This is a genomic window from Bradyrhizobium sp. TM239 (assembly GCF_036247985.1).
Taxonomy (GTDB): Bacteria; Pseudomonadota; Alphaproteobacteria; order Rhizobiales; family Xanthobacteraceae; genus Bradyrhizobium; species Bradyrhizobium ottawaense.
Genome location: NZ_BTIR01000007.1, coordinates 168526 through 225122, shown reverse-complemented (window position 1 = coordinate 225122; position 56597 = coordinate 168526). Strand labels below are relative to the sequence as shown.

The window sequence follows — 56597 nt, the reverse complement described above, 5'->3', positions numbered from 1 at the left end:
CGATCGGCAAGCCCCAGCTCTCGTTCTGGCTGGTGGTCCATTCGAATTCGAAGCCGTTGGGATAGCCAGCGTCGTTGAGCAGCTGCTTGGCCTTGGCGGGATCGTAAGCGTACGGCTTCATCGCCTTATCGTAGGCGGGCGAGGTCAGCGGCAGCCAGCTGGTGGCGCGATAGGCCTTGCCCTTGACCAGCTTGTTGATGATCAGGTCGGTGTCGATCGCGTAGTTGATCGCCTGCCTGACGCGCTTGTCGGCAAACGGCTTGAATGAGGGATTCATCCCCATGTAGCGCGTGAAGACCTCGGCGACCTCAACGATGGTGCCCTTGAGATTGGCGTCGGATTGGTAGGCCACATATTGCGCGGGCCCGAGCACGGAGGTGTCGACCTCCTTGTTGCGGAAGGCGACGTCGCGCGCAGCGGCCTCGGCCATGATCGACACGACGATCTTGTCGGCATAGGGCTTGCCGGGCTTGTAGAACCGGTCCCACCGCTCCAGAACGATGCGCGATCCCGGCACATGCTCGACGAACTTGAAGGGCCCGAGACCGATCGGCTTCTGGATGAAGCTCTCCTTGGCGCCCTCGTCGGCGGGATAGATCGAGGTCAGCGCGGTGAAGAAGTAGAAGCCGGGATCGACGTTCTCGGTCAGCTTCATCTCCACGGTGAAGTCGTCGATCTTCTTCAGCCCGGAGATCTCCTTGGCCTGACCCTTCTCGACCGCGGCAGCGCCCTCGATCACGCGGACAAACCGCGCGCCTGGATAGGCCTTGGTGCCGTCCATGATGCGGGTGTAGGACCAGATGACGTCGTCGGCCGTCATCTTGCGGCCGTTGTGGAAATAGGCGTCGTCGCGCAGCTTGAAGGTGTGAACGAGGCCCCCGCCCGAGACAACATCCTCCTTGGCAAGCTCCAGGACCGGTTTGCCCTCAGCGGAATTCCAGATGTAGAGCGAGCGATGCAGGGCCTTGGCGTAGATCTCGTCCTGGGCGCGCTGCGTGGTGTGAATGTCCAGGCTGGTGAAACTCGAGCCATAGGGCGCCGTCATGCGGATGGTTCCGCCCTTGCGCGGCGTCTGGGCCTCAGCTGACCCGGCGAGCGCCAGTCCCAAGCCCGCGACGATCGCCATCATCCTGAACATCATGTGTCCCCCACCAACGCAGGTATTCCGATCAGAGATTTGATCATTCGTAGCCCGTCGAACGCAAGCTTCGTTTTTGGTGGAGACCAATGCCAGTTCCGAAAGGTGGCTCTTCGACGACGCCCTCGGGGCCGGTTGCATCCGCGCAGCAATGCAAGCTGCCGATTGACGCGGTGCGTCATCGAGTAACGGGAACAGTGAACATTTTCCGTGATCGACGCGACCAAGCTCAGGATCGTTATCTGAGCCCCAAGGATCGCGGAAAACAAGGATCGCGCAAAAAATGACCCGCCGAACGCTAGGTATCCTACTCGCCGGCAGTCTCGTCGCCGCGACAGCGGCGATGGCGATCCCCGTCACGCTGGACCCTGCCCGCGACGGCGCGACGAAAAACATTCAAATCAATTGGTCCCACACCAAGCGGTCGAACGGGTTTGTCGACGATACATGGTGGGCACTCAGGAGCCGTTGCGCCCCGGACTATCTTGGCGAGCGCCTGCTCTGCGGCACTATCGGGCTTCTGACACAAGCCACGAGCCGGACATTCGAGGCCAAAATGTCCGACGACATGGGCCTGCCGCTGGTCGACCGTTGGGCCCTGATGACCGCGAAGAATTCGCCCTTCATGAGGTCGGCTCACGTCGAGACGCCGCTCGGTCTTGCGGCCGTGCTCGGCTTCTATCGCGCTGCACTCGAAAATCGCGGCTGGACCGAGAACGACGGTGCGGTCGTCGAGCCAGACAGGGCCGTTGTCGCCTTCACGACGTCAGATGGTCCGGCGCTGCTCCGGCTCGTCCGTCAGGACAACACAACGATCGCCGACCTTGCGCTGCGCAAGCCGTTGGCCGCCACGGCCAAAATCCGGCCGTCACCGGGACAAGTGATGTTCTTGCTCGGCAACGAGACGGATGAAGCGGCCGACATCACCGTCAATGAGCGAACCATCAGACTGGCGGCTCACGCCGGAGAGAACCTGATGGATTCCGATGCCGTCGCGGACAAATTGCCTGATAGCCAGAAAATTGATCTGCCGCCGGGCAAGTACAAGGTCACCCTCAAGCTCAAAGGCACCGCGGCGCAGAAGCGGGAGTTCGAGGTCGCGGCCAACGAGACCTGGGGTCTGCTGGTTGGACCGGACGGTGCCCCGCTTCCGATGCGGCTGTATTGAGGGCGCGCTGGCGTCTTGGACCGTCATCCTGAGGTGCGAAGCATGCGATGCGAACGCAGCGCGTGCTGAGCCTCGAAGGATGAACGGCCGCGATACAGCCGGGCTGTCGCCCTTCGAGGCCTTCGCTACGCTCCGGCACCTCAGGGTGACGATGAAACAGCTGCGCCCGTTGCCCGGCATTGTCATTGTGAGCGCGGAGCGCGCTCCTCGCCACAAAGCCCTGTCAGTCCGTTAGCTCCGGCTGCCAGTCCCGCAGTTTTCGCGCAGCACCCGTAACGTCGGCGATCGTCCGAAACGTCCCCGCCTCCACCATCATCGCCCGTGCGAGCCGCACCGCGCGGGCCTCGCTGATGGCGCGCTTCTTCGCGTCCTCGATCAGCTCGAAATCGATGTTGTGGGCGAGACCGAAGATGCGGCGGATGGTTTTTGCGGCAGCGAAGCCGACGGTGTCGGCGAACAGGCGCTGCATATAGACCTGCCGCTCGGCCTCCAGGCGCGCCGCGCCCCGCTCGCCGGCGAAGAGTGAGACCGGATAGGCGTCGCCAGTGCCCTCCACCCGCCAGAGGTCGAGGAACTTTCGGGCGAACTCGTTCCAGACCTTTTCGACCGTCGCCAGCACCCAGGCCTCGAATGCGGCCCGCTCGCCCGGTGCACGCTCGTGCCCGGCGGAGGCGAAATAGGCCATCAAGAGGTTGGCGAGCACGGCGCCGACGTCGAACCCCATCGGACCATAGAACGCAAATTCCGGATCGATCACCCGCGTCTGGCGGTCCGTCACCATGATCGAGCCGGTGTGGAGGTCGCCATGGAGCAGCGCCTCGGGGCTTGCCATGAACTTCAGCTTCAGCCGGGAGATCGCAACATGCAGCTCCATGTCATCACGCAGGCTTGCAGCGAGCGCATCGAGATACGGCGCTGTCCAGCGGTTCTGTTCGGCGATGCGGTAGGGATCGGTGAAGATCAGATCCTCGGTGATCTTGCAGAGCGCATGGTTGCCGGCGAACGCGGCGATGCCCTCCTTCTTCTCGGCCGCGGACAGCGCGAGGTCGGAGGTGAAGAACAGCGTCCGCGCCATGAAGGTGGTGATGTCACCGACGAAGCCTGGATATTGCGTTCCCGCAACCAGCCCCTTGCGCATGATGATGTGGGGTTCGAGCAGCTCCATCACCGTCAGCGCCAGGGCCTCGTTGTGATGCAGCAAAGCCGGCACGAGGCCGGGCGCGAGCTGGGCCTGCCGGGACAGAGCCAGATATTCGTAATGGGCCCGCGACAGCGGCAGCGGCCAGCTTTCGCCGACGAGGCGCACATAAGGCAGCGCCTGCTTGACGGCGACGCCGCCGCTTGCGCCCTTCATGATGAAGACGAGATTGAGGTTGCCGTCGCCGACCTCGGTGATCTCCCAGGAGGCCGGCTCGCCGCCCAGGAGTGCGGCGATATCAGGAAGGCCTGCCAGATAATCCCGCAGCGCCGCTTCGTGCAGAATTCGATAGTCCCCTGCCCGGTCCCCGGTCATGACGATCCCACCCATGCTTGGCCTAGCCTGATCGTTACTCCCGCTTCTGGGAAGCTTGAGCGATCCTGGCCATTCTTTTGATCGGATCGTAATCGCAATCAAGGCGGTCCGCCACCTGTGTGTCGCCGGCGCACGCCAGGAGCAGTTGCACGCAAAGCTCTCCGTGTCGGGCGACCAGGCCGGGCCGCGCGGTCGCGAGTCCGCGATTTGCCGATTTTTGGAACACAAGCGGGCTGAGACAGTTTTGCGTTTCTGAGATTTTGAAGGAGTTAGCCAATGAGCCGCGGGATGCCCTCCATGACTGCCCTTCTGGCGATGCTGGCCATGGCTGGCTATCAGAATCGCGACAAGTTGGCTGAGCTGCTGAAAGGTGCGACCGGCGGCTCGTCCCCGGGCGGCCAGCAGCCGCCTGGAGGAGTGCTCGGCAATCTGGGCGGCATGCTCGGCGCCGGCGGGATCGGGGGTCTGCTCAATGGAGGCATTGGCGAGCTCCTGGAGCGGTTCAACCAGAACGGCCAGGGTGAGGTCGCCGATTCATGGGTCAAGCCTGGACCCAACAAGGAAATTTCGTCGCCTGAGCTGAGGAATGCCATCGGCCCCGACGTGCTGGAGAAGCTCGAACAGCAGACGGGGCTCTCGCAAGACGAGATCCTCACGAGGCTATCCCGGGAATTGCCCTCGGCGGTCGACAAGTACACGCCGGACGGACACCTGCCTGCGGCATAATCGCCGCCGCTTAACCTGGAAAGAGGTGTGGAAATGAGTGTTCTCTGGACAATCATCATCGGCTTCGTCGCCGGCGTGATCGCCAAGTTCATCATGCCTGGCGACAACGAGCCGTCCGGCTTCATCCTGACGACCATCCTCGGGATCATCGGCGCCTTCGTTGCGACTTACCTCGGGCAGGCGCTCGGCTGGTATCGTGCCGAAGAAGGCGCGGGACTGATCGGTGCGGTCGTGGGCGCGATCATCGTGCTGTTCGTCTACGGGCTCATCGCCGGCCGACAACGCCGAGCGATCTAGACCCCGCGCGGGAGCGGCTGATCGGGCGTGCGCGAACTCGCGCCGCACGAGCAGGCGGCGGCGCGCTCATGCCTGCCAGCGCCGGATCGTTACTCCCGCTCCAAAAAGCTGGAGCCGATCTCGGCCTTTCTTTTGATCGGATCGTAATCACAATAGACGCTGTCCGCCACCAGCGTGTAGCTGGCGCTGACCGTGTATTTGTCCAGCTTGGCCGAGTTCAGGCCGATCACCGAGGTGCTCTTGCCCCCGTTCCATTTGAACGGCGTCGAGCTCTTGGCCTGCTCGCAGGCCATCACGGCTTCGTTGAAGACATAGCCCTCGACGAACGCCTTCAGGGTGCGCACCTGCGCGGCCATCCGCCATTCGAAATAGCCGATGGCACCGATGCCGGCGACGATCAGCACCAGAAGTGCAATGACGATCCTCTGAAAAGCCATTCGTTCCCCCCAAACAATGTCGTCGGCAAAAACATCTAGAACGGCATTCCCATCAATTTCGACAGGCGCTCGATCGAGAGATAGCCGGCGTGATAGGCCGCGAGGCCGAGGCCGTAGATGATCGCCGAGATGATGGTGGTCCAGATCAGCTTGCGGCCCATCCGCGTCAGGATCGGCGCGCCGGGGTCGGTGCCGGGCGCACCGACGCCATCCTCGTGCTGGCTGCGCACGCCGAACGGCAGCGTCAGGAACAGCGCGACCCACCAGATGACGAAGTAGATTGCGATCGCGGTTGAGATCTGGATGGCCATGGTTCGGCCCTATGCCTGCTCGATCTCGACCAGCGCACCGGAGAAATCCTTCGGATGCAGGAACAGCACCGGCTTGCCATGGGCGCCGATCTTGGGCACGCCGTCGCCGAGCACCCGCGCGCCCTCCTTCACCAGCGTGTCGCGCGAGGCGATGATGTCGACGACCTCGTAGCAGACATGGTGGATGCCGCCGTCGGGGTTGCGCTCGACGAATTTTGCGATCGGCGAGGCCTCGCCGAGCGGCTCGATGAACTCGATCTTGGTGTTGGGCAGCGTCGCGAACACGGTGATGACGCCGTGCTCGGGCAGCGGTACGGCTTCCGAAATCTCAGCGCCGAACGCGGCGCCATAGATCCTGGCGGCCTTGACGGCGTCCTTGGTCGCGATCGCGACATGGTTGAGCCGGCCCAGCATGTGTCTTCTCCCCTAAGGCATGATCCGGACCCGAAGGGCCGCGTTAGCGCAAAGTGTGACGCGGTCTTCCGAAAAGATCATGCCCAAATTACACTGTCAGTACGTGTACCAGACAGGGGGGCTTTTTGCCCCAATGTTCGTTGATCACGGCCCGGACGGCGCGTCGCACCGACTCGCCCAATGCGTCGGGGTCGCGGCGGCGCACCTTCGGCAGGCCCTCGATGGTGGAGACCACGGCATCGAAGACGATGTCGTCAAAGGGCTCGCCTGCTCTGTTCTTCTCGGGAATGCCGACGAGATCGACCTCGGGATCGTCGGCCAGCTCGCCCTGCTCAGTCATGGCGATGGCGACGAAGGCACAGCCGGAAAACGCCATACGTCGCCGCTCGACCACGGCGCGGGACTTGGAGTCCTCCACGATCGTGCCGTCCTTGTAGAGGCGGCCGGAGGGCACTTCGCCGATGATGCCGGGATCGCCCGGGCCGAGCTTGATCAGGTCGCCGTTGCGGACGACCAGGACGCGGGGCACGCCGGCGGCGCGCGCCAGCTTGGCGTGCTCGTTCAGGTGCAGCGCCTCGCCGTGGACGGGGATCAGGAGCTGCGGCTTCACCCAGGCGATCATGTCGCGCAATTCGTCGCGGCGGGGATGGCCGGAGACGTGGACCAGATGATCGCGGTCGGTGATGATCTCGACGCCCTGCAGCACCAGATTGTTGATGATCGATCCGACCGCCTTCTCGTTGCCCGGGATGGTGCGCGAGGAGAAGATGACGCTGTCGCCGCGGTTGAGCGTGATCTCGGGATGGTCGTCATTGGCGATGCGCGCCAGCGCCGCGCGAGGCTCGCCCTGACTGCCGGTGCACAGCGCCAGCACCTTGTCCTGCGGCAGATGGCCGTAGACCTCGGGCGAGCGGAAATTCTGCACGCCGTCGAGATAGCCGCATTCGCGCGCGACCTGCACCACGCGCTCCATGGCGCGGCCGACCACGACGACCTCGCGGTCGGCAGCCTTGGCTGCGGCGGCCACAGCCTTGATGCGCGCGACGTTGGAGGCGAAGGTCGTCACGGCGACGCGACCCTTGGCGGCCTTCACCAGATCGATGATGGTCCGGGCGACCTCGGCTTCCGAGGGCGAGCGGCCGTCGCGCACCGCATTAGTGGAATCGCCGATCAGGGCGAGCACGCCCTCCTCGCCGAGTTCGCGCAGGCGCTTCTCGTCGGTCGGAGCTCCCAGGGTCGGGGTCGGGTCGATCTTCCAGTCGCCGGTGTGCAGCACCGTGCCGGCCGAGGTGTGGATCGCCAGCGCATGCGCTTCAGGAATGGAGTGCGCGACGGGGATGAACTCGACGTTGAACGGGCCGACGTCGATGCGCCCGCCCGACGGCACCACCGTGACCGGGATCTTCGGCGCGTTGCGCTCGGCGGCGCATTTGGCTTCGAACAGCGCCGCGCTGAACTGCGTGGCGTAGATCGGGCATTTCAGCTTCGGCCAGAGATCGATGATGGCGCCGAAATGATCCTCATGAGCGTGGGTCAGCACCAGGCCCATCAGGTTCTTGCGCTCCTTCTCCAGGAAGCTGATGTCGGGCATGATCAGGTCGATGCCCGGCAGGTGCTCCTCGTCGCCGAAGGAGACGCCGAGATCGACCGCCATCCAGGCGCGCTGCTGGCGGCTGCCGAGGCCGTAGATCGACAGGTTCATGCCGATCTCGCCGACGCCGCCCAGCGGCGCAAATACCAGTTCTTCGGGCTTCGCCATCACGCAGCTCCTACGGACGCGGCCGAACCGAAGAACACCTCGCCCGCGGCCACCGGCACGCGGCGGCCCTCCGCGGTGCGGACGATCAGGCAGCCGGTGTCGTCGATCGTGTCAAAAATGCCTTCCAGCGTCATCGCTCCCGTGTGGATTGCGACCCGCTCGCCGAGCCCCGCGGCGCGCTCCAGCCACAGCTTGCGGATCTCGGCAAAGCCGCTTCCATTGTCCCAGATGCCGCGGAACTCGACCCAGGCGTCGGAGAGCGCCGAGAACAGCTCCTCCGCACTGATCTGCACCCCGAGCGCGGCCAGCGACACCGCGGGCGTCGGCGTGCCCTCGGGCGCTGCCACGACATTGGTGCCGATGCCGACGACGACGGCGAGGCGGTCGCCGATGGCTTCGGCTTCGAGCCCAATGCCGACGAGCTTCTTGCCACCGGCCAAAACGTCATTCGGCCATTTCAGGGCGTAGCGCGGACGATCAGGGCCGAGGCGGAGTGCGGCCTCCAGGCTGACCTTCTCCAGCGCGGCCTCCTCGGCCAGTCCCGCGGCAAAACCGAGGGTGGCGGCGACGGCGGGAGCAACGTCCATGACCTCGAGGATGCTGGCGGCGAGATTGCCGCGCGGCGCGATCCAGGCGCGCTGACGACGGCCGCGGCCCGCAGTCTGCTCCGACGTGACGAACCACATCGGACCGCTTTCGCCGCGCCTCGCGTGCTCGATCGCCTCGGTATTGGTCGAGCCGGTCCGTTCGAACGCCGCGAGCCTGTAGCCCGCGGATGATGCGCGAGGACCGAGCGCGAAACCCATCCTAGAACAGCGACTTTGCCGCGGCGGAGGCGACGCTCACCACGGGACCCGCGAACAACGCGAACAGGATGTTGAACAGGCCAAACACCGCCAGCACCGTCTTCACCTCGACGCGCACCGGATCGACCTGGCCGGCCGGCTCGTCGAAATACATCGTCTTGACGATAGCGAGATAGTAGTAGGCGCCGACCACGCTTGTCAGCACGCCGACGACGGCGAGCGTGAACAGGTTCGCCTTGATGGCGGCGACGAAGACGTACCATTTGGCGAAGAAACCGGCGAGCGGCGGGATGCCCGCGAGCGAGAACAGCAGCATCGCGAACATGAAGGCGAGCAGCGGATTGGTGCGCGACAGGCCGGCGAAATCGCTGATCTGCTCGACCGCCTGGCCGTTGCGGCGCATGGCGAGGATGATCGAGAACGAGCCCAGCGTCATCGCGACATAGATCACGATGTACATCAGGACGCCCTGCGCGCCTTCGACCGTGCCGGAGGCAAGGCCGACCAGCGCGAAGCCCATGTGGCCGATCGAGGAATAGGCCATCAGGCGCTTGATGTTGCTCTGGCCGATCGCGGCGAAGGAGCCCAGCGCCATCGAGGCGATCGCCACGAACACCAGGATCTGCTGCCACTGCGAGACGATGCCCGGGAACGCGGTGAGCGTGACGCGGGTGAACACGGCAAGCGCAGCGACCTTCGGCGCCGAAGCGAAGAAGGCGGTGACCGGGGTCGGCGCGCCCTCGTAGACATCAGGCGTCCACATGTGGAACGGCACGGCCGAGACCTTGAAGCAGAGGCCGACGAGCAGGAAGACGAGGCCGAACACCAGGCCGACATTCGAGACCGTCGCGGCCGCCGCGATACCGGTGAAGCTGACCGTGCCGGTGAAGCCGTAGATCAGCGAGGCGCCGTAGAGCAGCATGCCCGAGGACAGCGCGCCGAGCACGAAGTACTTCAGGCCGGCTTCGGTCGACTTGGCGTTGTCGCGGTTCGAGGCCGCCACGACGTAGAGTGCCAGCGACATCAATTCGAGGCCGAGATAGAGCGAGATCAAGTCGCCAGCCGAGATCAGCACCATCATGCCCAGCGTCGAGAGCAGCACCAGGATGGCGTATTCGAAGATGCGGCGCGACGGGTCGGACAGGAACTCGGTCGACAGCACCAGCGTCACTGCCGAGCCGATCAGGGCCAGGATCTTCATGAAGCGGGCGAAATCGTCGACGATGAAGCTGCCGCCGAAGGTCACCTGCTTGCCCGCAGGCAGCATGTATTCGAGCACGCCGACCACGACCAGGAGCACGACCGCCAGCGAGGTGACGGCACCGGTCGTCCCCTGCCCGCGATAGGCGCCCAGCATCAGCAGAGCCATGGCGCCGACCGCGAGCACGATCTCGGGCAGCACCGGCGCCAGTTGATAACCTGCAGTCTCAAAGCTCATGGCGATATCCTGACCTGCCCGATCACTGGAGCAGTGCGGCGGCCTTCACGGCCGTCACAGCGGTGTTGTAGTTGTTGACGAGTTGCTGGACCGAGGCGGCCGACATGTCGAGCACCGGCTTCGGATAGACGCCGAACAGGATCGTCAGCGCGATCATCGGGAACAGCGTCAGGCACTCCCGGAAGGTGAGATCCTTCATGCTCGCGAGCGACGGCTTGACCAGCGCCCCGAACACGACCTTGCGGTAAAGCCAGAGCGCGTAGCACGCCGACAGGATCACGCCGAAGGTGGCGAAGAACGCGGTCGGGATCGAGACCTTGAAGGTGCCGAGCAGCGTCATGAACTCGCCGACGAAGCCTGATGTGCCGGGCAGACCGACATTTGCCATGGTGAAGATCATGAAGGTCAGCGCGTAGAGCGGCATCCGGTTGACGAGGCCGCCATAGGCCGCGATCTCGCGGGTGTGCAGGCGGTCGTAGACGACGCCGACGCAGAGGAACAGCGCGCCGGAGACGATGCCGTGCGAGATCATCTGGAACACGCCGCCGGCGACGCCCTGCATGGTGCCGGCGAAAATGCCCATGGTGACGAAGCCCATATGCGCAACTGAAGAGTACGCGATCAGCTTCTTCATGTCCTCCTGCATCAAGGCCACCAGCGAGGTGTAGATGATGGCGATGGCCGAGAGCGTGAAGATCAGCGGCGCGAAGTCGTGCGAGGCCAGCGGGAACATCGGCAGCGAGAAGCGCAGGAAGCCGTAGCCGCCCATCTTCAGCAGGATCGCGGCGAGGACCACGGAGCCGGCCGTCGGCGCCTCGACATGCGCGTCGGGAAGCCAGGTGTGCACCGGCCACATCGGCATCTTCACCGCGAACGAGGCGAAGAAGGCCAGCCAGGCCCAGGTCTGCAGCGAGCGCGGCACAGCGGTGTGCATCAGGGTCGGAATGTCGGTGGTGCCGCCATTCCAGTACAGCGCCATGATGGCGAGCAGCATCAGGACCGAGCCGAGCAGCGTGTAAAGGAAGAACTTGAACGATGCGTAGACCCGGCGCGGACCGCCCCAGACGCCGATGATCAGGAACATCGGGATCAGGCCGCCTTCGAAGAACAGGTAGAACAGCACGAGATCGAGCGCCGAGAAGGTGCCGATCATCAGCGTTTCCAGGATCAGGAACGCCATCATGTATTCGCGGACGCGGTTGGTGATCGCCTTCCAGCTCGCGATGATGCAGAACGGCATCACGGCGGTGGTGAGGATCACCAGCGGCAGCGAAATGCCGTCGACGCCCATGTGGTAGGTGATGCCGGTGGCGAGCCAGTTCGCCTTTTCGACGAACTGGAAGTCGGGATTCGACGGGTCGAACCGCATGACCAGGATCACCGACACCGCGAAGGTGATCAGCGTGGTCCAGAGCGCGATCCAGCGCGAATTGCGCTTGGCCGCCTCGTCATCGCCGCGGCTGAGATAGACGATCAGCGCGCCGACCACCGGCAGGAACGTCGTGACCGATAGGATGGGCCAGGTTGTCATTTACTGGCCTCCAAAGCCGAACATGAACCAGGTGATCAGGCCGGCGGCGCCGATCAGCATGGCGAATGCGTAGTGATAGAGATAGCCGGTCTGGATCTTCACGACGTTGCGGGTGACGTCCAGGACACGGGCCGAGACGCCGTCGGGACCGAGGCCGTCGATGATGAAGCCGTCGCCCTTCTTCCAGAGCTGATAGCCGATCCACTTCGCCGGACGGACGAAGATGATGTCGTAGAGCTCGTCGAAGTACCATTTGTTGAGCAGGAACTGGTACAGCATCGGCTGCGTCTTCGCGAGCTCGACCGGCAGATAGGGCCGTCGGATGTAGAACAAATACGACACCAGGAAGCCCAGCACCATCATCACCGTCGGCAGGAAGGCGATGGTCTCGGGGATGTGGTGCATCTCCTCGATGATGTGCGGATTCATCTTCACGGATTCGCGGAAGAACTCCTCGATGCCGTGACCGGCGAACAGCTCCTTGAACGGGAAGCCGGCGACGATGGAGCCGACGGCGAGCACGCCGATCGGGATCAGCATCCAGATCGGAGCCTCGTGCGCGGCCTCGTAGTGATGCTCGTCATGCGGCTCGCCGTGGAAGGTCTTGAAGATCAGGCGCCAGGAGTAGAACGAGGTCAGGCCGGCGGCGACGATCGTCATCAGGAAGCCGTACACCGCGAACGGATTGTGCGAGGCGTACGCGGACTCGATGATCGCGTCCTTGGAGAAATAGCCGGCGGTGAGCGGGAATCCGGTCAGCGCGAGCGTGCCGACCACCATCACCGCATAGGTGTAGGGGATCTTCTTCCAGAGCCCGCCCATGTTGCGGATGTCCTGCTCGTGGTGCATCGCGTAGATCACCGAGCCGGAGCCCAAGAACAGCAGCGCCTTGAAGAAGGCGTGCGTGAACAGATGGAACATGCCGACCGAATAGGCCCCTGCCCCCATCGCCACGAACATATAGCCGAGCTGCGAACAGGTCGAATAGGCGACGATGCGCTTGATGTCGTTCTGGACGAGGCCGATGGTCGCGGCGAAGAACGCGGTGGTCGCGCCAAAGAACATCACGACGGCCTGCGCATTCGGGGCGAGCTCGAATAGCGGCGACAGGCGCGCCACCATGAAGACGCCCGCGGTGACCATGGTCGCGGCGTGGATCAGCGCCGACACCGGGGTCGGGCCTTCCATCGCGTCCGGCAACCAGGTGTGCAGCAGGAACTGCGCCGACTTGCCCATCGCGCCCATGAACAGGAGGAGACAGGTCAGGGTCAGCGCATCGGCATGCCAGCCGAGGAAGTTGATGGTCTTGCCGGTGAGGCCGGGCGCGGCATGGAAGATGGTCTCGAAATCGGTCGAGCTGGTCAGCATGAAGATCGCGAAGATGCCGAGCGCGAAACCAAAGTCGCCGACGCGGTTGACGACGAAGGCCTTGATGGCGGCCGCGTTCGCCGACGGCTTCTGGTACCAGAAGCCGATCAGCAGATAGCTCGCCAGACCCACGCCTTCCCAACCGAAGAACAGCTGCACGAGGTTGTCCGCCGTCACCAGCATCAGCATGGCGAAGGTGAACAGCGAGAGATAGCCGAAGAAGCGCGGCCGGTACGGATCCTCGTCCATGTAGCCGATGGAATAGAGGTGCACGAGCGAGGACACGGTCGTCACCACCACCAGCATCACGGCAGTGAGCGTGTCGACGCGAAGCGTCCACCAGACCTGGAGGTCGCCGGAAAAGATGAAAGGCAGCAGCTGGATGCGGGCGTCATGGTGCATGAAGCCGACGTCGACCAGCGTCATCCAGGACAATGCCGCCGATACGAACAGCAGACCCGTCGTGATCAGCTCGGCGCCGCGCGAGCCCGCCGCCGGCGGCTCGACCGGGCCGTGGCCGTGGTCGTCATGGGCGTGATCGTCGTGGCCATGGTCGTCATGGGCGGCCGCGGCATGGGCATCGCCATGACCGTGATCGCCGTGATGCTCGACCTCGTCACCCGAGGGGTTGCGGGCATGCGCGCCGGCCAGGGCGATGAGCCCGGCCAGAATGGCGCCCAGCAGAGGCAGGAATACGATTGCCTGAACCATGACTGAGCTCAGCCCTTCATCAGATTGACGTCCTCAACCGCGATCGAGCCGCGGTTGCGGAAATAGACCACCAGGATGGCGAGACCGATCGCGGCTTCAGCGGCAGCGACGGTGAGCACCAGAAGCGCGAAGACCTGGCCGACGATGTCGCCGAGGAAGGTCGAGAACGCGACGAGGTTGATGTTGACCGAGAGCAGGATCAGCTCGATCGACATCAGGATGACGATGATGTTCTTGCGGTTCAGGAAGATGCCGAGGATGCCGAGCGTGAACAGGATCGCGCCGACCGCCAGATAATGTCCGAGCCCGATCGTCATTTCACCCACTCCGCCGCATCGGCATCCGAGAGCCCCTGCCCCGGCGCCACCTTGCGCATCGCCATCGCCATGTCGGGCGTGCGCGCGTTCTGAACGTTGATGTCCTGCCGCTTCACGCTCGCCTTGTGCCGCAGCGTCAGCACGATGGCGCCGATCATGGCGACCAGCAGCACCATGCCCGAGAGCTGGAAGTAGTGGATGTACTTCGTATAGAGCACCAGACCCAGCGCCTCGGTGTTCGAGACGTTGGTCGGGATCGCCGCCGTGATCGTCTTGGCGACGCCGGGATTGATGACCCAGAAGCCGACGGTGAGCAGCAGCTCGAACAGGAAGATGCCGCCGATCACGAGGCCGACCGGCAGGTACTCGATGAAGCCCTCGCGCAGCTCGGTGAAGTCCACATCGAGCATCATGATCACGAACAGGAACAGCACCGCGACCGCGCCGACATAGACGACGATCAGGATCATCGCCAGGAATTCGGCGCCCATCAGCACGAACAGGCCGGAGGCGTTGACGAAGGCCAGGATCAGGTACAGCACGGAGTGCACGGGATTGCGCGAGACAATCACCATCACGGCCGAGGCGACGCAGATGCCGGCGAAGAGATAGAAGAACAGCGCGGGAAGGATCATGCCCTCACCTCACCGGTACGGCGCGTCGAGCTCGATCGCTTTCGCGATCTCGCGTTCCCAGCGGTCGCCGTTGGCGAGCAGCTTGGCCTTGTCATAGAACAGTTCCTCGCGGGTCTCGGTCGCGAACTCGAAGTTCGGACCTTCGACGATGGCGTCGACCGGACAGGCCTCCTGGCAGAGGCCGCAATAGATGCACTTCACCATGTCGATGTCGTAGCGCACGGTGCGGCGGGTGCCGTCGTTGCGACGCGGGCCGGCCTCGATGGTGATGGCCTGCGCCGGGCAGACCGCTTCGCAGAGCTTGCAGGCGATGCAGCGCTCTTCGCCGTTCGGATAGCGGCGCAGCGCATGCTCGCCGCGGAAGCGCGGCGAGATCGGGCCCTTCTCGAACGGATAGTTCAGCGTCGGCTTCGGCTGGAAGAAATAGCGCATGGCGAGGAAGAACGCCGAGACGAATTCCGACAGCAGAAGCGAACGTGCAGTGGCGTTGACGTTGATACCCATGACGGCCCTCACTTCGGCGCGATGCCGGCGAAATGCAGCACGCCGGCCACTACGACCACCATCGCCAGCGACAGCGGCAGGAACACCTTCCAGCCGAGGCGCATCAGTTGGTCGTAGCGGTAGCGCGGCACGATCGCCTTTGCCATCGCGAACAGGAAGAACATGAAGAAGACTTTGAGCGAGAACCAGATGATCCCCGGCACCCAGTTGAAGGGCGGCAGGTCGACCGGCGGCAGCCAGCCTCCGAGGAACAGGATCGTCGCCATCGCGCACATCGTGACGATCGCAACATACTCGCCGAGCATGAACAGCAGATACGGGGTCGAGCCGTACTCGACCATGAAGCCGGCGACGAGCTCGGATTCGGCTTCCACGAGGTCGAACGGCGGGCGGTTGGTTTCCGCCAGCGCCGAGACGTAGAAGATCACGAACATCGGGAACAGCGGCCAGACGTACCAGTTCAGGATCGTGAGCTGCGGCAGCCCGATCAGGCTGGCAAGGCCGCGGGCATGCTGGGCCTCGACAACGGCCGACAGGTTCAGCGTGCCGGCGCAGAGCAGCACCGTGATGATGACGAAGCCGATCGAGACTTCATAAGACACCATCTGCGCCGCCGAGCGCAGCGCGGCCAGGAACGGGTACTTCGAGTTCGACGACCAGCCGGCCATGATGATGCCGTAGATCGACAGCGACGAGATCGCGAAGATGAAGAGGATGCCGACATTGATGTCGGAGATCACCCAGCCGAGATTGGTCGGGATCACCGCCCAGGCCGCGAGCGCGAGCACGCAGGACACCAGCGGCGCCAGCAGGAAGACGCCCTTGTTGGCGCCGGCCGGGATGATCGGCTCCTTCAGCACGAACTTCAGAAGGTCCGCGAAGGATTGCAGCAGACCCCAGGGACCGACCACGTTCGGGCCGCGCCGGATCTGCACCGCCGCCCAGATCTTGCGGTCGGCGAGCAGGATGTAGGCGATCGCGACCAGGAGGACGACGAGCACCAAGACGCTCTCCGCGACCATGATGATCAGCGGCCAGAGGAAACCGGTCCAGAATGCGCTTTCGAAGAATTCCATCAGATCACGCTCACTCCGCTGCGGTCAGCATGTGCCCGGAGGCGAGGCGCGAGCATTCCGCCATCACGGCGGACGCACGCGCGATTGGGTTGGTCAAATAGAAGTCCTCGACCAGCGGCTTGAACGGTGCCTTCTCGGGCGAACCGCCCTTCCCCGCGAGCTTCTTGATCTGGTCGGCCGAGCCGGCCTCGATCTGGTCGAGACGGATCAAATGCGGCACGGACTTGAAGATCGCCTGGCGCAGCGCCGAAAGCGAGTCATAGCCGAGCTTCTTGCCGAGCGCTTCCGACAGCGCGCGGACGATCGCCCAGTCCTCGCGGGCTTCGCCCGGCGGGAACGCGGCGCGGCCCGTCATCTGCACGCGGCCCTCGGTGTTGACGTAGATCGCCGACTTCTCGGTGTAGGCGGCCGCCGGCAGGATCACGTCGGCGCGGTGCGCGCCGCGGTCGCCATGGGTGCCGATATAGACGACGAAGGTACCGTCAGGCGCGTTGATCTCGTCGGCGCCGAGCAGGAACAGCAAATCGAGCGTGCCGAACGTCGTCATCTGCGCGGCGTTCAGGCCGCCGCCGGTTGCGGAGAAGCCGATATCGAGCGCACCGACGCGCGAGGCGCTCTCGTGCAGCACGCCAAAGCCGTTCCAGCCGTCCTTGACCGCACCGACGTCGAGCGCGAGCTTGGCGGCGCTGGCGAGAATGGCGGCGCCGTCGTGACGCGAAGCCGCGCCCGCGCCGACCAGGATGATCGGATTCTTGGCGTTCTTCAGCACGTCCATGAAGGAGTGCTTGCCGGCCGCGAGCTCACCGAGCGTCTCGGTGCCCGCGCCGAGGTGATCGTAGTCGTAGGTCAGATCGACCTTGGCCCCGATCACGCCGACCTTGAAGCCGCCGGCGCGCCAGCGCTTGCGGATGCGGGCGTTGAACACCGCCGCCTCTTTCCGCGGGTTGGCGCCGATGATGAGCAGCGCATCCGCCTGCTCCACACCCACCAGGGTCGGGTTGAAGATGTAGGAGCTGCGGCCGAGCGCGGGGTCGAAGGCGTCGCCACCCTGCACCGCCATATTGGTCGAGCCGAACTTGGCGAGCAGATCCTTCAGCGCGAACATCTCCTCGACGCCGGCGAGATCGCCCGCGATCGCGCCGATGCGCTTGCCGTCGGTGCGCGCCGCCTTCGCGGCGATCGCGGCAAAGGCTTCGGTCCAGCTCGCCGCGCGCAGCTTGCCGGCTTCACGGATATAGGGCCGGTCCAGGCGCTGGGTGCGCAGGCCGTCGACGACGTGGCGGGTCTTGTCGGAGATCCACTCCTCGTTCACGGCCTCGTTGATGCGCGGCAGCACGCGCATCACCTCACGGCCGCGGGTGTCGACGCGGATCGCCGAGCCGACGCCGTCCATGACGTCGATCGACTGCGTCTTGCCGAGCTCCCAAGGGCGCGCCGCGAAGGCGTAGGGCTTCGAGGTCAGCGCGCCGACCGGGCAGATGTCGACGAGATTGCCCTGCAGTTCCGAGGTCAGCGCGTGCTGGAGATAGGTCGTGATCTCCATGTCCTCGCCGCGCCCGGTGGCGCCCATCTCGGGCGCGCCGGCAACTTCCGCCGAGAAGCGGACGCAGCGCGTGCACTGGATGCAGCGGTTCATCGAGGTCTTGACCAGCGCGCCGAGATATTTGTCCTCGACCGCGCGCTTGTTCTCGGCGAAGCGGCTGGTGTCGACACCATAGCCCATCGCCTGGTCCTGCAGGTCGCACTCGCCGCCCTGGTCGCAGATCGGGCAGTCCAGCGGGTGATTGATGAGAAGGAATTCCATCACGCCTTCGCGTGCCTTCTTCACCATCGGCGAACGCGTGGAGATTTCCGGCGGCTCGCCCTTCGGGCCCGGGCGGCAGTCGCGCACGCCCCAGGCGCAGCTCGCGACCGGCTTGGGGCCGCCCTTCACTTCGACGAGGCACATCCGGCAATTGCCGGCGATCGACAGCCGCTCGTGATAGCAGAAGCGCGGAATCTCGGCGCCGGCCGCCTCGCACGCCTGAAGCAGCGTGTATTCGGCGGGGACATCGATCTCTTTGCCGTCGATGATGAGCTTGGTCATGTCTCTCACTCCGCCGCGACCATGTTCACGGGATCGCGGACGCCGATATCGTCGATGTCGGACTTGTGCGAATATTCGTCGATGCGCGCTTCGATCTCATGACGGAAATGCGCGATCAGGCCCTGGATCGGCCATGCCGCCGCGTCGCCGAGCGCGCAGATGGTGTGGCCTTCGACCTGTTTCGTCACTTCGAGGAGCATGTCGATCTCGCGCTTATGCGCGCGGCCCTCGGCCATGCGGGTCAGCACGCGCCACATCCAGCCGGTGCCCTCGCGGCACGGCGTGCACTGGCCGCAGCTCTCGTGCTTGTAGAAATAGGAGATGCGGGCGATGGCGCGGATCAGATCGGTCGACTTGTCCATCACGATCACGGCCGCGGTGCCGAGGCCCGAGCGCAGCTTGCTCAGGCTGTCGAAATCCATCGGCGTGTCGATGATCTGCTCGGCCGGCACCATGCGCACCGACGAGCCGCCGGGGATCACGGCCTTGAGGTTGTCCCAGCCGCCGCGGATGCCGCCGCAATGCTTGTCGATCAGCTCACGGAACGGAATGCCCATGGCCTCTTCGACGTTGCAGGGCCGCTCGACATGGCCGGAGATGCAGAAGAGCTTGGTGCCGACATTGTTCGGACGGCCGATGCCGGCGAACCACGCGGCGCCGCGGCGCAGGATGTCGGGCGCAACGGCGATGGACTCGACGTTGTTGACGGTGGTCGGGCAGCCGAACAGGCCGACATTGGCCGGGAACGGCGGCTTCAGGCGCGGCTGGCCCTTCTTGCCTTCGAGGCTTTCGAGCAGCGCGGTCTCTTCGCCGCAGATGTAAGCGCCGGCGCCGTGCGCGACGTAGATGTCGAACGGCCAGCCGTTGACGTTGTCCTTGCCGACCAGCTTGGCCTCATAGGCCTGGTCGATCGCGGCCTGGAGATGCTCGCGCTCGCGGATGAATTCACCGCGGACATAGATGTAGCAGGCATGCGCGTTCATCGCGCAGCTCGCGATCAGGCAGCCCTCGATCAGGAGATGCGGATCGTGCCGCATGATCTCGCGATCCTTGCAGGTGCCGGGCTCGGACTCGTCGGCGTTGACGACCAGATAGCTCGGCCGGCCGTCGGTCGATTCCTTCGGCATGAACGACCATTTCAGGCCGGTCGGGAAGCCGGCGCCGCCGCGGCCGCGCAGGCCCGACGCCTTCATCTCGTTGATGATCCAGTCGCGGCCCTTGTCGATGATGTTCTTGGTGCCATCCCAGGCGCCACGGCGCCGCGCACCCTCGAGCCCCCAATCGTGGAGGCCGTAGAGGTTCTTGAAGATGCGGTCCTTGTCCTCGAGCATATCAGTGCTTTCCGATCAACGAATGGTCTGCTTGTAGGCAAGTCCGGCGGCGCAGACGGCGAAGGTCAGCGCCCAGAGCAGACTGGATTCCAGCGACGCGTTCAGGCTGAAACGCTGCAGCAGGAAAATGAAAGCGGCCGCCACGGCGGCGTGCAACGCGATGAAGCCCCACTTCTTCATGGCACCACTCTCCTGCACCGAAGGCTGCGAGAGACCACGCATCAGGTGCTCTCCTTCAGCGTGGTCGGCCCCGTGATCGGCGCCGAGAACTGGCGGCCGTTCTGCGGACCGGGCTTGGGCGGATTGCCCGAAGCGAAACCGTCGAGCACCTTGCCGAAGCTTTCCTTGGTCAGGTCCTCATAAGTGTCCTTGCCGATCAGCACCATCGGCGCGTTCACGCAGGCACCGAGGCACTCGACCTCCTCCCAGCTGAAATTGCCGTCCTTGGACAGGTGGAAGGGCTCGTGATGGATGCGGTGCTCGCAGACGTGGATCAGATCCTCGGCGCCGCGCAGCCGGCACGGCGTGGTGCCGCAGACCTGGACGTGGGCCTTCTTGCCGACGGGGGCGAGCTGGAACATCGTGTAGAAGGTCGCAACTTCCAGCACGCGGATATAGGGCATGTCGAGCATGTCGGCGATGACGCGGATCGCGGCTTCGGAGACCCAGCCGTCGTGCTGCTCCTGCGCGCGCCAGAGGATGGCGATGACGGCGGAGGCCTGGCGTCCCGCCGGATATTTCGCGATCTGCTGCTTGGCGAACGCGAGGTTCTCCTCCGTGAACGCAAAGCTCGCGGGCTGGACTTCCTTCGGTGCTAATCGGCGAACGGACATCTCTTCAATCTCTCACTGCATGCGGCGCGCTGTTTTCGCATTCAGGGCTTCGATCCTGTCCTGCCAAAATGCGCTTGCGGTGCCGAAAACGTTGTAGCCGACGTGGGTCGAGACCTTGATGCGGTCGAGGATCGACAGCTCGGTCACGGTCTCCATCCGGTTGCTGCGCGGATCGAACACGATCAGCTTCAGCGGGGTCTGCTCGAGGATGAAGCGCGACACCGCATGAGAGCGGTCGCTGCCGTGCTCCTCGCACATGATGACGCTGTCGGCCTGGAGCAGACGCGCGCCGCCCTTGATCGCCTCGATCTCGACGCCCTCGACGTCGAGCTTGATCAGGTACTTGCCGGCGCTTGCGACCTTGCCGTCCTCGATCAGATTGTCGAGAGCGATGACCGGCACCTCCTCACCGCCCGCGGAGGGATCGCCGGCGATGCTGAAGGCCTCGTGCTTGGTGCCTGACAGACGCGCGGTGCCGCGGCTGGCGCCGATCGCGCATTTCATGGTCTCGAAGCGATTGCCGTTGACGCGGGCATTGTTGGCGAGCTTCGGATAGTTCTGCCCCGACGGCTCGATCGCGATCGCCTTGTGCGAGCCGAACGGCCTGCTCGACACCAGCACCGACCAATAGCCGTAATTGGCGCCGCAATCGAGCAGCGTGTAGTCGACGTCGACGGAATCGGCGAACAGCAGCTCGAGCTCGTCCTCGTAATTGTACGAGCGGTTGAGCAGCTTGCTCCAATAGCCGTCGCCGTAAGGGAATTCGAACACGGCGTCGGGATTGAGCCTGATCGCGATGTTGCGCTCGGGCAGCGTCTTCCGCAGCAAATTCGCGCAGGCGATGTAGCCCATGTGCGAGAAGTGCGACGAGATCTTCGATCCCGTCACCAGCGCCAAGGCAGCCGTCCGCTCCCACAGGTTGGCCCCTTCAAGGGCCCCCGAAGCGCGGTCAAACTGGATTGGCGCCTGCTGCCCCATTACCGATCGACCTCTCCGAACACGATGTCGAGCGAGCCGAGGATCGCCGAGACGTCGGCGAGCAGATGGCCGCGGCAGATGTGATCCATCGCCTGCAGATGCGCAAAGCCCGGCGCGCGGATCTTGCACTTATAGGGCTTGTTGGTGCCGTCGGAGATCAGATAGACGCCGAACTCGCCCTTCGGCGCCTCGACCGCGGCATAGACTTCGCCGGCCGGCACGTGGACGCCTTCGGTGTAGAGCTTGAAGTGGTGGATCAGCGCTTCCATCGAGCGCTTCATCTCGCCACGGCGCGGCGGCGCGACCTTGTTGTCCTCGACGACGACGGGGCCCTTGCCTTCAGGGGTGTTCAGCTTCTGAATGCACTGCTTCATGATGCGGATGGACTGCCGCATCTCTTCCATGCGGATCAGATAGCGGTCGTAGCAGTCGCCGTTCTTGCCGATCGGAATGTCGAAATCCATCTCGGCGTAGCATTCATAAGGCTGCGACTTGCGCAGGTCCCAGGCCGCGCCCGAGCCGCGCACCATCACGCCGGAGAAGCCCCACTCCCAGGCTTCCTTCAGCGGCACCACGCCGATATCGACGTTGCGCTGCTTGAAGATGCGGTTGGCGGTGAGAAGACGGTCGAGGTCGTCCACGACCTTCAGGAACGGATCGCACCAGGCCTCGATGTCGTCGACCAGCTTCTGCGGCAGGTCCTGATGCACGCCGCCGACGCGGAAGAAGGCCGCGTGCATACGGCTGCCCGAGGCGCGCTCGTAGAACACCATCAGCTTCTCGCGCTCTTCAAAGCCCCACAGCGGCGGGGTCAGCGCGCCGACGTCCATCGCCTGCGTGGTGACGTTGAGCAGATGCGACAGGATGCGGCCGATCTCGCAATAGAGCACACGGATGAGCTGGCCGCGGCGCGGCACCTCGATGCCGAGCAGCTTTTCAGCCGCCATGCAGAAGGCGTGCTCCTGGTTCATCGGCGCGACGTAGTCGAGCCGATCGAAATACGGGATCGCCTGGAGATAGGTCTTCTGCTCGATCAGTTTTTCGGTGCCGCGATGCAAGAGACCAATGTGGGGGTCGACGCGCGCGACCACCTCACCATCCAATTCGAGCACGAGTCGCAGCACGCCGTGCGCGGCCGGATGCTGCGGACCGAAATTGATGGTGAAATTGCGAAGCTGTTCGGGTTGCTCGTTCATGATCAGACCTTCGGTCCCGCTTTTTCGTCTCCCGGAAGGACCGGATAATCGGCTCCCTCCCACGGAGACAAAAAGTCGAACTTGCGGAATTCCTGGTTGAGCCGGACGGGCTCGTACACCACCCGCTTCTCCTGGTCGTCGTAACGAACCTCGACGAAACCGGTGGTCGGAAAGTCCTTGCGCAGCGGGTGGCCCTCGAAACCGTAATCGGTGAGGATGCGGCGCATGTCGGGATGGCCGACGAAGAACACGCCGTAGAGGTCGTAGGCCTCGCGCTCGAACCAGTCGGCGCCGGGGAACACCTCGATCAGCGACGGCACCTGGGTGGTCTCATCGGCCTGGGCCTTGAGCCGGATCCGCGCGTTCAGGGTCGGGGACAGGAAGTGATAGATCACGTCGAAGCGCTTCTCGCGCGACGGGTAGTCCGCGGCCGTGATGTCGGTGAAGTTGATGAAGCGGCAGTTCGGGTCGTCGCGGAGGTACTTGACCACCTCGACGATCTTGCTGGCCTCGACATCAACCGTCAGCTGGTTGAAGGCCACCGAATGACCGATGGCGGCGCCCGGAAGCGCGCTAACGATCGTCTGCCCCAGGGCGTCGAGCTTGGCGTCGTCCATGACGTAAAACCTTAGCGTTCGATGGTGCCGGTGCGCCGGATCTTCTTCTGCAGCAGCAGCACGCCGTAAAGCAGCGCTTCCGCCGTGGGCGGGCAGCCCGGCACATAGATGTCGATCGGCACGATGCGGTCGCAGCCGCGCACGACCGAGTAGGAATAGTGATAATAGCCGCCGCCATTGGCGCAGGAGCCCATCGAGATGACGTAGCGCGGCTCGGGCATCTGGTCGTAGACCTTGCGCAAAGCCGGCGCCATCTTGTTGGTCAAGGTGCCTGCAACGATCATCACGTCGGACTGGCGCGGCGAGGCACGCGGCGCGAAGCCGAAGCGCTCGACGTCGTAGCGCGGCATCGACACCTGCATCATCTCGACCGCACAGCAGGCGAGACCGAAGGTCATCCACATCAGGGAGCCGGTACGGGCCCAGGTGATGAGGTCGTCGGTCGCGGCCACGAAGAAGCCCTTGTCGGACAGCTCGGAGTTGACCTCGAGGAAGAACGGATCATTGGCTCCGACCGGCTTGCCGGTCGACGGATCCAGGATGCCCTTGGGGGCCGGCGCGATAGCCGGACCTGTGGACGACACGGGGTTCAATCCCATTCGAGTGCTCCCTTCTTCCATTCATAGGCGAACCCGACCGTCAGCACGGCGAGGAACACCACCATGGACCAGAAGCCGGTCGCGCCAAGCTTGCCGAACGCCACCGCCCAGGGAAACAGAAACGCCACCTCGAGATCGAAGATGATGAAGAGGATGGCGACCAGATAAAAGCGGACGTCGAACTTCATGCGCGCGTCGTCGAAGGCGTTGAAACCGCACTCATACGCCGACAGCTTCTCCGGGTCCGGCTGCTGGAACGCCACGACGAAGGGCGCGATCAGCAGCACGAGGCCAATGAGGCCCGCTACCCCTATAAAGACGACGAGTGGAAGATAGTTCTGCAGAATGCCGCTCATTGGCGAGCCCTTTTTCCCGCAGCCTCGGGACAGCCACGGATTCGTCCGATTTGGAATTATTCTGAGCCTTAGCGCAGTGCACCAATGGGCGCAAGACACGCTCTTTTTAGGCCCTTTGCCGCCCCCAGAACGGTGAAAATCCCGGAATCACCCCGCGCTGGTATGGAGCAGATCGCAAGGCCCAGCAAGGGCGGCCACCGTTTTGCAAGGCCGTGGTTCTGAGATTGCCGGCGTACGGGCCAGAGCAGCTCTTTGCCGCGCATTGCCCGAGAAAAGCCGCCGGTTTTCTGGTGCGGCAGCGCACCCAAACCGAGGCGCGGCCGCCGTCAGCCGCCCCAGACTGTCACCCCGGCGACATATAGCCGACCGTTCCCCGGAACAGCGCGGCCGGAAGGCCGGTGATCGTCGCCGCCCGCGAGGCAGGACAGGTGCAGCAAAGATACCTATCCACAGGCGCAAGTGATCAGACGAGCCATGCATCGCGGCGGGACCGGGCCTGCCTGCTGCGAAGACAGCACCGACTTGCGATATATTGCAGCCCGACCGGTCGCGAGCGCGGCGAGCGGCGACGTGGAGGGCCGTCGCGCGCGCCGCGCTCCGATGAGCTTCGGGCTGGGGGGCATAGCCCGGGTGCTCATCTATCTCGTGGTGGAGGACCGGCGTCAGCCGCCCTCACCTGTCCTCACCATTTGTAGGAAACGCTAGCGGTGACGCGCCGGCGGTCGCCGTAGAAGCAGGACGTCGGGAACGAACAGCTCGCGACATAGATCTTGTCGGTCAGGTTGATCACGTTCAGCGCCGTCCGCCAGTTCTGCCATTCGTAATGGAGTGCGAGATCGCCGAGCACGACTGCGGGAACCTCGAGGGTGTTGGCCGGGTCAGCCCAGGATGAGCCGACGTAGCGCACGCCGCCGCCAAAACCGAAGCCTTCGAGCGGCCCGTCCTTGAAGGTGTAGTCCGCCCAGCCCGAGACCAGCAGCTGGGGCGTGTTGGTCGGCGTCTTGCCGACCAGCGACGGATCGAGGTCCCGGCTGTTGAAGAGATGATAGGCGGTGAAGGCGCCGATCAGTTTGAGTTCCCTGGTGGCATTGGCCACCGCTTCGAGCTCGATGCCGCGCGAGGTCACCTCGCCGGTCTGGTTCAGCAAAATCGGCGTCCCCGCTGTCGTCGCGACGTTCTGGCGCTTCAGGTCGAAAACCGAGGCCGTGAAATAGCCGTCGAATCCCTTCGGTGCGACCTTCACGCCGATCTCGGTCTGCTGCCCGGTCTCCGGCAGGAAGAGCTGGTTGCTGGCGTTGAGACCGATGACCGGATTGTAGCTCGTGGCATAGGAGACATAGGGCGCGATGCCGTTGTCGAAATTGTAGATCAGCCCGGCCCGCCCGCTGAACTTGCTGTCGTCGCGGCTGGCGACGCTGGCCCCGGTGTCGCGCGCTTCCTGCGTCGTCTCGACCCAATCGTTGCGGCCGCTCAGCACCAGCGTGAAGTTGCCGAGCTTCATCTGATCCTGGAGGTAGGTACCCGCCTGCTTCTGCGTGATCAGGAAGTTGCGGAACGGAGCGCCCGTCAGCGGAATGCTGAGGCCATAGACGGGATTGAAGACATTGACCGAAGGGACGGTGCCGAAGTTGAAGTTCTGGTAGTCGTCGATCTGGTAGCCCTTGAGATCGACGCCGAACAGCATCGTGTGCCTGACGGGACCGGTGTTGAAGCGATATTCCAGCTGGTTGTCGAGATTGGCCTGGTTGGCGGTGTTCTTCGCATACCAATTATAACGGCCCATCGTCGCCGTGTTGATGTTGTCCCAGCCGTTCCCGATGAAGCCGCGATAGGTCAGATCGATATGCGCGAACCGCGCATTCTGCCGGAACGTGAGGTCATCGGTGAGATTGCGCTCGAACTGGTAACCGAGCATCTCCTGCTCGCGCGTGAACTTGTCGACATTGGGATCGCCGACGAAGAAGCTGGTCGGGATCTTGCCGAACGGCGCGTTCGTCACCGTGCCCTGGTAGGGCAGGAAGTTGATGCCCCTCGTGTCAGTCTTCGAGGCCGATGCGAGAACCGTGAAGCTCGTGTCGGCATCCGGCTTCCACGTGAAGGACGGCGCGATGAAGTAGTTGTTGTCAGGCGTGAAGTCGACCTGCGTGCCGCCGTTCCTGATCTCGCCGACGACGCGATAGAACAGCTTGCCGTCCTGCGGCTGGGTCGCGATCGGCCCGCCGACATCGAAGCCGACATAAGCGTTGCCGAAATTGTTGACGCCGGTCTCGATGTAGCGGATCGGCTCGGCTGGCGGCATCTTGCTGATGACGTTGACGATGCCGCTCGGGCTCGATCCGCCGTAGAGCACCGCGGACGGACCGCGCAGCACCTCGACGCGCTCCATGTTGGACGGCGGCAGCCGCCAGCTCGCATAGGAGGTGTAGAACAGCTGCATGCCGTCGAGGAACAGTCCGATGTCGTCGGACTTGAAGCCGCGGATCAGCCACCAGTCGTTGCGCGTGTCGGCACCGAAGGTGCCGGCGCGCACTCCGGCGGTGTAGCGCAGCACTTCGTCGAGCTTGTTCGGCTTCTGGTCGCGGATCTGCTCGGCGCCGATCACGGACACCGATTGCGGCGTCTGCATGATCGGCGTGTTGGTCTTGGTGCCGGACGAACTGCGGCCCGCGACGTAGCCGTTCACCGGGCCGCGCGGCGTCTCGACGAAGCCGACATCGCGCTGCTGCGGCGGCCTGTTCCTGTTGGCGGTCTGCTCCGACGACCGCGGCGCACGGCGCTGAGGAGTCGTGGCGGCGCGGCGGCGCGTTTCCGGCGCGGTGACGGTCACCGACGGCAGGTTCGTTGCGCCACTCTGCGCGGACGATTGTGCAAGCGATGCCTGCGGCACCAAGACCAAAGCGGAAGCGGTCGCCAATACGGCCGACCGCAGCATTCCCAGACTGTTCAACGCGCCACCCCGAAGCTGCATGTTCGATGCGTCATGCCGCCTGTCCCCGGACGGCATGCGCTCAACGGCGACGCTTATGTGAGGGCGCGAAAATTCCCTAATTGAAAACTTCTTAGAAGGACTCTTAGAAGCGATCCAACATGTCGCGATCGAGAGAGCGCGGCGAGATCAGCGTGAGTTCTTCTCGCTCTCGAGCATCTCGGCTGCGATCGCCGTGAGCCGATCGACTTGACCCAGCAGCGTGTGGAACTCGGCTTCGCTCAGATCTTCCAGCAGGCGCCGGTTGCGCTCCTGCGCGCCGTCGACGATCGCATCATGCGCTGCAAGGCCCGCCGCCGTCAGAGAGATCAGCACTTCGCGGCTATCTTTCGGATTTGCCGATTTTGCGATCAGCTTGCGCGAGAGCAGATTGGCCAGCGCGCGGCTGATTTGTCCCTTGTCCTGACCGACGGCTTCGGCAAGCCGCGCCACGCTCATCGGCGGCCGGCGGCCGAGCGAGGCGACAAGACCGAACTCGACCGAGGACAATCCGGTGAGGCGCTTGTAGCGCAGGATCGCACCGCGCTTGAGCAGATTGGCAAGCACCATCAGTCGCGACGACAGCATCACGGTGATCGGGGCCGACGGTTCGCTCTCGTCTGCGGGCGACGTCGCCCCGCCCCTGCTCTCGATCTGGCTCATGATCCACCTCTGCCAAGAAAGTCCGAGCCTGCCAAGCCCGAGCCTGCCAAGCCCCGCCGGCCGCCTCATCCAATGCGACTAAGAGGCATTTGGAAGATCGTTGACATTGTCATCGAATTATCTTTCACTGGATCCAAGGCATCGAAAAGGCCCGGCCATCACGGCCAAAGCGGGAGGACCGGCATGACCATCACCCAGCGGGATCGTGATCTCGGCACGGCCTATGCGATGAAGCCGGCGCACACGCGCACCGAGCTCACCTCGGTCGTGCGCGGCACGCCGATGGGCGAGCTGCTGCGGCGCTACTGGCACCCGGTCGGGCTCATCAGTGACGCCACCGACACACCGAAGAAAGTGCGCGCACTGGGCGAGGATCTGGTGCTGTTCCGCGACAAGCATGGCCGCGCCGGCCTCTTGCACGCCCGCTGCTGCCACCGCGGCACCACGCTCTACTATGGCAAGGTCGAGGATGACGGCATCCGCTGCTGCTATCACGGCTGGAAGTTCGACACCGAGGGCCACTGCCTGGAGCAGCCCTGCGAGCTCGACGGCGGCCAGTTCAAGGACAAGGTGCGCCAGCCCTGGTATCCGGTCGAGGAACGCTACGGACTGATCTTCGCCTATATGGGCCCGGCCGAGAAACGCCCGGTGCTGCCGGCTTACGAATGCCTGGAGACAATGGACGACGGCGAGCTGGTCGAAGCCGATGATTCCTCGATCGGCGGCGGTGGCCCCGCCATCATCCCCTGCAACTGGCTGCAGCATTTCGAGAACGTGGTCGATCCCTATCACGTGCCGGTGCTGCACGGCTCGTTCTCGGGCCCGCAATTCACCAACATGATGGCGTCGATCCCGGAGGTGACGTTCGAGAAATCGCCGCGCGGCGTCCTCGTCCGCTCCGAGCGCAAGCAGGACGACGGCAAGGTGTTCTATCGCGTCAGCGAGGCCGCGCTGCCGACGCTGCGCGTCGTGCCGAACCCGCGCGTCGCGCAGTTCGCCCGCGTCGAGTCGATCGGCTGGGTGCTTCCGATCGACGATGGCTCCTTCCGGATCTATGTCGCCGGCCGCGTCAAGGCTCCCGGCGACATCAGCCGCATGCGCTCGAAATTCAACGGCAAGTTCTGGTGGGACATGACCGAGCAAGAGCACCAGCAATTCCCCGGCGATTACGAGGCCCAGGTCGGCCAGGGCGAGGTCACCGTTCATTCCGAGGAGCATTTCGGCCAGAGCGACCGCGGCATCCTGTTGATCCGGCGCATGCTGAGCGACCAGCTCGATGCGCTCGCCGCCGGCCGCGATCCGATCGGCGTCTCGTTCGATGCCGGCGCGCCTCCGGTCGCATTCGAAGCGGGGAATTACATCCGCGAAGGCTGATCTACCAGCTCCACGAAGGGCTGGACCGACAACGATAACAAAGACAAATTGGGGGAAGCGATGGTCGATGTGACGTCACAGATGTCGGTGCAAACGGCTGCCGCGGCCAAGCCCCCGGCGCGGCGCTATTACGTGCTGGGGCTGCTCACCATCATCTACGCGCTGAACTTCCTCGACCGCACGATCTTCAACGTGCTGATCGAGCCGATCAAAAAGGAGTTCGCCCTCAGCGACACCATGATGGGCCTGCTCGCGGGCTTCGGCTTCGCACTGTTCTATTCCCTGCTCGGCATTCCCATCGCGCGCATCGCCGACCGGCTCAACCGCCGCAACATCGTCGCTGTCGCCTTTGCGTTCTGGAGCGCGATGACTGCGCTGTGCGGCGCGGCCACCAGCGTAACCTCGCTGGCGCTGGCGCGCATCGGCGTCGGCGTCGGCGAATCCGCGGGCTCGCCGGCCTCGCAATCGATCGTCGCCGACCTCTTCGCCAAGAACGAGCGTCCACGCGCCCTCGGCATCTACGCTATCGGCACCTATCTCGGCGTCTTCCTCGGCTATTTCATCGGCGGCTACGTCAACCAGCACTATGGCTGGCGGATGGCCTTCTACGTCGCCGGCCTGCCCGGCATCCTGCTCGCACTGGTGCTGTGGCTGACGATCTCCGAGCCGAAGCGCGGCGCGATGCAGGAGAGTTTCGTGCCCGAGCCGCTCGGGCCGACGCTGCGCTTCCTCGTCTCGCAGCGAAGCTTCATCATCGTCCTGATCGGCTTCTGCCTCACCACCTACACCAACTACGCGACCGCGGCCTGGATTCCGCCGTTCCTCGCCCGCGTGCACCATCTGTCGAGCGCCGAGATCGGCACCTATGCTGGCACCTTCAAAGGCCTTGCCGGCATGGCCGGCACCCTGCTCGGCGGCTTCGTCGTGGCGCAAGTGAGCCGCCGCGACGACCGCTGGAAGCTGTGGGCGCCCGCGATCACCTCGGCCCTCGCTGGCCCCGTGTTCGCGCTCTGCATGCTGACGCAGGATTTCGCGATGATGGTTGCCATGCTGGCGCTGACCTCGTTCCTGGTCGGCTTCCATCTGGGGCCGATCTTCGCGATCGCGCAGACGGTGGCCAAGCCCAGCATGCGGGCGCTGGCCTCCGCGCTGATCGCGCTCACCGCGACCTGCTTCGGCCAGGGCGTCGGCCCGCTCGCTGTCGGCGTGGTCAACGACGCGCTGAAGGGCAGTTATGGCACCGAAGCCGTGCGCTATTCCCTGCTCTCGGCGGCGGTCACGACCACGCTCGGCGCCCTGCTCTTCATCTGGGCGGCGCGCTCGATCCGGGCCGATATCGACCGGGCGGCGGCCTGAGACCTTTTCCGGCCGTAAGCCCGGCGAAACCCAGCGGGCGTATTAATGAAACCATTTTGCGGAACCCGCGAAACCATCCGGAAACAGATGGTCCTTAAGACATGAGCCCATAGACGGCGGCAAAGCCCGTCGGGAGGCTCAGATGAACCACTCCATTCACTCTGCTGATCGTGCGACCCACCTGAAGATCGTGGTGGTGGCGCTGGTTGCCGGCATCGTGGTCGCCGGCTTCGGCATCGCGGCCCGCACCAATGCCGATTACAGCCAGACCGCCCAGTCCACCCACGTGATCAAGGCCGGCAAGCCGGTGGTGGTGACGAGCGCGGGCACGTCCGAGATTCGCTGATACGTCCTCTTCCGGGCTGACCGATGGCCGCCTCCGGGCGGCCTTTTTCGTTTTCCAGAGCAATGCTTAGCCGAGATACACCGTGCCAGCGCAACGTCCTTGACTTCACTCAGCCCCGCCTTTAAGTCCCCCCTCGTTCCGCGCGCGTTCAGCGAACCACGCGGGAGTAGCTCAGTTGGTTAGAGCGCCGGCCTGTCACGCCGGAGGTCGCGGGTTCGAGCCCCGTCTCTCGCGCCATTTTGGCAATCCCTTCATAGTCTTAGCTTGAACTCCTTCAGGGCCGTCGCAGCTGCGGCGAGCCGTGGACGACGTTCGTCCGGCCGGACCCGCGGCGGTGTCAGCCGCGCCCGAATCGTCTAGGTCTCAAAGGACTTAGAGGGATCCCCACGCATTCTCGGCTTTTCCAGGGAGGCCCTGTCATTGGACAACCGAGGAGGCCAGTCATGGCTAAGAAGGATTCGGCCAAGAAGGATTCGGCGAAGAAGGCAGCCGCTCCCGCCACCATCACGCTCAAGCAGCTCGCCGCCGATATCGCCGAGAGCCAGGATCTGTCGAAAAAGCGCGCCGAGGCGGTCCTGACCGACATGGTCGATTTGATCGCCAAGCACCTCAAGAAGGGCGACCGGGTCCGCATCGTCGGGCTCGGCATCCTCCAGGTCCGCAAGCGCGCCGCCCGCACCGGCCGCAATCCCGCCACCGGCGAGCCGATCCACATCAAGGCCAGCAAGAAGGTCACCTTCCGTCCGGTCAAGGAACTGAAAGAGGCGATCTGAGGCTACCTTTCGTTAAGCCTGATCCCACCTCCTTCCTGCCGCAACGCGGCCCGCTTTTCTGGTATACCGGCTGCTTCCCTGACCCCGGCGGTTTGACCAGAAATGTCCTCCCTCACCTTTTCGCATACCGTGACCGAGCGCTTCCTGCGCTACGTCACCATCGACACCCAGTCTGATCCGGACTCCCCTCACTCGCCCTCGACCGAGAAGCAGAAGGATCTCGGCCGCGTGCTCGCCGCCGAGCTGAAGGCCATGGGCGTCGCGGACGCGCATCTCGACGATTACGGCTACGTCTACGGAACGATCCCGGCCAACACCGACAAGAAGGTGCCGGTGATCTGCTTCTGCTCCCACATGGACACCTCGCCCGACGTCACCGGCAAGGACGTCAAGCCGCAAGTTCTGAAGAACTATCGCGGCGGTGACATCACCCTGCCGGGCGACACCAGCCAGGTGATCCGCTTCGCCGAGCACCCCGCGCTGAAGAACCAGATCGGCAACGACATCATCACCACCGACGGCACGACGCTGCTGGGTGCCGACAACAAGGCGGGCGTCGCCGAGATCATGGATGCCGCGCACTTCTTCATCAACAATCCCGATGTGAAGCACGGCACCATCAAGATCCTGTTCACGCCGGACGAAGAGATCGGCCGCGGCGTCGACAATGTCGACCTGAAGAAGCTCGGTGCCGATTTCGGCTACACCATGGACGGCGAAAGCGCCGGCTGCGTCGAGGACGAGACCTTCTCGGCCGACGGCGCCACCATCACCATCAACGGCGTCAGCGCCCATCCCGGCTACGCCAAGGGCAAGATGGAGCATGCGATCAAGATCGCGGCCGCCATCGTCGAGCGGCTGCCGAAGGAAGGCTGCTCGCCGGAGACGACCTCGGGCAAGCAGGGCTTTCTGCATCCGATCGGCATCGAGGGCGCGCTGGAGCAGGCGACGCTCTCCTTCATCGTCCGCGACTTCACCGAGGAAGGACTGAAGGAGAAGGAGGTCCTGCTCGAGACCATCGTCAAGGACGTGATGAAGGACTATCCGCGCTCGACCTACACGTTCGAGGTGCGGGAGCAGTACCGCAACATGAAGCAGGTGATCGACCGTCACCCGCACATCCTCGAATACGCCATCGAGGCGATCCGCCGCGCCGGCCTGCGGCCGATGCGCACCGCGATCCGCGGCGGCACCGACGGCTCCCGCCTGTCCTTCATGGGCCTGCCCTGCCCCAACATCTTTGCCGGCGAGCACGCGTTTCATTCGCGGCTCGAATGGGTCAGCCGGCAGGACATGGAAAAAGCCGTCCAGACTATCGTGCATCTGGCGATGATCTGGGAAGAGAAGGCCTGAAGCTTCGTGCAGGCGTCCGTTATGGCCGGGCTTGCGCCCGGCCATTTGTTTTGGAGCCTACGGCACCGGCATTGCGCGCGGATTGCGGTGGAAGCGATTTGAGCTCGCCATCCAGTTCGGCAACGGCTCTCCGTCACGATGCCGTCCGCCAGCGACAGCCGCAGCCCAAGCCACCGCGGCGCCGATCAGGGTCGCGGCTGCGACCGAGAAAGCCACGATGATCGCGTTGCGCCGCGCGCGGTTGATGGCCGTCTTCGAGTCTGCGATCAACACATCGACGCGCCGTTCGGCGTCAGGGGCCGCCAGTCCCGTTACTGCGGCAACCTGCTGCACGAGGTAGGTCCGGTCATCGGCGCTGACGCCGCTGTGGCTGGATGACGTCATGAGGACACGCCCCGCTTCGGCGCGGGCTTCCCTCAGATCCGTGTTTGGCGCGCGGCGGGGCGCGCGGAACAGCTTGTCGAGCTCATAGCTCAGCAGAGGCTCAGCCGCGGAGGTATTGCTCGCCGAGCTGCGCATCGGCGAACGGTCGATCGCAGCAGCGCCAAGAAGCGCCAGCAGAGCTGCGCCAGCCAGCACGGCCAATGCCCAGGCGGTCAGGCCATGCAGCCCGTCGCGCCGCTCGCCATCATCCTCGATCGTTGCAAGCGCAGGCGCCGGGCGGGTTGTCCGCCCTGTGATGTAGCCGCCGAAGCCGAAGCTGATGATCGCCTGGATGATCAGATAGAGCCCGGAGAGCAGCGCCAGCGCCGCCGAGGCATCGCGCCAAGTCGGCGAGGCCGAACTGACACCCAGGCCGACCGCAACACCGAAGCCGACCAGAATGAACGACATTGCGCCGGCGGCGAGAGCGCCTGCGAGCACCGAGCTCCACTGGATGGTCCGGCGGTCGTCGACAGCCGTCGCACCGCCCTCCATCATGTTGTCGCGTACGAGGGTTTCCATTGCCGTTCTCTCAGCGCAGGCCGAAGAACGACAGGATCGCCATGACCACGACGATCAAGCCGATGAGATAAATCAGTCCGTCCATAGTCCCGTCCTCCTCAGTTTCTCCTGCTCGCTAAATCGCGAGGTATGAGGAACGTTCCTAATTCGGCATCAATCGCGGAACGAACCGGCAAGACGGGCGTTGCCTGCTCGAGTCCCAAGGATGAAGATTGTGAGCACGAAGGCCTCAGCCGGTCAGCCCCGGGCTGGGGCCTTCCTTTTGCGCTTCCTGTCCCATGTTAGCGACGCCTGCTCTGCGATCCCAAAGGATGCGGACCGGGGTGGAAGGTCCGGACCGGGGAGAGCCACGTGGATCGCAGAACGGCGTGCCTTCATCAGGCAGATGCATTTCGGGAAAAGGCGATCGCCGATCCCGAGCAGCACGACAGATGGATCGATGAAGCCATCAAATGGCTGGAGCAGGCGATGGAAGCCGGCCGGTGCGCAATCGCATCAGCCGACGCCGGCAACACCGGCGATGTTCCAGAGGTGGCATGCGAAGCGGCAGCCGACGCTCAACTGGGCCTGATCACGCGCCAATGAGGAGCGCGCTGGCGTCTGCGGCCAGCACTGCGGCAATTCTTCAAGGGACGTAACAATGTTGCGGGTCGACACTGTTCCCGCCCCCATGCTAGGCCGGGCACAGACCGCAACCAGAGTGACGTCGTGCCCGCGAACCGCCAGCCCTCAGGAACTTGCCGCCGGCGCAACTGGCGCGGGCTGCTGTCTGTGCTGATCGCGGTCGTCTATCTGCTCGCGGGCGCGTTGCATGGCTCGCACGACATCGACGTCACCACGCCCGGCGGCGGCTCGGAGATCGCCGCTGTCCTTGACGGTCCCACCGGCCACAGCGACCACAAGGCCATCGGCGGACATCATTGCCATGGCTGCTTCTCGCTGACGGTGACACAGCCGGCGCCGGCGGCCGTTTCGGTCGCGCTTGCGTCCGCATCCAGCCCGCAGCCTGCACCGCGGCTCGCCGGCATCATCCCCGATACCGACTCCCCGCCTCCCAAACACATTGCCTGAACGGATTGGTCGGGCGTCCGCGCCCATTAGGTTCATCCTTCACGGGTCGGTTTCATGTTTCGCAGGGGAATGGCCGCGCGCCTGGCGTGCGCGGCAGCGTGTCTGATTGCAGGATTGGCGGTTGCGCCGTCTCACGCCCAGACTTTGACGATGCGGAGCGCGCTGTCGCGCGCGCTGGCCGCGAGCCCGCGCCTGACGGCGGCGGAGCGCGACGTCGGCATCGCCACGGGCCAGCGCATCCAGGCGGGCGCCCTGCTCAATCCGGAACTGTCGTACGAGCAGGACGATTCATTCGGCTCCGGCAAGTACCGCGGGACGCGAGCGGCCGAGACCACGCTCCAGATCAGCCAGGCCTTCGAGCTGTTCGGCAAGCGCGACGCGCGGATCGCGGCCGGCGCGGCTGGCATCGAGGTCGCCGCGATCCAACGCAAGGCGGTCAGGCTGGAGGTGCTGTCGGAAACCGCGATCGCCTTCCTCGGCGTGCTCGGCGCGCAGCGGCGCATCCAGATCCTCGACGAGCAGATTGCGGCGATCGACCGCTTGACGCCGCTGCTGCGCCGCCGCGTCGAGGCCGGCGCCTCCTCGCCGGCCGAGACCGGCCGCGCCGAGGTCGCCTCCGCCCTGGTGAAGGCCGACCGCGAGCGCTTCAAGGCGACGCTGGCCAGCGCCCGGCGCGAGCTTGCGGTGCTGATGGGCGATCCCGCGGCAAAATTCGGCGAGGTTTCCGGCCGCCTCGACACCATGGGCAAGCCGCCGACGTTCCAGTCGGTGGTGGCCGCCATCGACGCCAATCCGCAGCTGGTGCGCTGGACCGCGGTCTTTGCCCAGCGCAATGCCGAGCTGCTGCTGGCGCGGCTCAAGCCGTATCCGGACGTGCGGATCGCGGCCGGCTGGCGCCACTTCAACGAGACCAATGACGATGCGGTTCGGCTCTCCCTTTCGGTGCCGATCCCCGTGTTCGACCAGAACCAGGGCAACATCCTCTCGGCGCAGGAAAGCCTCGCCAAGACCAAGGCCGAGCGCGAGGCCAACCGCAACACGTTGATCGTGATTGCCGGCCGCGCCTATGACTCGGTCCAGGGCTCGCTGCGCGAGCTCGCGGTGCTGCGCGAGACCGCCATCCCCAAGGCCGTCGAGGCGTCCGAGGCGATCTCGCAAGGCTACGGCCAGGGCCGCTTCACCCTGCTCGAGGTGCTCGACGCCCAGGCCAGCGTCACGCAAGCGCGGCTGCGCGAGCAGGAGGCGCTTCAGAATTTCCACGCGGGCGTTGCGACCATCGAAGGTCTCGTCGGCAATCCCTTCACGCTGGCGCGGGAGAGCGCACGATGAAGACGTCCTCCACCATTCTCGTCGCCATCGTTGCCGCCGCGCTCGGCGCCTACGGCTATTCCCTGCTCGCTCCGGCCACGCCCGCGCATACCGAGCACACCGAGCATTCCGAGAAGAAGCCGAACGACCATGTCGAGCAGGACGAGCACGGTGCCGACCGCATCCGCATCTCCGACGTCAAGCTGGCAGCCGCGGGCGTGACGCTGGCAGAAGCCGCGAGCGCCACCCTGACCGACACGCTCGCCTTCAACGGCATCCTGCGCGCCAACCAGGAAGCCGTGGTGCAGGTGACGCCGCGCTTTCCGGGCCTCGCCAAATCGATCCAGAAGCGCATCGGCGACAAGGTCGGCAAGGACGACCTGCTCGCCGCGATCGAGAGCAACCAGAGCCTCACCGTCTACGAGCTGAAGGCGCCCCTTGCCGGCACCGTCATCGAGCGGCAGATCTCGCTCGGCGAATACGCCTCCGAGCAGAAGCCGGCCTTCGTCGTCGCCGACCTCTCGACCATCTGGGTCGACCTGTCGATCTACCGGCAGGACCTCCGGCGTGTCCACCTCAACGACGAGGTGCTGATCGATCCCGACGATGGCCGGGGCGAGATCAAGGGCACGATCTCCTACATGGCGCCGATCGGCTCCAGCGAGACCCAGACCGCATTGGCACGCGTGGTGCTGCAAAATCCGGACGGCCGTCTGCGCCCCGGCCTGTTTGTCACGGCACGGCTGATCCTCGCCGCACGCAACGTCGCGGTCGCCGTGCGCAGGAGCGCGATCCAGACGCTGGAGAACCGGACCATCGTGTTCGTGCGCGAGGACGGCGACAAGATCGAGGCACGGCCCGTGGAGCTCGGCGATTCCGATCCGCGCCATGTCGAGATCAAGGCGGGCCTGTCGGCCGGCGAGCACTACGTTGCCGAGAACAGCTTCGTCGTGAAGGCGGAGATGGGCAAGGGCGAGGCCGAACATGATTGAGCGCCTGATCGCCGTCTCGCTGCATCAGCGCTGGCTGGTCCTCCTGTTCGCGCTCGGCGCCGTCGCTTTCGGGGCCTGGAATTTCCAGCGCCTTCCGATCGACGCGGTGCCTGACATCACCAACGTCCAGGTCCAGATCAACACCCGCGCGCCCGGCTATTCGCCGCTCGAGACCGAGCAGCGCATCACCTTCCCCGTCGAGACCGCGATGGGCGGCCTGCCCAAGCTCGACTATACCCGCTCGCTGTCGCGCTACGGCCTCAGCCAGGTGACGGTCGTCTTCAAGGACGGCACCGACATCTTTTTCGCCCGCCAGCTCGTCGGCGAACGCATCCAGCAGGTGAAAGACCAGCTTCCGGCTGGCGTCGAGGTCGCGATGGGCCCGGTCTCGACCGGGCTCGGCGAAATCTTCATGTACACCGTCGAGGCCAAGACGGACGACAAGGCGGGCGCGAAGACGCAAGGCGGTCACGACTATTCGTTGACCGATTTGCGCACCGTGCAGGACTGGATCATCAAGCCGCAGCTTCGCAACGTGCCAGGGGTGATCGAGGTCAACACCATCGGCGGCTTCGAGCGGCAATTCCACGTGCTGCCGGACCCGGGCAAGCTGATGGCCTACCGGCTCGGCTTTCGCGACGTCATGACGGCGCTCGCCGCCAACAACGCCAATGTCGGCGCCGGCTATATCGAGCGCAACGGCGAGCAATACCTTGTTCGCTCGCCGGGCCAGGTCGGCAATATCGGCGAAATCCAGGACGTCGTCATCGGCTCGCGCGGCGGCAATCCCGTCAGGATCAGGGACGTCGCGACCGTCACGGAAGGCCGCGATTTGCGCACGGGCGCCGCGACGCGCGATGGCGAGGAGACCGTGCTCGGCACCGCCATGCTGCTGATCGGCGAGAACAGCCGCACTGTGGCGCGCCGGGTCGCGGCCCGGCTCGAGGAGATTGCCAAATCGCTGCCCGATGGCGTCGTGACGCGAACCGTCTACGACCGCACCGATCTGGTCGAAGCCACCATCCGCACGGTCAGGAACAACCTCCTCGAAGGCGCCGCCCTGGTGGTGGCCGTGCTGTTCCTGATCCTCGGCAACATCCGCGCCGCCCTCGTTGTGGCCTGCGTCATTCCGCTGTCCATGGCGATGACGATCACCGGCATGGTCGAGACGAAAGTCAGCGCGAACCTGATGAGCCTGGGCGCGATCGACTTTGGCATCATCGTCGACGGCGCCGTGATCATCGTCGAGAATTGCCTGCGCATGCTGGCCGCGGCCCAGCGCGAGAAAGGCGGCCTGCTCACGACCTCCGAGCGGCTGCGCGCGATTCTGCGCGGGTCGGGCGAGGTGATCAAGCCGAGCCTGTTCGGAACGCTGATCATCGCGGTGGTCTATCTGCCCGTGCTGACGCTGACGGGGGTCGAGGGCAAGATGTTCACGCCGATGGCGCTGACCGTGCTGATGGCGCTGGGCGCAGCCGTGCTGTTCTCGATCACCTTCGTGCCGGCGGCCGTCGCCATCTTCGTCACCGGCAAGGTGTCCGAGCACGAAAACCTGTTCATGCGGATGGCCAAGCGCGCCTATCTCCCGCTGCTCCACTTTGCCATCGACAACCGCGGCGCGGTTGCCATCATGGCCGCATTCATCGTGGTCGCAAGCGGCATCGCCGCTTCGCGGATGGGCGGCGAATTCATTCCGAGCCTGGACGAAGGCGACGTCGCGCTGGCCTCGATCCGGATTCCCGGCACCAGTCTGACGCAATCGCTGGACCTGCAGAAGGCGTTGGAAAAGCGCATCACGCAGATTCCGGAGGTGAAGGAGTTCTTCACCCGCATCGGCACCGCCGAGATCGCCACCGACCCAATGTCGCCGGCGCAGACGGACGGCTACATCATGCTGAAGCCGCGCGCCGAATGGCCTGATCCGGGCAAATCGAAATCGGAGGTGATCGAAGCCATCGACAAGGCCGCCGACGACATTCCCGGCAGCGCCTATGAAATCTCCCAGCCGATCCAGTTCCGCGTCAACGAGCTGATCTCGGGGGTGCGTAGCGACGTCGGCGTCAAGATCTTCGGCGATGACCTCGACATCCTGCAAGGCGCGGCAAGGCAGGTGGAGGCCGCGATCCGCGGCATCCGCGGCGCCAGCGACGTCAAGATCGAGCAGGTCGCAGGGCTTCCGATCCTCACCGTCCGCCTCGATCGCCAGGCGCTCGCCCGCTACGGCCTCAGCGTCAGTGAGGTGCAGGGCATCGTCGAGATCGCCGTCGGCGGCAAGTCGGCCGGCAAGCTGTTCGAGGGCGATCGCCGCTTCGAGATCGTGGTTCGGCTGCCGGAGCATCTGCGCGGCAATCTCGAGGCGATCCGCGCGATCCCGATCCCGCTGCCGCCCGGCGAGGACGCAGCAACCGGCACGGCCGTTCGCACCGCGCTGTCCGCCTCCCCGCTCACCCAGATGCGCTATGTGCCGCTGTCGTCGGTTGCAACCGTGGATGCCACGCCCGGCCCGAACCAGATCAGCCGCGAGAACGGCAAGCGGCGCATCGTCGTCACCGCCAATGTCCGCGCGCGCGACCTCGGCTCGTTCGTCACTGATGCCGAGGCGGCAGTCGCCGAGAAGGTCAAGCTGCCACCCGGCTACTGGATCGGCTGGGGCGGCCAGTTCGAGCAGCTGGTTTCCGCCACCAAGCGGCTGACGATCGTGGTGCCGGTGGCGCTGCTGCTGGTGTTCCTGCTGCTGTTCATGGGGATGGGATCGGCGGCGGATGCGGCGCTGGTGTTTTCCGGCGTGCCGCTGGCGCTGACCGGCGGCGTCGCCGCGCTGCTGCTGCGCGGTATTCCGCTGTCCATCAGCGCCGGCGTCGGCTTCATCGCGCTCTCCGGCGTCGCCGTGCTCAACGGCCTCGTCATCATCGCCTTCATCGAGCGGCTGCGCAGCGAGGGGCGGCCGGTCGCGGACGCCGTGCGCGAGGGCGCGCTGACGCGGCTGCGCCCGGTGCTGATGACGGCGCTGGTCGCCTCGCTCGGCTTCGTGCCGATGGCGCTCGCGACCGGTGCCGGCGCCGAGGTGCAGCGGCCGCTGGCGACCGTGGTGATCGGCGGCATCATCTCCTCGACGGTGCTGACCTTGCTGGTGCTGCCGGCACTCTACGTGCTGTTCCGCCGTGACGTCGCAAACGAAACGCCTACAATGGCACCTGATTTGGCGACGTCCGGGGAGCGCTAGAATTGGGCAGCCACGACCATCACGGTCATCACCACCATGATCATGCCGACCATGGTCATGGTCACGACCGCAGTCACGGCCATGTTCATGCGCCCGCGAAGTTCGGCAAGGCCTTCGCGATCGGCATTGCGCTCAACACCGCGCTGGTGGTGGCCGAAGCGGTCTACGGCTATGTCGGAAACTCCACCGCCCTGCTTGCGGACGCCGGCCATAATTTATCCGACGTCCTCGGACTGGTCGTGGCCTGGGGCGCCTCGATCGCGGCGCGGCGGGCGCCGAGCGGCCGATTCACCTACGGCTTTCGCGCCTCCACCATCCTGGCGGCACTGGCCAATGCGGTGTTCCTGCTGGTCGCAACCGGCGCGATCGGCTGGGAGGCGATCCTGCGGCTGCGCGAGCCGGAGCCGGTCGCGGGCGTCACGGTGATGGTGGTCGCCGGCATCGGCATCCTCATCAACGGTTTCACCGCTATGCTGTTTGCGAGCGGCCGCAAGGACGACATCAACATCGAGGGCGCGTACTTGCACATGGCTGCCGACGCCGCCGTCTCGCTCGGCGTCGTGGTCTCGGCGGCGCTGATCATCTGGACCGGCTGGCTCTGGCTCGACCCCCTCACCAGCCTCGTCATCTGCGCCACCATCCTGTGGAGCACGACCAGCCTGTTGCGCGGCTCCATCGACATGTCGATGGCAGCAGTACCCAAGGGCACCGACCTCGCCGCGATCAGAGCCTTCTTGCTCGCGCGTCCCGGCGTGTCGGCGATCCACGATCTCCATGTCTGGCCGATCTCGACCACCGAGACGGCGCTGACCTGCCACCTCGTCATGCCCGCCGGCACCGGCGATGCCTTCCTGATGGAGACGGCGCAGCTCCTGAAGACGACCCATCGCATCGGCCACACCACGCTTCAGGTCGAGACCCATCCGGACAATGGCTGCGCGCTGGCGCCGGACGATGTGGTGTAACCGCGCTTATGCTTCGCCGCGCTCGGTTCCGCGGACCTTGGCCCTGGCTCTGGCCGTAAGCCAATCGAACAGCACGCTCCCCAGGATCGCGCTCGAGCCTGCGAGGAAAGGTATGGCGTAGTACGCGTAGCGATTGAGCCCATAAATGAGGAAGGTCGGAAACGCGGCGCTGACCAACGCCAGCAGGATCATCAATGTGCCGCCGGCAACGAGGTGGCCGGTCGGCCACCGAACCAAACCCGCATGGCTCGCGGGGACGCCAATCAGGAGCAAGAGCGCAAGGCCGAGTGTCGCCGAGGACAGCCACCAGATCAGACCCGGGAAATCGTCGTATTCGGTCGAAACCTGCAACCCGCAGCACAGCGCGACCAGATCCGAGCTCGGCGCGTAGCCACGCGCAAAGAGACGGTTCAGGTTGAGCTGAAACTGATCCGCGGTCGGCAGCAGCCGCGACAGTGGCCCCCAGGGTTTGTAGTAGTCGTGAACCAACTGTCCGGACTTCAACCCGGTCGGGCTGCCAAAGAACGGGAACCTGTCGCGGTCCATGAAGAACTCATAGCCCTGCGGACTGGGCGTCCGCCGCGCAACCGAATTTGCGTCGAACAACAGGAAGTACATCTCCCGGAGAAAGTGCTTCGTGAGGTGTCGATAGAGCGTCGACGGCGTCGTCAGCGTCTCGATGAAGATGTCACGCACGACCCGCTCGAGATCCGTATCGCTGTCGCCGGTCTTCGCCAGCCGGTGCATCGCGCCGAACGGCCACTGGTAGACACCGATGTCGGGCCATCCCTGAGGGGTATCCGCGGCCCGCATCTGCTCGACATACCCCCGCGCCTGCGCCTTCCGGTCGAGATGAACGCCGTGCTCGAAATCGCCGGAATAGCCGACCACGAAGGCCATCACGGCCAGGGTCTCGTTGCCGGCCGGGCGTTTGCCGATCGCCAAGTTGATCGCCGCCGGCGTCAGATAGACGACTGATGCGAGAACGCCTGCCAGGGCAAGCACGCCGAGCCGGCGCAGGAGTCGTCCGTCCAGCACCACCACCAGCCACAACAGAATGATTGCGGCCTGTCCGACCGCCGCCGACCGGCAGGTCATCACGGCGCCGAGCGTCAAGCCTACAGCCGCTGCGGCCGGCAAGGCCGGCCATTTCCTGAAGGCGGCGCCCGCGGCGATGAAGGCCGCAAGACTGACCAGGAAGTTGGAGATCGTCTCCGCACCGATCGTGTTGTCGTAGTGGACGATCCGACCATGCAACGCCGCAAGACAAAAGGCCAACAGCGCGAAGAAGCGCGGCGCGCCCGCAAAACGCACGATCCCTGCAACCAAAAGCGCTGTGCCGATGCTCAACAGATGCTGCGCGACGACGAAGACGAGGATGTGCGGGCCGAACAGTTTTGACAGCAGCACGAGGAAGATGGCCAGGCCGTAAGGCCGCTTCATCGTATCCTCGAGATACTGCCCTTTCAGGATGGATTCGGCCTGTATGAGATATGCCGCGCTGTCTTCATGAATGAAGTGATCAGGCCAGGCCGCCAGGAAAGCCAGGTGGACCATCAAGGCCAGGCCGATCGCGCAGACCCAGATCCAGAACCAGGCGATGGAATGTGCCCACCGGGGCAAGGCGAACGAAAGACCCGTGCGCTGGTTCAGTGCTGGATTCATCTTCAATGCTCGCAACCGGAAATTCGGGGGCGACTACGTCGCCTTCGCGGTCACGATCCAGATCGCGCCTTGCAACGCCACGCTCTGCCCCTTCTGGAACGGCGCGAGCATCTCGCGGATCGAGGCTTTTGCGGCCGCGTACGTCTCCGGCGGATGTCCCTGCAGCGCGCGGCTGGCGGGGCCGATCTGCAAGGCGCCATCAACCGCGGCATCGAGGCCGCCGCCGATCGCGACATCCATCGCCAGATTGTGCGGCTCCATCGCCATGTCGACGAACCCCGCTCCCTTCAGGATGCGGATCACACGCTCTTCCGAGGCGAAGGCGAACGGGCCCGGCTCCTCCGGCCCGACCGGCGGCATCTTCGGCACGTGCTTGTAGACCGCCATCAGCGGCGCCATCATCCAGGGGTTTTCCTTCGGCTCGCGCCAGCAGGCGAAGGCAAGCCGCCCGGTCGGCTTCAGCGCGCGGCGGAGATTGCTGAAGGATGCAATGGGATCGGCAAAGAACATCACGCCGAAGCGCGAGGCCAAAAGATCAAAGCTCGCCGGCTCGAACGGATGCACCGTCGCATCCGCCAGCACGAAATCGAGCGGCAGGCCCTTTGGCGCAAACGCGCGCGCCTGCGACAGCATCGGTTCGGACACGTCGAGGCCGAGCGCGAACCCATCGGGTGCCACCGCCTTCGCGAATGCAAAGGTCGTCGCACCGGAGCCGCAGCCGACATCGAGGACGCGCTCACCGGGCCTCGGCCTGGCGCGTTCGATCAGCGTGTCGGCAATCGGTCCGAGCAGGCTCTCCTGCGCCGCATGGCGATCGGCCCAGCGCTGGCCGCTCGGGCCGTTCCAATAGGCGATCTGGTCGGCGTTTTGCTCGTGTCCGCTAGGCTGTTGCATTGGGAGCCTCTTGATTGCAGCTGTTTGCGTCTCGGTAACCCACTGCACGCCGGCAGCAGAAATCTCAAGGAGAAGCGTGCGGGACAGCTCCGCCCAAGGCCTGACGCTATCGTCGTACTCGATCAGCTCGTAACGGCGACCACAATTGCGTTCACCGCACGGCGGACGATTGGGCTCTTCGTCCCACGGAATCGCAGCGAGCCGCTGCAACTCCGCGACGGCTTGCTGGCGCGTCTGAAATCGGCCCTGGGGCTCGGCGTGTAATTCGTCCTCGATGACAAACATCGCCGCGCCCTATGCCACCAGCGTTCCGCTCCGCCGTATTCCACCCGACGAGAAGCCGCCGAGCCGATATGTCTCTAGGGGATGGTGGGCGATCACGGATTCGAACCGCGGACCCTCTCGGTGTAAACGAGATGCTCTAACCAGCTGAGCTAATCGCCCTCGCCGCCTCTTTAGCCCTACGTGCCCCGAAGGGGCAAGACCCCAAGCCCCAATGACTTGGGTGTCAATCCCCCGGCCGCCCCCGCAGCAGCGGCACCGCGTCGATCCAGACCGCCGCCGACTGGCACCAGATCTGCCTGACGGGGCGCAGTTTGTCGCGCTGGCGGATAGAGCCCCAGCGGATGCCCCAATCGTCGGCCTGGTCGCCCTCGCCGCTGGTGAACAGCGGGGAACCGCAATCGGCGCAGAAGTGCTGGAAGCGCATCCGGCCGTTGTCGCCGCGTTTGCCGTAGATCTTGGGCGCACCGGCGGTCAGCTTGACGTCGGCCTTGGTGCAGATCGCGGTCACCCGGAACGGCGAGCCGGTCAGCGTCTGGCAATCGGTGCAGTGACAGACCGAGACCTCCTCCGGATCGACCTCGGCCTCGAAGGTGATCCGCCCGCAATGGCATTGCCCGTCGATCTGCATTGCCCTCGTCTCCTTGCCCACCGAAAACAAAAACGGCGCCCGAAGGCGCCGTTTTATCATCTTTTCGCTGAAGCCTAGTGAGCGGTCAGGCCGCCGGCGGCTTCGTCACCGTCCGGCTTCACCGTCACCTTGGTATCCTCTTCCCAGACGATCGGCACAGGCTTCTTCACCAGCGCCTTGGCGACGACGTCGTCGAGGCGCGAGACCGGAATGATCTCCATGCCGCCCTTGATCGCATCGGAAATCTCCGTGAGATCCTTGGCGTTATCCTCGGGGATCAGCACCGTCTTGATGCCGCCGCGGGCCGCAGCCAGCAGCTTCTCCTTCAGGCCGCCGATTGGCAGCACACGGCCGCGCAGCGTGATCTCGCCGGTCATCGCGACATCGTGGCGGACCGGGATGCCGGTCATGACCGAGATGATCGCGGTGGCCATGGCGACGCCCGCGGACGGGCCGTCCTTCGGCGTCGCGCCCTCCGGCACGTGCACGTGGATGTCGCGCCGGTCGAACAGCGGCGGCTCGATGCCGTAGTTGATCGCGCGCGAGCGGACGTAGGACGCCGCCGCGGAGATCGACTCCTTCATCACGTCACGCAGATTGCCCGTGACCGTCATCTTGCCTTTGCCGGGCATCATGACGCCTTCGATCGTCAGCAGCTCGCCGCCGACGTCGGTCCAGGCAAGGCCTGTGACGATGCCGACCTGCGGCTCGCTCTCGATCTCGCCGAAGCGGAACTTCGGCACGCCGAGCAGCTCTTCCAGAGTCTTCTCGGTGACCTTGACCGACTTCTTCTTGGAGATCATCAGCTCCTTCACCGCCTTGCGGGCGAGTGTGGAGAGCTCACGTTCCAGGTTACGCACGCCCGCTTCGCGGGTGTAGCGGCGGATCAACAGCAGCAGCGCGTCGTCGTCGATCGAGAACTCCTTGGAGTCCAGGCCATGCTTGGACACCGCGTTCGGGATCAGGTGCTTGCGCGCGATCTCGACCTTCTCGTTCTCGGTGTAGCCCGCGATCCGGATGATCTCCATGCGGTCCATCAGCGGGCCCGGAATATTGAGCGTATTCGCGGTCGTGATGAACATCACGTTGGACAGATCGTAGTCGACCTCGAGATAATGGTCGTTGAAGGTTCCGTTCTGCTCGGGGTCGAGGACCTCGAGCAAAGCCGAGGACGGATCGCCGCGGAAATCGGCGCCCATCTTGTCGATCTCGTCCAGCAGGAACAGCGGATTGGACGACTTCGCCTTCCGCATCGACTGGATGATCTTGCCGGGCATCGAGCCGATATAGGTGCGGCGATGTCCGCGGATCTCGGCCTCGTCGCGCACGCCGCCGAGCGAGACGCGCACGAACTCGCGCCCCGTCGCCTTCGCGATCGACTTGCCGAGCGAGGTCTTGCCGACGCCGGGAGGACCGACGAGGCACAGGATCGGGCCCGTGAGCTTGTTGGCGCGCGACTGCACCGCGAGATACTCGACGATACGCTCCTTGACCTTCTCGAGCCCGTAATGATCGGAGTCCAGGATGGCCTGCGCCGATTCCAGGTCCTTCTTCACCTTGGACTTCTTGTTCCACGGGATCGACAGCAGCCAATCCAGATAGTTGCGCACGACGGTCGCTTCCGCGGACATCGGCGACATCTGGCGCAGCTTCTTCAATTCGTGCTGCGCCTTCTCGCGCGCTTCCTTGGAGAGCTTGGTCTTGGAGATCTTCTCTTCGAGATCGGCGAGCTCGTCGCGACCGTCGTCGTCGCCGAGCTCCTTCTGGATCGCCTTCATCTGCTCGTTGAGATAGTACTCGCGCTGGGTCTTCTCCATTTGTCGTTTGACACGAGAACGGATCCGCTTCTCGACCTGCAGCACCGAGATCTCGCTCTCCATCAGGCCCAGCACCTTCTCGAGGCGCGTGGTGACGGACAGCGTCTCCAGGATACCCTGGCGATCGGCGATCTTGACCGCGAGATGCGAGGCAACGGTGTCGGCGAGCTTGGCGAAATCGGTGATCGCCTGCACGACGCCGACGACCTCGGCCGAGATCTTCTTGTTGAGCTTCACATAGCTCTCGAAGTCGGACACGACCGAGCGCGACAGCGCCTCCGCCTCGACCGACTTCGCGTCAGTGTCGGCCAGCGCAATGGCGGTCGCTTCGTAATAGTCGGCGCGATCGGTGTATTTCTGCACGCGCGCACGCTCGAGCCCTTCGACCAGCACCTTCACGGTGCCGTCGGGAAGCTTCAAGAGCTGCAGCACGCTGGCAAGCGTACCGGTCTCGTAAATGGAGTCGGGCGCCGGATCATCGTCGGACGCGTTCTTCTGCGTCGCGAGCATGATCAGCGCGTCGTTCTTCATCACCTCTTCGAGCGCGCGGATCGACTTCTCGCGACCGACGAAGAGCGGAACGATCATGTGCGGGAAGACGACGATGTCGCGCAGCGGCAGCACGGGATAGGCGTGCGTTTCGCCATGAACGATGGTCGGCCGGGGTTTTGGATTAGTCATGGCCTTTTCCTTTTGCTTTGCCCCCTTGCACGCAGTCCGCCATGCTCATGCGCAACCGCCACAAAGTGCCGAGGTGATCCGCAAAACCGGTCGGTCCTTTGAAAAGTTGGACCGGCTCGCCGGATCGGAACTGAGGCGAATCTGGAAGAGAATTTTCGCTCGCCGCCGACATTAGGTGGCTATCGACCCGGGGGGTGTCAAGTCATTGAAAAACGCGCGCCATCAGGCGCTTACGCACGCGGTAAGCGACGCCACATTGGCTGCGGAGATACACTTCCGCAGCCCACTTTGAGGATACAATTGGAGCGTTCCAGCGCCGAAAGATCAGGCGCTGGCGTTCTCGACGGCGCGATCGGACCGATCGGCGTAGATGTAGAGCGGACGCGCCGTTCCTTCCACGACTTCGCGCGAAATCACGACCTCTTCCACACCTTCCAGGCCCGGCAGATCGAACATGGTCTCGAGCAGGATCGCCTCGAGGATCGAACGCAGGCCCCGCGCACCGGTCTTGCGCTCGATCGCCTTGCGGGCAACCGCGCCAAGCGCCTCGTCGGCGAAGGTCAGCTCGATGTTCTCCATCTCGAACAGCCGCTGGTACTGTTTCACCAGCGCGTTCTTCGGCTCGGTGAGGATCTTCTTCAGCGAGGTCTCGTCGAGGTCCTCGAGCGTCGCCACGACCGGCAGACGGCCGACGAACTCGGGGATGAGGCCGTACTTGAGGAGGTCCTCAGGCTCGACGTGACGGAAGATCTCGCCGGTCCGGCGGTCTTCCGGCGCCATCACCTGGGCGGCGAAACCGATCGAGGTCGACCGTCCGCGCGCCGAAATGATCTTCTCGAGACCGGCGAAGGCCCCGCCGCAGATGAACAGGATGTTGGTGGTATCCACCTGCAGGAATTCCTGCTGCGGATGCTTGCGGCCGCCCTGCGGCGGGACCGAAGCCACCGTGCCTTCCATGATCTTGAGCAGCGCCTGCTGCACGCCCTCACCCGACACGTCGCGCGTGATCGAGGGATTGTCGGACTTGCGGCTGATCTTGTCGATTTCGTCGATATAGACGATGCCGCGCTGGGCGCGTTCGACATTGTAGTCGGCGGCCTGGAGCAGCTTCAGGATGATGTTCTCGACGTCCTCACCGACATAACCGGCCTCGGTCAGCGTCGTCGCATCCGCCATGGTGAACGGCACGTCCAGGATGCGGGCGAGCGTCTGCGCGAGCAGCGTCTTGCCCGAGCCGGTCGGACCGATCAGCAGGATGTTCGACTTCGCCAGCTCGACGTCGTTGTGCTTGGTCTGGTGGTTGAGGCGCTTGTAGTGGTTGTGCACCGCGACCGACAGGACCTTCTTCGCATGGTTCTGGCCGATCACGTAATCGTCCAGGACCTTGCAGATTTCCTTCGGCGTCGGAATGCCGTCGCGCGACTTGACCAGCGAGGATTTGTTCTCCTCGCGGATGATGTCCATGCAGAGCTCGACGCACTCGTCGCAGATGAAGACCGTGGGACCCGCGATCAGTTTGCGGACTTCGTGCTGGCTCTTGCCGCAGAACGAGCAATATAGCGTGTTCTTGGAGTCGCTCGTGCCGACCTTACTCATTCCTGTCTCCGTCCGCGGTTCGATCCCGTTCCGCTCGATCGCTCCATTCCGACACGATGGTCGGTATGAAGCTTAAGTAGAGCAAATTCCGTACCAAAAAAGACCCTACGCGTTACATCCCGTGCGAATCACGGTCACTCGATTCTCCGCGATCATAGCCGATCAATCGTAGCCAACCATGCTGTCACCCGACTATCAAGAATTCGCTAATCGGGGGTCGCCGGCTACCCGTGACAATACCGTGATTTCCGGTCTTGGCACGGGTGAAGTGATCGAAATCACCCCGGCGTTGCTGGATTGCCACGAAAAACAAGCACGAAAGCGGAACCTTCTGCCTGCCGCAGGGCGCAAAATACCGTTTTGCGACGCGCGCATGCGTCCTAAACGTGAACGCGGCCCCGATGGTGCCCGGCGATCCCTCAAGCATTTACCCGAGGGTCCAACAAGGGATCGCCGCATCCCCCAGTAGTGCTACGGGGTTTTCGCCGCCGGCTCCTCGGCGCGCTTGTCGATGACCCTGTCGACCAGGCCGAACTCCTTGGCGTCGTTCGCGGTCAGGAACTTGTCGCGTTCCAGCGCGTCCTCGATCGCCTTGTAGGTCTGGCCGGTGTGCTTCACGTAGATCTCGTTGAGCCGCTTCTTCAGGTTCAGGATTTCCTGCGCGTGCAGCATGATGTCGGTGGCCTGGCCCTGGAAGCCGCCGGAGGGCTGATGCACCATGATGCGCGAGTTCGGCAGCGAGAAGCGCATGTCCTTTTCGCCGGCGGCGAGCAGCAGCGAGCCCATCGAGGCCGCCTGCCCCGTGCACAGCGTCGAGACCGCCGGACGGATGAACTGCATGGTGTCGTAGATCGCAAGACCCGACGTCACCACGCCGCCCGGCGAGTTGATGTACATCGAGATTTCCTTCTTCGGATTATCCGCCTCAAGGAACAACAGCTGCGCGACGACCAGCGTCGACATGCCGTCCTCGACCGGACCGGTCACGAAGATGATGCGCTCCTTCAAGAGGCGCGAGAAGATGTCGTAGGCGCGCTCGCCACGGTTGGTCTGCTCGACCACCATGGGCACGAGGTTCATGTAGGTTTCAACCGGATCGCGCATGAGTCACCTAGGGTTTTTAAGAGGCGGACATCGCCAGTCTCGACTGCCAGTCTGGGCTGGATCTGCTGAAGGCCGATGGACGTCCCGTGATGCAGGAACTTGGTAGAGGTAGAAGGCATACCGACAGATATAGCCCAATTCGCGCCTGACAAGTGCGGAGAGAATTAAGGCTTAATCCGTAGGGGCAGTTGAAGCTGATTCCCACAAAGAGGCCCAGCCGGCCATCTGGCTAGCTGGGCCTCTTTGCTGATCATCCTTAATAGATAACTGTCTCACAGCCCTATTCCGATGAAATCGGAACGGGGCTCTGGAGTCTCGCTTTGACGCGTATTCTTGACGCGAACCGGTATCCACTTCGCTCGAAAACGCTCTAGGGCCCTCAGGCAGCGGTCTTTTCCGCCTCGTCGTCCTTGTAGAGGTCCTCGCGCGAGACCTTCTTCTCGGTCACGTTGGCGAGCTCGAGGATGAAGTCGACGACCTTGTCCTCATAGATCGGTGCACGGAGCTGGGCCAGCGCCTGGGCATTGCTACGGTAATAGTCCCAGACCTCCTTCTCGCGGCCGGGCATCGAGCGGGCGCGCTCGATCACGGCGCGGCCGACCTCGTCGTCGGTCACGGTGATCTTGTTCTTCTCGCCGATCTCGGAGAGCACGAGACCGAGCCGCACGCGGCGGTCGGCGATCTTGCGGTACTCCTCCTTGGCGGCGTCCTCAGTGGTGTCCTCGTCGGCAAAGGTCTTGCCGGCGGAGTCCATCTCGGCCTTGACCGAGTTCCACATCAGATTGAACTCCTCGTCGACCAGCGAGGGCGGCGCCTCGAAGCGATGGGCTTCGTCGAGGCGGTCGAGCAGCGCGCGCTTGACGCGCTGGCGCGTCGCGCCGGCGAACTCGACGTTCAGACGCTCGCGCGCGGCCTCCTTGAGCTTGTCGAGCGATTCCAGGCCAAGCGTCTTGGCGAACTCGTCGTCGATCGCGACGTCCTGCGGCGCCTCGATCGAGGTCGCGGTGGTCTCGAACTCGGCGGGCTGGCCGGCGAGCTTGTCGTTCATGTAGTTCTTCGGGAAAGACACCTTCAGCGTGCGGGTCTCGCCCGCGCCGATGCCGATCAGTTGCTCCTCGAAGCCGGGAATGAAGGTGTTGGAGCCGATCACGACCTGGATGCCTTCGCCGGTGCCGCCCTCGAAGACTTCGCCGTTGATGCTGCCCTTGAAGTTGATGGTGACGCGGTCGCCGGATTCGGCCTTGGCGCCCTCGGCCTTCGCGGCATAGCCGCGGTTGGTATCGGCGATGCGCTTGATCGCCTCGTCGACGTCGGAATCGGTGACGTCGGCCACAGGCTTCTCGACCTGGAAGGTCTTGAAGTCGGCGAGCGCGATCGCCGGCACCACCTCGATCGCGACCGTGTAGGTCAGATCGGTCTTGCCGCTCAGGAGCTCCTCGACCTCGGCCTGCTCGCTCGGCATGGTGATCTTCGGCTCGGTGGCGAGACGGAAGCCGCGCTCGGAGAACAGCTGCGTGTTGGTGTCGCGGATGGTCTGGTCGATGGTCTCGGCCATCACCGAGCGGCCATAGACCTTCTTCAGGTGCGTGACCGGCACCTTGCCGGGGCGGAAGCCGTTGATGCGGACCTTGTCCTTGAGGTCAACGAGCTTGGCACCAGCCTTGGCGTCGAGATCAGACGCGGGAACGCTGATCTTGAACTCGTGCTTCAAACCTTCCGAGAGGGTTTCTGTGACCTGCATGGCGTCCAATCTTCTTCTCGTTCGGTCCCGGCACGCATGCGTCGGGACGCTGTCATTAATCGATCCGGCGCGAGGCGAACGCCTCAACGCCGGTGCTTTATCGAACCGGCTCCCGGCGGACAAACATCCGCGCGAAAGCAGGTCACGTAATCCGTGCAAACGCGATAAGCGCTTGGTGCGGGCGGAGGGACTCGAACCCCCACAACTTTCGTCACTGGAACCTAAATCCAGCGCGTCTACCAGTTCCGCCACGCCCGCGTGAATTTGCATCAAGACCGGCCGCGATGCCGCGGGCGGCCGGGCTTATAGCATGTGCCTGACTGTTCGCAGCAAAAAAATGGCCCGATGGAGGCAGGCTTTACGTAGGCACGACGGCTGGACTTATCCAGCGCGGCGTGGTCCGGATCGGCCCATGAAACCGCGGATTCTCGCCCCTCATCGGCGCCAGGTTTTGGCAGGGCTTGGCGCCTCTCTTGGAGCCTCTCTTGGGGCCTCGGCGGCCGGGCTGGTCGCCAGCGGTGCCGCGCCGGCCCTGACCGCCCAGCTTTCCCTTCAGGCAAGACCGCAAACCCTGGCTCTCAGGCCGGGTCAGCCACCTACACCAATCTGGGAGCTGGCCGCCGTAAGCCATCTCGGGAACGTCCGTCTCAAGCGAGGCGACCGCTGCGAGGTGGTGTTTCGCAACGACCTGCCTGTCCCGCTTGCCCCAGCCTGGTACGGCCTCAATGGCCCGGCCGCCGCCGACCCGCTGCGCGGGCGCGCGCCCGCTCCGCCGGGCACGACCGAAACCTCAATGATTTCAGTACCAAGCGCGGGAACCCTGCTGGCGGACTTCCGCCTCTTCGAGGACGTCCTCACGCAGCCCGCGCGCCCGCTTCCGGTCATCGCGCAGGAGGCAAACGCTGGCGCCGTCGATCGCGACGAGGTCCTGCTGATCGAGGAGTGGCGGCTGCGGCCGGACGGCACCGCACTCCCCCCGGGACGTGCCCCAAAGGACGCGACGCCGCTCTATACGCTTAACGGACAGACTTCATTTGAACTCTCAGCTGCAGCTGGTGAGCGTTTGCGGCTGCGCTTCATCAACGGCTCCCAACGCACTGTTCTGGCGATCAAATTGGAAAACCACGACGTCCGGGTGATGGCCCTGGACGGACAACCGGCCGAACCGTTCCCGGCGCGCAATGGCGCTCTGGTCCTGGCCCCGGGCGGGCGTGCCGATGCCATTGTGGATGCGGCCAGCTCGGCCCCGATTCTGCTCCATGACGGCAAGGAGGCGCACCAGATCGGCTCGCTTGCGGTTTCCGGCAGACTTGAGCGCCGCGCGCCGCTGTTGCCGCCGCAGCCGCTGCCTTCCAACGACCTGCCCGACAAGCTCGATCTCAGAGGCGCCCTGCGGTTCGATGTCGCGCTCGGCGCAGCCGAGGCTGGATGGGCACGGTGTGCCGACTTCTCCAGATCCTCCGCCCCGGCCCTCCGCGCCAAGGCGGGCCGCACCGTCGTGCTCGCCCTCAAGAACACAGGCCCGGTGACGACCGTCTTCCACCTCCACGGCCACCACTTCCGCCTGCTCGACAAGCTCGACGACGGCTGGAAGCCGTACTGGCTCGACACGCTCGCCATCGAGCCCGGCCAGACCCAGCGCATCGCCTTCGCGGCGACCTCCCCCGGTCAATGGCTGATCGAATCCGTCGCCACCGACTGGGCCGCGCCGCGGCTGGTGCGATGGTATGGGGTGGAGTGAGGTTCATGCACGGCGGATGCCGTGGGTCGGAAGTTCAGCCGCAGTGCAGGTTGGGCGCTCGCCGCGCCCAACCTGCAACGCACCGCATCAATTCTTCGGTTTGGATTTCGGGCCATCCTGACTGAATTGGATACCCACACCGCCGCCGAAGTTCGCGTAATTCCTCGAGCCGTGATCGTCCTGGTTGGAATATCGTCCATCGCCTCCGACCTTTGCGAACACCCGGACATGCTCGCTCACCGGGAGCAACACCTTGACTTCAGCGCTGGGAAGCGCGTCCTGACGCCGCGGCAGCCCCTGTGGGGTCCGATCGGTCCATTCGCCGGCGATCACAGCACCGGTCACCTCGAGCGTCACCGGCCCCACATGCTCGGTGAGCGTCCCCTTGGCGACAAGGTTGACGCGGTTATTGAGGCCGGGACCAGCGCGGTATCCTGCTTCGGCGTGGACGGCGATGCCGCCGCCGTCCGGCAGCTTGTGCTTCGAGTCGACGGTCACCGCGACCTGCCCATAGCGATAGCCCGCGGGTAGGCCTTTTGCATCGTCCTCCTGCACGTGGAGAGCATTGCTTCCATAGAGCGTTCCCGCGACGCCGACCTGTACGGGACCGACCTGACGGGCGGCTTTCACGCTGCCCGAATATCCGATCGCCGACGCTCCAGCGAGCGTTGCCTCCCTGGCCTTGAATCCGGCAACCACGGACACGGTGTCATTGCCGCCCTTGTGCGCGACGCTCATGTTGACGCTTTGTGAAGCGACGATGCCCGGCTTGTGGTTCGCGGGCGTCAGGGCCTGCTCGGGATTCACGGGATGGGTGCCGGTTGCGAAATCAAGACCGCCGTCGAGGTGAAAGAACTCGGATGCCGAAACAGTCGCCGCGTCGCTGGCAGCAGACGGGGGAAGCGGGACCTCGGATGGAGCCGGGCACGCATGGACCACGCCGGCGCCAGCACCAATGCCGGCCGTCGGCGATTGCGCGGCAGGGTCTGCGGCCGGCGCTGACACGCCTGAACAATCACGACCTGCTATCGATGGCTGAACTGAGTCGATGGGCATATCCGCTGCCTTCCTTTGACGACAATGCCCGCTTCTACTAGTGCGGTTTTCAAGAGGCTGCTGTGCCGTAGCTTACAACCGGAGGTTTTTTGGACGACGAACGGCGCGGCCAGACACCAAGCGATACCCGATAGAGCCGCGCAGCTGTGCCGGTGTCGACGAGCACTAGTACTCCACCCCCAGCGCACCATAGATCCGCCGGTGCACGGCCGGCAGCGTCTCGGTCAGATCCTCCGCGATCAGGCCCGGCCCCGCCTCGCTTGCCGCCTCGCCATGCATCCAGACGCCGATGCTGGCCGCCTCGAACGCCGGCACGCCTTGCGCCAGCAGGCCGGCGATGATGCCGGAGAGCACGTCGCCGGCGCCCGCGGTGGCGAGCCAGGGCGGCGCATTGGCGGCGATGGTGGCGCGGCCGTCGGGGGCGGCGATGGTGGTGTCCGGGCCCTTCAGGAGCACCACCGCGCCGGAGCGTTCGGCGGCGTCGCGCACGCGCTCCAGCTTGGAGCGGCCCGGATGCTTGTTGCTGAGGTCCGAGAACAGGCGCGGAAACTCGCCCTCGTGCGGGGTCAGCACCACCGCGTTGTCTTGCGAGGACTTGATCGATTCGAACAGGCGCTCGGGGGTTGCGGCAAAGCTCGTCAGGGCATCGGCATCGAGCACCAGATGACGCTGCGCGCTCAGCGCGGTGTGAACGAGATCGCAGGTGCGCTCACCGATGCCCGCGCCGGGGCCGATGATGCAGGTGTTGTAGCGCTTGTCGCCGAGCAGCTCGCCGAACTCGACGACGGTGTCGACGGGGCGAACCATGACTGCCGTGAGCGCGGCCGCATTGATCGCGAGCGCATCGCGCGGGCTTGCCAGCGTCACCAGGCCCGCACCGGCCCGCAGCGCGCCGCGCGCGGCGAGCCGCGCAGCGCCGGTCGCCGCCGCATCGCCGGAAACCGCCAGCACATGCCCCCGCGCGTATTTGTGGCCGTCGATCCGCGGCACCGGAAAGGCGGCGCCCCAGAAATCCGGATCGTTCTCGAAGGTCTGCGGCGCAATCTCGTCCAGCACCTGCGGCTCGATGCCGATGTCGGCGACGCGGACGTGGCCGCAATGCATCCGGCCCGGCAGCAAGAGATGCGCCGGCTTCTTGCGGAAGAAGGTGACGGTCTCGGTGGCGTTCACCGCCGCGCCCATCACCGCCGCGCTGGTGCCGTTGATGCCGCTCGGCAGGTCGACCGCGAGCACCGGGGCGCCGTTGGCGTTGATCGCCTCGATCATCGCGCGCGCCTCGCCGTCGACGGGACGGCTGAGGCCTGCGCCGAACAGCGCATCGATGATCAGCGCGGGCCGTCCGATCGCCTGGGGGTTGAACGGGAGCACCGGGTGCTTCCAGCCGCGCGCGGCGGAGGCCGCGTCGCCCTGGAGCTGGTCGCGCTCGCACATCAGGATGACCGAGACCTCGCGCCCCTGCGCGGCGAGCTCGGCGGCTGCGACAAAACCGTCACCGCCGTTGTTGCCGGGACCGGCCACGATCAGGATCGGCCCCTCCTCCACCAGCGCCTGGGCGGCATCGGTGACCGCCTGGCCCGCGCTCAGCATCAGCTTGAAACCGGGCGTGCCGGCCGCGATGGTGAGCTGGTCGGCGCGCTGCATTTCAGCGGTGGTCAGAACTTCCATGCCACTTCCCTGGTCCAAACGCCTTTTCAACAGGCACGCGCCGTGCCGCCCCGCCCTGGGGAACATCGATCTGCACACTTATTGAACCGTTTGCCTATTTCGTAGTCTTCGCTATTTTGTGCAGGTCGGCACCACTACTCAGAGATGCTCGTTAAAAGGCTGATAACGCTCCAACAATCAGGACATGTGCAACTTGGCATAGACCCTGCTTTCGAGGAAGTCGCTTCGGTTTGTCGTGCTCACTG

50 protein-coding genes and 3 tRNA genes (1 of these 53 running past the window's edge) are annotated in these 56597 nt (G+C 64.7%); 16 read left to right on the top strand and 37 right to left on the bottom strand.

The features are described from left to right. A protein-coding gene (locus AABA84_RS13635; RefSeq protein ID WP_212250868.1) for an ABC transporter substrate-binding protein crosses the window boundary here: on the bottom strand, positions 1-1141 show its 5' portion. Its footprint begins 449 nt before the window's first position; only the first 1141 of its 1590 coding nucleotides appear in the window; it begins with the start codon at positions 1139-1141; its stop codon lies off the left edge, out of view. A 280-nt stretch (positions 1142-1421) separates the two neighbouring features. Here AABA84_RS13635 and AABA84_RS13630 point away from each other — a divergent pair, with 280 nt between their 5' ends. Further along, positions 1422-2306 (top strand): hypothetical protein, encoded by an 885-nt coding sequence (locus tag AABA84_RS13630; RefSeq protein WP_338312279.1) that lies wholly within the window; start codon positions 1422-1424, stop codon positions 2304-2306. Between the two features lie 223 nt (positions 2307-2529). On the opposite strand, the gene mtnK is transcribed toward AABA84_RS13630, so the two are convergent. Then, positions 2530-3819 carry an S-methyl-5-thioribose kinase gene (gene mtnK, locus AABA84_RS13625; protein ID WP_338312278.1) on the bottom strand — a complete coding sequence of 430 codons (1290 nt, stop codon included), beginning with the start codon at positions 3817-3819 and terminating at the stop codon, positions 2530-2532. 276 nt (positions 3820-4095) lie between these two features. Here mtnK and AABA84_RS13620 point away from each other — a divergent pair, with 276 nt between their 5' ends. Together AABA84_RS13620 and AABA84_RS13615 are read left to right on the top strand one after the other, a co-directional pair. Beyond that, positions 4096-4545: a YidB family protein gene (locus AABA84_RS13620; RefSeq protein ID WP_212250862.1), complete on the top strand. Its 450-nt coding sequence runs from the start codon at positions 4096-4098 to the stop codon at positions 4543-4545. A gap of 33 nt (positions 4546-4578) precedes the next feature. Then, positions 4579-4842, top strand: coding sequence for a GlsB/YeaQ/YmgE family stress response membrane protein (locus tag AABA84_RS13615; protein WP_212250860.1), 264 nt, complete (start codon positions 4579-4581; stop codon positions 4840-4842). 89 nt (positions 4843-4931) lie between these two features. Here AABA84_RS13615 and AABA84_RS13610 read toward each other — a convergent pair whose 3' ends face one another. The 23 genes from AABA84_RS13610 to AABA84_RS13500 all read right to left on the bottom strand — a co-directional run bounded on the left by AABA84_RS13610 (position 4932) and on the right by AABA84_RS13500 (position 27773). Further along, a complete protein-coding gene (locus AABA84_RS13610) occupies positions 4932-5279 on the bottom strand; it encodes a hypothetical protein (protein ID WP_212250858.1) in 348 nt (115 codons plus the stop codon). A 35-nt stretch (positions 5280-5314) separates the two neighbouring features. After that, positions 5315-5590 (bottom strand): DUF1467 family protein, encoded by a 276-nt coding sequence (locus AABA84_RS13605; RefSeq protein WP_028141469.1) that lies wholly within the window; start codon positions 5588-5590, stop codon positions 5315-5317. 9 nt (positions 5591-5599) lie between these two features. Then, positions 5600-6004, bottom strand: coding sequence for a methylmalonyl-CoA epimerase (gene mce / locus AABA84_RS13600; protein ID WP_212089931.1), 405 nt, complete (start codon positions 6002-6004; stop codon positions 5600-5602). A gap of 88 nt (positions 6005-6092) precedes the next feature. Next, the gene (locus AABA84_RS13595) at positions 6093-7763 is read right to left on the bottom strand and encodes a ribonuclease J (RefSeq protein WP_338312277.1); all 1671 of its coding nucleotides are present in this window, start codon (positions 7761-7763) and stop codon (positions 6093-6095) included. After that, on the bottom strand, positions 7763-8569 hold the full coding sequence (locus tag AABA84_RS13590) for a biotin--[acetyl-CoA-carboxylase] ligase (protein ID WP_338312276.1): 807 nt from the start codon (positions 8567-8569) through the stop codon (positions 7763-7765). Before AABA84_RS13590 ends, AABA84_RS13595 begins: the two co-directional genes overlap by 1 nt. Before the next feature lies 1 nt (position 8570). Beyond that, positions 8571-10007: an NADH-quinone oxidoreductase subunit NuoN gene (gene nuoN, locus AABA84_RS13585; protein ID WP_212250852.1), complete on the bottom strand. Its 1437-nt coding sequence runs from the start codon at positions 10005-10007 to the stop codon at positions 8571-8573. Positions 10008-10029: 22 nt separating this feature from the next. Further along, entirely contained in the window at positions 10030-11538 is a 1509-nt protein-coding gene (locus tag AABA84_RS13580; protein ID WP_212250850.1) for an NADH-quinone oxidoreductase subunit M, read from the bottom strand. Beyond that, positions 11539-13617 (bottom strand): NADH-quinone oxidoreductase subunit L, encoded by a 2079-nt coding sequence (nuoL, locus tag AABA84_RS13575; RefSeq protein ID WP_338307937.1) that lies wholly within the window; start codon positions 13615-13617, stop codon positions 11539-11541. Between the two features lie 8 nt (positions 13618-13625). After that, entirely contained in the window at positions 13626-13934 is a 309-nt protein-coding gene (gene nuoK / locus AABA84_RS13570; protein WP_008547737.1) for an NADH-quinone oxidoreductase subunit NuoK, read from the bottom strand. Continuing rightward, positions 13931-14569 carry an NADH-quinone oxidoreductase subunit J gene (locus AABA84_RS13565; RefSeq protein ID WP_338312275.1) on the bottom strand — a complete coding sequence of 213 codons (639 nt, stop codon included), beginning with the start codon at positions 14567-14569 and terminating at the stop codon, positions 13931-13933. Before AABA84_RS13565 ends, nuoK begins: the two co-directional genes overlap by 4 nt. A gap of 9 nt (positions 14570-14578) precedes the next feature. After that, positions 14579-15073 carry an NADH-quinone oxidoreductase subunit NuoI gene (nuoI, locus tag AABA84_RS13560; RefSeq protein WP_191093171.1) on the bottom strand — a complete coding sequence of 165 codons (495 nt, stop codon included), beginning with the start codon at positions 15071-15073 and terminating at the stop codon, positions 14579-14581. An 8-nt stretch (positions 15074-15081) separates the two neighbouring features. After that, complete coding sequence (gene nuoH / locus AABA84_RS13555; protein WP_212250844.1) at positions 15082-16149, bottom strand: NADH-quinone oxidoreductase subunit NuoH; 1068 nt, start codon at positions 16147-16149, stop codon at positions 15082-15084. A gap of 10 nt (positions 16150-16159) precedes the next feature. After that, the gene (nuoG, locus tag AABA84_RS13550; protein ID WP_338307935.1) at positions 16160-18235 is read right to left on the bottom strand and encodes an NADH-quinone oxidoreductase subunit NuoG; all 2076 of its coding nucleotides are present in this window, start codon (positions 18233-18235) and stop codon (positions 16160-16162) included. A gap of 5 nt (positions 18236-18240) precedes the next feature. After that, positions 18241-19566: an NADH-quinone oxidoreductase subunit NuoF gene (nuoF, locus tag AABA84_RS13545; protein WP_338312274.1), complete on the bottom strand. Its 1326-nt coding sequence runs from the start codon at positions 19564-19566 to the stop codon at positions 18241-18243. 15 nt (positions 19567-19581) lie between these two features. Further along, positions 19582-19788 carry a hypothetical protein gene (locus AABA84_RS13540; protein WP_338307933.1) on the bottom strand — a complete coding sequence of 69 codons (207 nt, stop codon included), beginning with the start codon at positions 19786-19788 and terminating at the stop codon, positions 19582-19584. Beyond that, positions 19788-20399, bottom strand: coding sequence for an NADH-quinone oxidoreductase subunit NuoE (gene nuoE, locus AABA84_RS13535; protein ID WP_018320144.1), 612 nt, complete (start codon positions 20397-20399; stop codon positions 19788-19790). Before nuoE ends, AABA84_RS13540 begins: the two co-directional genes overlap by 1 nt. A 12-nt stretch (positions 20400-20411) precedes the next feature. Beyond that, the gene (locus AABA84_RS13530; protein ID WP_212250836.1) at positions 20412-21377 is read right to left on the bottom strand and encodes an FkbM family methyltransferase; all 966 of its coding nucleotides are present in this window, start codon (positions 21375-21377) and stop codon (positions 20412-20414) included. Next, positions 21377-22573, bottom strand: a complete 1197-nt coding sequence (locus tag AABA84_RS13525) for an NADH-quinone oxidoreductase subunit D (protein WP_212250834.1) — start codon at positions 22571-22573, stop codon at positions 21377-21379. Before AABA84_RS13525 ends, AABA84_RS13530 begins: the two co-directional genes overlap by 1 nt. Positions 22574-22575: 2 nt before the next feature. Beyond that, complete coding sequence (locus tag AABA84_RS13520) at positions 22576-23190, bottom strand: NADH-quinone oxidoreductase subunit C (protein ID WP_028141456.1); 615 nt, start codon at positions 23188-23190, stop codon at positions 22576-22578. An 11-nt stretch (positions 23191-23201) separates the two neighbouring features. Continuing rightward, a complete protein-coding gene (locus AABA84_RS13515) occupies positions 23202-23789 on the bottom strand; it encodes a NuoB/complex I 20 kDa subunit family protein (protein WP_212250832.1) in 588 nt (195 codons plus the stop codon). Then, positions 23780-24145, bottom strand: a complete 366-nt coding sequence (locus AABA84_RS13510; protein ID WP_018320139.1) for an NADH-quinone oxidoreductase subunit A — start codon at positions 24143-24145, stop codon at positions 23780-23782. The genes AABA84_RS13515 and AABA84_RS13510 overlap by 10 nt, the downstream gene beginning before the upstream one ends. A 682-nt stretch (positions 24146-24827) precedes the next feature. Further along, positions 24828-27077 (bottom strand): TonB-dependent siderophore receptor, encoded by a 2250-nt coding sequence (locus AABA84_RS13505; protein WP_338307932.1) that lies wholly within the window; start codon positions 27075-27077, stop codon positions 24828-24830. Between the two features lie 183 nt (positions 27078-27260). After that, positions 27261-27773: a MarR family winged helix-turn-helix transcriptional regulator gene (locus tag AABA84_RS13500; protein WP_212250828.1), complete on the bottom strand. Its 513-nt coding sequence runs from the start codon at positions 27771-27773 to the stop codon at positions 27261-27263. A gap of 183 nt (positions 27774-27956) precedes the next feature. On the opposite strand from AABA84_RS13500, the gene AABA84_RS13495 reads away from it, so the two are divergent. The 6 genes from AABA84_RS13495 to pepT all read left to right on the top strand — a co-directional run bounded on the left by AABA84_RS13495 (position 27957) and on the right by pepT (position 32975). Next, the gene (locus tag AABA84_RS13495) at positions 27957-29147 is read left to right on the top strand and encodes an aromatic ring-hydroxylating dioxygenase subunit alpha (RefSeq protein WP_212250826.1); all 1191 of its coding nucleotides are present in this window, start codon (positions 27957-27959) and stop codon (positions 29145-29147) included. Between the two features lie 60 nt (positions 29148-29207). Further along, entirely contained in the window at positions 29208-30503 is a 1296-nt protein-coding gene (locus AABA84_RS13490) for a spinster family MFS transporter (protein ID WP_212250824.1), read from the top strand. Positions 30504-30645: 142 nt separating this feature from the next. Continuing rightward, positions 30646-30849, top strand: coding sequence for a hypothetical protein (locus AABA84_RS13485; protein ID WP_212250822.1), 204 nt, complete (start codon positions 30646-30648; stop codon positions 30847-30849). Between the two features lie 160 nt (positions 30850-31009). Beyond that, positions 31010-31086: transfer RNA gene (locus AABA84_RS13480), tRNA-Asp, on the top strand. A gap of 206 nt (positions 31087-31292) precedes the next feature. Beyond that, positions 31293-31622, top strand: coding sequence for an HU family DNA-binding protein (locus AABA84_RS13475; protein ID WP_212250820.1), 330 nt, complete (start codon positions 31293-31295; stop codon positions 31620-31622). A 102-nt stretch (positions 31623-31724) separates the two neighbouring features. Further along, a complete protein-coding gene (pepT, locus tag AABA84_RS13470; protein WP_212250818.1) occupies positions 31725-32975 on the top strand; it encodes a peptidase T in 1251 nt (416 codons plus the stop codon). 57 nt (positions 32976-33032) lie between these two features. On the opposite strand, the gene AABA84_RS13465 is transcribed toward pepT, so the two are convergent. After that, a complete protein-coding gene (locus AABA84_RS13465) occupies positions 33033-33920 on the bottom strand; it encodes a hypothetical protein (RefSeq protein WP_212250817.1) in 888 nt (295 codons plus the stop codon). A 351-nt stretch (positions 33921-34271) separates the two neighbouring features. Between AABA84_RS13465 and AABA84_RS13460 the strand changes: the two genes are divergently transcribed. The 6 genes from AABA84_RS13460 (at position 34272) to AABA84_RS13435 (ending at position 41479) form a co-directional block, all read left to right on the top strand. After that, positions 34272-34505: a hypothetical protein gene (locus AABA84_RS13460; protein ID WP_338307928.1), complete on the top strand. Its 234-nt coding sequence runs from the start codon at positions 34272-34274 to the stop codon at positions 34503-34505. 123 nt (positions 34506-34628) lie between these two features. Beyond that, a complete protein-coding gene (locus tag AABA84_RS13455; RefSeq protein WP_338312273.1) occupies positions 34629-34991 on the top strand; it encodes a hypothetical protein in 363 nt (120 codons plus the stop codon). Between the two features lie 54 nt (positions 34992-35045). Next, complete coding sequence (ihpA, locus tag AABA84_RS13450) at positions 35046-36320, top strand: divalent metal ion exporter subunit IhpA (protein ID WP_338312272.1); 1275 nt, start codon at positions 35046-35048, stop codon at positions 36318-36320. Next, positions 36317-37291, top strand: coding sequence for a divalent metal ion exporter adaptor subunit IhpB (gene ihpB, locus AABA84_RS13445; RefSeq protein ID WP_212250809.1), 975 nt, complete (start codon positions 36317-36319; stop codon positions 37289-37291). The genes ihpA and ihpB overlap by 4 nt, the downstream gene beginning before the upstream one ends. Next, positions 37284-40514 (top strand): efflux RND transporter permease subunit, encoded by a 3231-nt coding sequence (locus AABA84_RS13440; RefSeq protein WP_338312271.1) that lies wholly within the window; start codon positions 37284-37286, stop codon positions 40512-40514. The genes ihpB and AABA84_RS13440 overlap by 8 nt, the downstream gene beginning before the upstream one ends. 2 nt (positions 40515-40516) lie before the next feature. Then, positions 40517-41479, top strand: coding sequence for a cation diffusion facilitator family transporter (locus AABA84_RS13435; RefSeq protein WP_338312270.1), 963 nt, complete (start codon positions 40517-40519; stop codon positions 41477-41479). Between the two features lie 6 nt (positions 41480-41485). On the opposite strand, the gene AABA84_RS13430 is transcribed toward AABA84_RS13435, so the two are convergent. From AABA84_RS13430 to AABA84_RS13390, 9 genes are all read right to left on the bottom strand, one after another. After that, the gene (locus tag AABA84_RS13430) at positions 41486-43144 is read right to left on the bottom strand and encodes a hypothetical protein (protein ID WP_338312269.1); all 1659 of its coding nucleotides are present in this window, start codon (positions 43142-43144) and stop codon (positions 41486-41488) included. A gap of 33 nt (positions 43145-43177) precedes the next feature. After that, entirely contained in the window at positions 43178-44038 is an 861-nt protein-coding gene (locus tag AABA84_RS13425; protein WP_338312268.1) for a class I SAM-dependent methyltransferase, read from the bottom strand. Between the two features lie 367 nt (positions 44039-44405). Beyond that, positions 44406-44482 (bottom strand) — tRNA-Val (locus AABA84_RS13420). Positions 44483-44546: 64 nt separating this feature from the next. Next, a complete protein-coding gene (locus tag AABA84_RS13415; protein ID WP_338312267.1) occupies positions 44547-44951 on the bottom strand; it encodes a GFA family protein in 405 nt (134 codons plus the stop codon). A 74-nt stretch (positions 44952-45025) separates the two neighbouring features. Then, the gene (lon, locus tag AABA84_RS13410; protein WP_212250800.1) at positions 45026-47449 is read right to left on the bottom strand and encodes an endopeptidase La; all 2424 of its coding nucleotides are present in this window, start codon (positions 47447-47449) and stop codon (positions 45026-45028) included. 324 nt (positions 47450-47773) lie between these two features. Then, entirely contained in the window at positions 47774-49045 is a 1272-nt protein-coding gene (clpX, locus tag AABA84_RS13405; protein WP_212250799.1) for an ATP-dependent Clp protease ATP-binding subunit ClpX, read from the bottom strand. A 471-nt stretch (positions 49046-49516) separates the two neighbouring features. After that, on the bottom strand, positions 49517-50149 hold the full coding sequence (locus AABA84_RS13400) for an ATP-dependent Clp protease proteolytic subunit (RefSeq protein WP_097662542.1): 633 nt from the start codon (positions 50147-50149) through the stop codon (positions 49517-49519). Between the two features lie 379 nt (positions 50150-50528). Further along, complete coding sequence (tig, locus tag AABA84_RS13395; RefSeq protein ID WP_212250798.1) at positions 50529-51890, bottom strand: trigger factor; 1362 nt, start codon at positions 51888-51890, stop codon at positions 50529-50531. Positions 51891-52063: 173 nt separating this feature from the next. Beyond that, positions 52064-52148, bottom strand: a tRNA-Leu gene (locus AABA84_RS13390). A 154-nt stretch (positions 52149-52302) separates the two neighbouring features. On the opposite strand from AABA84_RS13390, the gene AABA84_RS13385 reads away from it, so the two are divergent. Then, positions 52303-53631: a multicopper oxidase family protein gene (locus AABA84_RS13385; protein ID WP_338312266.1), complete on the top strand. Its 1329-nt coding sequence runs from the start codon at positions 52303-52305 to the stop codon at positions 53629-53631. An 87-nt stretch (positions 53632-53718) separates the two neighbouring features. Here the strand turns inward: AABA84_RS13385 and AABA84_RS13380 are convergent, their stop codons facing one another. Beyond that, positions 53719-54687: a hypothetical protein gene (locus AABA84_RS13380; protein WP_338312265.1), complete on the bottom strand. Its 969-nt coding sequence runs from the start codon at positions 54685-54687 to the stop codon at positions 53719-53721. A gap of 165 nt (positions 54688-54852) precedes the next feature. Next, positions 54853-56352, bottom strand: a complete 1500-nt coding sequence (locus tag AABA84_RS13375) for an NAD(P)H-hydrate dehydratase (protein WP_338312264.1) — start codon at positions 56350-56352, stop codon at positions 54853-54855. Positions 56353-56597 lie beyond the last annotated feature (245 nt).

What these genes read in the sequence shown, in the direction of transcription:
- AABA84_RS13630 (WP_338312279.1), top strand. Translation starts at nt 1,422, where the DNA reads ATGACCCGCCGAACGCTAGGTATCCTACTCGCCGGCAGTCTCGTCGCC.
- mtnK (WP_338312278.1), bottom strand. Translation starts at nt 3,819, where the DNA reads ATGACCGGGGACCGGGCAGGGGACTATCGAATTCTGCACGAAGCGGCG.
- AABA84_RS13620 (WP_212250862.1), top strand. Translation starts at nt 4,096, where the DNA reads ATGAGCCGCGGGATGCCCTCCATGACTGCCCTTCTGGCGATGCTGGCC.
- AABA84_RS13615 (WP_212250860.1), top strand. Translation starts at nt 4,579, where the DNA reads ATGAGTGTTCTCTGGACAATCATCATCGGCTTCGTCGCCGGCGTGATC.
- AABA84_RS13610 (WP_212250858.1), bottom strand. Translation starts at nt 5,279, where the DNA reads ATGGCTTTTCAGAGGATCGTCATTGCACTTCTGGTGCTGATCGTCGCC.
- AABA84_RS13605 (WP_028141469.1), bottom strand. Translation starts at nt 5,590, where the DNA reads ATGGCCATCCAGATCTCAACCGCGATCGCAATCTACTTCGTCATCTGG.
- mce (WP_212089931.1), bottom strand. Translation starts at nt 6,004, where the DNA reads ATGCTGGGCCGGCTCAACCATGTCGCGATCGCGACCAAGGACGCCGTC.
- AABA84_RS13595 (WP_338312277.1), bottom strand. Translation starts at nt 7,763, where the DNA reads ATGGCGAAGCCCGAAGAACTGGTATTTGCGCCGCTGGGCGGCGTCGGC.
- AABA84_RS13590 (WP_338312276.1), bottom strand. Translation starts at nt 8,569, where the DNA reads ATGGGTTTCGCGCTCGGTCCTCGCGCATCATCCGCGGGCTACAGGCTC.
- nuoN (WP_212250852.1), bottom strand. Translation starts at nt 10,007, where the DNA reads ATGAGCTTTGAGACTGCAGGTTATCAACTGGCGCCGGTGCTGCCCGAG.
- AABA84_RS13580 (WP_212250850.1), bottom strand. Translation starts at nt 11,538, where the DNA reads ATGACAACCTGGCCCATCCTATCGGTCACGACGTTCCTGCCGGTGGTC.
- nuoL (WP_338307937.1), bottom strand. Translation starts at nt 13,617, where the DNA reads ATGGTTCAGGCAATCGTATTCCTGCCTCTGCTGGGCGCCATTCTGGCC.
- nuoK (WP_008547737.1), bottom strand. Translation starts at nt 13,934, where the DNA reads ATGACGATCGGGCTCGGACATTATCTGGCGGTCGGCGCGATCCTGTTC.
- AABA84_RS13565 (WP_338312275.1), bottom strand. Translation starts at nt 14,569, where the DNA reads ATGATCCTTCCCGCGCTGTTCTTCTATCTCTTCGCCGGCATCTGCGTC.
- nuoI (WP_191093171.1), bottom strand. Translation starts at nt 15,073, where the DNA reads ATGGGTATCAACGTCAACGCCACTGCACGTTCGCTTCTGCTGTCGGAA.
- nuoH (WP_212250844.1), bottom strand. Translation starts at nt 16,149, where the DNA reads ATGGAATTCTTCGAAAGCGCATTCTGGACCGGTTTCCTCTGGCCGCTG.
- nuoG (WP_338307935.1), bottom strand. Translation starts at nt 18,235, where the DNA reads ATGACCAAGCTCATCATCGACGGCAAAGAGATCGATGTCCCCGCCGAA.
- nuoF (WP_338312274.1), bottom strand. Translation starts at nt 19,566, where the DNA reads ATGCTCGAGGACAAGGACCGCATCTTCAAGAACCTCTACGGCCTCCAC.
- AABA84_RS13540 (WP_338307933.1), bottom strand. Translation starts at nt 19,788, where the DNA reads ATGCGTGGTCTCTCGCAGCCTTCGGTGCAGGAGAGTGGTGCCATGAAG.
- nuoE (WP_018320144.1), bottom strand. Translation starts at nt 20,399, where the DNA reads ATGTCCGTTCGCCGATTAGCACCGAAGGAAGTCCAGCCCGCGAGCTTT.
- AABA84_RS13530 (WP_212250836.1), bottom strand. Translation starts at nt 21,377, where the DNA reads ATGGGGCAGCAGGCGCCAATCCAGTTTGACCGCGCTTCGGGGGCCCTT.
- AABA84_RS13525 (WP_212250834.1), bottom strand. Translation starts at nt 22,573, where the DNA reads ATGAACGAGCAACCCGAACAGCTTCGCAATTTCACCATCAATTTCGGT.
- AABA84_RS13520 (WP_028141456.1), bottom strand. Translation starts at nt 23,190, where the DNA reads ATGGACGACGCCAAGCTCGACGCCCTGGGGCAGACGATCGTTAGCGCG.
- AABA84_RS13515 (WP_212250832.1), bottom strand. Translation starts at nt 23,789, where the DNA reads ATGGGATTGAACCCCGTGTCGTCCACAGGTCCGGCTATCGCGCCGGCC.
- AABA84_RS13510 (WP_018320139.1), bottom strand. Translation starts at nt 24,145, where the DNA reads ATGAGCGGCATTCTGCAGAACTATCTTCCACTCGTCGTCTTTATAGGG.
- AABA84_RS13505 (WP_338307932.1), bottom strand. Translation starts at nt 27,077, where the DNA reads ATGCTGCGGTCGGCCGTATTGGCGACCGCTTCCGCTTTGGTCTTGGTG.
- AABA84_RS13500 (WP_212250828.1), bottom strand. Translation starts at nt 27,773, where the DNA reads ATGAGCCAGATCGAGAGCAGGGGCGGGGCGACGTCGCCCGCAGACGAG.
- AABA84_RS13495 (WP_212250826.1), top strand. Translation starts at nt 27,957, where the DNA reads ATGACCATCACCCAGCGGGATCGTGATCTCGGCACGGCCTATGCGATG.
- AABA84_RS13490 (WP_212250824.1), top strand. Translation starts at nt 29,208, where the DNA reads ATGGTCGATGTGACGTCACAGATGTCGGTGCAAACGGCTGCCGCGGCC.
- AABA84_RS13485 (WP_212250822.1), top strand. Translation starts at nt 30,646, where the DNA reads ATGAACCACTCCATTCACTCTGCTGATCGTGCGACCCACCTGAAGATC.
- AABA84_RS13475 (WP_212250820.1), top strand. Translation starts at nt 31,293, where the DNA reads ATGGCTAAGAAGGATTCGGCCAAGAAGGATTCGGCGAAGAAGGCAGCC.
- pepT (WP_212250818.1), top strand. Translation starts at nt 31,725, where the DNA reads ATGTCCTCCCTCACCTTTTCGCATACCGTGACCGAGCGCTTCCTGCGC.
- AABA84_RS13465 (WP_212250817.1), bottom strand. Translation starts at nt 33,920, where the DNA reads ATGGAAACCCTCGTACGCGACAACATGATGGAGGGCGGTGCGACGGCT.
- ihpA (WP_338312272.1), top strand. Translation starts at nt 35,046, where the DNA reads ATGTTTCGCAGGGGAATGGCCGCGCGCCTGGCGTGCGCGGCAGCGTGT.
- ihpB (WP_212250809.1), top strand. Translation starts at nt 36,317, where the DNA reads ATGAAGACGTCCTCCACCATTCTCGTCGCCATCGTTGCCGCCGCGCTC.
- AABA84_RS13440 (WP_338312271.1), top strand. Translation starts at nt 37,284, where the DNA reads ATGATTGAGCGCCTGATCGCCGTCTCGCTGCATCAGCGCTGGCTGGTC.
- AABA84_RS13430 (WP_338312269.1), bottom strand. Translation starts at nt 43,144, where the DNA reads ATGAATCCAGCACTGAACCAGCGCACGGGTCTTTCGTTCGCCTTGCCC.
- AABA84_RS13425 (WP_338312268.1), bottom strand. Translation starts at nt 44,038, where the DNA reads ATGCAACAGCCTAGCGGACACGAGCAAAACGCCGACCAGATCGCCTAT.
- AABA84_RS13415 (WP_338312267.1), bottom strand. Translation starts at nt 44,951, where the DNA reads ATGCAGATCGACGGGCAATGCCATTGCGGGCGGATCACCTTCGAGGCC.
- lon (WP_212250800.1), bottom strand. Translation starts at nt 47,449, where the DNA reads ATGACTAATCCAAAACCCCGGCCGACCATCGTTCATGGCGAAACGCAC.
- clpX (WP_212250799.1), bottom strand. Translation starts at nt 49,045, where the DNA reads ATGAGTAAGGTCGGCACGAGCGACTCCAAGAACACGCTATATTGCTCG.
- AABA84_RS13400 (WP_097662542.1), bottom strand. Translation starts at nt 50,149, where the DNA reads ATGCGCGATCCGGTTGAAACCTACATGAACCTCGTGCCCATGGTGGTC.
- tig (WP_212250798.1), bottom strand. Translation starts at nt 51,890, where the DNA reads ATGCAGGTCACAGAAACCCTCTCGGAAGGTTTGAAGCACGAGTTCAAG.
- AABA84_RS13385 (WP_338312266.1), top strand. Translation starts at nt 52,303, where the DNA reads ATGAAACCGCGGATTCTCGCCCCTCATCGGCGCCAGGTTTTGGCAGGG.
- AABA84_RS13380 (WP_338312265.1), bottom strand. Translation starts at nt 54,687, where the DNA reads ATGCCCATCGACTCAGTTCAGCCATCGATAGCAGGTCGTGATTGTTCA.
- AABA84_RS13375 (WP_338312264.1), bottom strand. Translation starts at nt 56,352, where the DNA reads ATGGAAGTTCTGACCACCGCTGAAATGCAGCGCGCCGACCAGCTCACC.